The sequence below is a fragment of the Brachybacterium sp. GU-2 genome (assembly GCF_030866705.2).
Taxonomy (GTDB): domain Bacteria; phylum Actinomycetota; class Actinomycetes; order Actinomycetales; family Dermabacteraceae; genus Brachybacterium; species Brachybacterium conglomeratum.
Map to the genome: position 1 here is coordinate 168,463 of NZ_CP133037.2, position 57,045 is coordinate 225,507.

The following is a 57,045-nucleotide window of genomic DNA, read 5'->3' on the forward strand; positions in this document are numbered from 1 at the left end:
CTCGACGGGGAGGTCTCGAACTCCACCGGCGTCGCCGACTTCGTCCAGGCGCATCCCGAGAGGTTCTTCGAGATGTTCATCGCCGAGCAGCAGATGGTCGCCGCCGCGACCGGCCTGGCCGCCCGCGGGTACATCGCCTACGCCTCGTCCTTCGCGGCTTTCCTCAGCCGCGCCGCGGACTTCATCCGCATGGCCCCCGTCTCCCGGGCCGACCTGCGACTGGTCGGCTCGCACGCCGGGGTGGAGATCGGCGCCGACGGCCCCTCCCAGATGGGCCTGGAGGACCTCGCCATGATGGCGGCGACGCAGGGCTCCACGGTGCTGTACCCGAGCGACGCGACCTCGACCGCCGCCCTGGTCGCGGCGATGGCGGACCTGCACGGCGTCAGCTACCTGCGGACCACCCGCGGCGGGTACCCGGTGCTCTACGGCCCCGAGGAGGAGTTCCCCGTCGGCGGGTCCAAGACCCTGCGCCGCAGCGCGCACGACGCGGTCACCCTCATCGGCGCCGGCGTGACGCTGCACGAGGCGCTCGGCGCGGCCGAGGCGCTGGCCGAGGAGGGCGTGCAGGCTCGCGTGATCGACGCGTACTCGGTCAAGCCGATCGATGCCGAGGGCATCCGCGCGGCCGTCGCCGAGACCGGAGGGCGCGTGGTGGTGGCCGAGGACCACCATCCCGAGGGCGGGCTGGGCGCGGCGGTGCTCGCGGCGCTGGCCGCCGAGCCGCTCGCCGATCTGCACCTCGAGCACCTCGCGGTCGACGGGGTGCCGGGCTCCGGCACCACCGCCGAGCTGCTGGACTGGGCCGGCATCGACGCTGCGCACATCGCGCGCGCGGCGCGGGCGGTGCTGGAGGGCTGAGCCTCCTGCGCGGGGGCGGCGGGACTGTGCTCAGCCGTCGGCGGCGACGTCGTCGGCCGACCCCCGCCGTCCCAGGCGCAGCTGGTCCATGTCCTCCAGCTCGCGGCCCTTCGTCTCGGGCACCCAGCGCGCCACGAACAGCAGGCTCAGCAGTGCGAAGGTCGCGTACAGGCCGTAGGCGAAGCTCAGGCCGATCTCCGACAGGGTCGGGAAGGTCGCCGAGACTGCCAAGTTCGCGGCCCACTGGGCCGCGGCTGCGACCGCGAGGGCGGAGGCGCGGATGCGGTTGGGGAAGATCTCGCCCAGCAGCACCCAGACCAGCGGGCCCCAGGTGACGCCGAAGAACATCACGAAAACGTTGGCACTGATCAGCGCCACGGTCGACCACGGGTCGGGCAGCGTGACCGACTCCGCGCCGGCCGCCGTCTCCCCGAAGGAGAACGCCAGTGCCATCAGTCCCAGCGACACGGTCATGCCCGCCGAGCCGACGAGCAGCATCACGCGCCGGCCCACCCGGTCCACCAGCAGGATCGCGATGATCGTGGCGACGATGTTCATCACCGAGGTGATGGTGGAGGTCAGCAACGCCTGCGACTCGTCGAAGCCGACCGACTGCCACAGGGTGGTGGAGTAGTAGAAGATCACGTTGATGCCCACGAGCTGCTGGAACAGCGACAGCGCGATCCCGAGCCAAACGATCGGCAGCAGCCAGAAGCGGCCCCCGAGCAGGTCCCGCAGGCTCTCCTTCTGCTCCCGCTCCAGAGAGCGGCGGATCTGCTCGATCTTGAGGTTCACGTCGAGCTCGCCGGTGAAATCGTAGAGCACCTTCGAGGCCTTGTCCCGTTCGCCCTTGCCGATGAGGTAGCGCGGGGACTCGGGCAGGAACAGGGCCATCACGCCGTAGACGGTGGCGGGCACGGCCTCGATCATGAACATCCAGCGCCAGGCGGCGACCCCGAACCAGTAGGACTCCGCGGCGCCGCCCGCGGTGTTCGCGATCACCGCATTCGACAGCAGCGCCACGAAGATGCCCAGCACGATCGCGAGCTGCTGCAGCGAGCCGAGGCGGCCGCGATACCTCGCCGGCGCGACCTCGGCGATGTAGGCCGGGGCGATGACGCTCGCGGCGCCGACGCCGAGACCGCCCGCGACGCGCCACACGATCAGGTCCCACACCCCGACGGCGAGTCCCGATCCGATCGCGGAGACGAAGAACAGGATCGCCGCGATGACCATCACCGGGATGCGGCCGAAGCGGTTGGCGAGAGAGCCCGCGAACCAGGCGCCCACGGCGCAGCCGAGCAGCGCGGAGGAGACGGCGAAGCCGGTCAGGCCCGCCCCGAGCGAGAACTCCGCGGAGAGGGCTCCGACGGCGCCGTTGATCACCGAGGTGTCGAAGCCGAAGAGGAAGCCGCCGACGGCCGCGGCGATGCTGATCCCGACCACCTTCGGGTTGAGGGTCTTCGCGGGTGCGCTCATGGGGACCATCTCCTCGGCTCGGCGTCAGACGCGTCGTCCACGTGCCGGTCACCGTACACCTCCGGGGGCGGAGAGGACTGCCCCTCAGCCGCTGCGGCGGACCTGCTCCGCGTAGTCGTCGAGGATCGCCAGCAGGCCCTGTAGTAACACTTTCCTCCGAAAGTGTTACTACAGGGCGGTCGTGGTCAGGGTTCCCGCTCCGCAGCCGGAGGGATCAGGCCTCGTCGGCGGCCTCCGCCTCGAGCTTCTCGAGCTCCTGCTCGGCCACGGCCGGGTCGAGCTTGACGAAGATCGGGGTCGGCTTCACAACGGTCTGCCCCACGGTCACCGGGCGATGCTCCCAGGCCGGCACGGCCGTGTAGTCGCCGGTGATGATCGGGTAGCCCGGGCCGCCGTCGAGGTCCTCGACCTCGTCGATGCGGGGAATCGGGGCGATCTCCCGGTCCCCGCCGAGCGCCTTCTCCACGGCGTTGGCCGAGTGGGGGAGGAAGGGGGCGAGCATCGTGTTGAGATCGGTGACCGCCTGGGCGAGCACGTGCAGCACGGTGAGCAGGCGCGGACGCTGCTCCTCGGCCTTCATCTTGAACGGCTCGGTGCGGGAGACGTAGGCGTTCGCCTCGCCCACCAGGCGCATGACCTCCGCGATCGCGGCGCGCTGGCGGTGGCTCTCGATGAGCTTCCCGACGGTCGTGAAGCCCGTGCGGATCTGGTCGAGCAGAGCAGTGTCGATGTCCTCGAGCTCGCCCGCGGCCGGGATCTCCCCGACGTTCTTCGCGATCATCGCGGCAGTGCGGTTGACGAGGTTGCCCCAGCCGGCGACCAGCTCGTTGTTGGTGCGGGAGACGAAGTCGACCCAGGTGAAGTCCGCATCGTGGTTCTCGGGGCCCGCGGCGGAGATGAAGTAGCGCAGCGCATCGGGCTGGTAGCGCTCGAGCACGTCGCGCACGTAGATCACGATCCCCTTGGAGGAGGAGAACTTCTTGCCCTCCATCGTGAGGAACTCGGAGGAGACGACCTCGGTGGGCAGGGTCAGCTCGCCGAAGCGGCCGGGCTGCCCGCCCTTGTCGCCCTCGCCGTTCTGGGCGATCATCTCCGCCGGCCAGATCTGCGAGTGGAAGACGATGTTGTCCTTGCCCATGAAGTAGTAGGCGAGGGTGCCCGGATCGTTCCACCAGCGGCGCCATGCCTCGGGGTCCCCGGAGCGGCGCGCCCACTCGATCGAGGCGGAGAGATAGCCGATCACCGCGTCGAACCAGACGTACAGGCGCTTGTTCGGCTGGTCCTCCCAGCCCGGGACCGGGATGCCCCAGTCGATGTCGCGGGTCATCGCACGGGGCTTGATGTCCTCGAGGATGTTCTGGCTGAACCGGATCACGTTCGGGCGCCACAGCCCGGTCGCCTCCCGCTCGTCGAGCCAGCGGCCGAGCTCCGCGGCGAGCGCCGGCAGGTCGAGGAACCAGTGCGAGGTCTCGATGAACTCCGGGGTCTCGCCGTTGATGCGGGAGACCGGGTCGATGAGGTCCGTCGGGTCCAGCTGGTTGCCGCAGTTGTCGCACTGGTCGCCGCGCGCGCCGCCTGCGCCGCAGATCGGGCAGGTGCCCTCGATGTAGCGGTCGGGGAGGGTGCGGCCGGTCGACGGGGAGATCGCGCCCGAGGTGGTCTGCTCGATCATGTAGCCGTTGTCCCGCACGGCGACGAACATGTCCTGCACCACCTGGTAGTGGTTGCGGGTCGTGGTCCGGGTGAACAGGTCGTAGGAGAGGCCGAGAGCGACCAGGTCCTCGACGATGAGCCGGTTGTTGCGGTCGGCGAGCTCGCGGGCGGAGATGCCCTCCTTGTCGGCCTCGACGAGGATCGGCGTGCCGTGCTCGTCGGTGCCGGAGACCATGAGCACGTCGTGGCCCGCCATCCGCATGTAGCGCGAGAAGACGTCGGAGGGGACGCCGAAGCCGGCGACGTGGCCGATGTGGCGGGGACCGTTGGCGTACGGCCAGGCGACCGCGGACAGGACTGTGCTCATGGGATCCGATTCTAGGGGAGGCGGGGCGCGGCGCGTTCCGTCCCCGATGCGCGGTGCAGCACCGCGTGCCACCCGGAGGCCCGGAGCACCCTCGACATCACCGGGCGCGTCGAGCTGGTGCCGGTCAGCGACGACGGCGTCGGCTGCGAGGAGAGGAGGACTCACTCCTGATCGCGCTGCCCGTCGGTAGCACCCCGCTGGACGGTTTCGCCGTGGGCATGGGAGATCATGCCTTCACCACGGCCGGCGGCGTCGAGTACGCCTTGGCCGTGCCCGGATCGGACATCGTCTGTTCGATCGTGCCCGCCGAGGGAGAGGACCGCGGTCACGCCGGACGCCACGGCATCTTCGAGGCGGGGGCCGAGGCCGAGGGGCCGGGAGGCATGGAACTGGCGAACACCGTCCAGATCGACGAGAGCGGGGCCGGTTTCGCGGCCTTCGGCGACCCGCGCTACCACCCGCTCGGGCCCGACGGCGACTTCGCCGACGAGGTGCCGGAGCTCCCCATCGGATCGGTGCTCTCGGCCTGCGGCGTCGTCTGCCAGAGCCTCGAGGCGGGTGCGGTCACGTGCCCCGCGGGCGAGGACGCCTCGATGCGCGTCTCCGCCACGGAGCACGAGTTCAAGCCCTGACCCCTCCACCGATACGCTGTGACCATGAGCAACGAAGGACTCGCCGCAGCGCAGCAGAAGATGAAGGACGCCGGGGTCGCGCAGACCGCGATCGACGTCTTCTCCCACTACTACGGGCAGCTCGAGGAGGGGGTGACCGGCACGATCCCCGAGGACACGATCGAGCCGTACCTGGACCCCACCCACCTCGACGACGTGAAGATCGACGTGGCCGAGGCGAAGAAGGTCTTCGACAAGCTCGCGATCATCAACCTCAACGGCGGCCTCGGCACCTCCATGGGGCTGGACCGGGCGAAGTCGCTTCTCCCCGTGCGGGACGGGAAGAGCTTCCTGGACCTCATTGTCGAGCAGGTACTCGCCGCCCGCCGCGGCACGAACTCGCGCCTGCCGCTGATCTTCATGAACTCCTTCCGCACCCGCGAGGACACCCTCGAGGTGCTCTCGAAGTACCCCGACCTGCCCGTCGGCGACCTGCCGCTGGACTTCCTGCAGAACAAGGAGCCCAAGCTCCGCACCGACGACCTCACGCCCGTCGAGTGGGAGGCGGACCCCGACCTCGAGTGGTGCCCGCCCGGCCACGGCGACATCTACACCGCCCTGCAGACCTCGGGCCTGCTCCAGCAGCTGCTCGACGCCGGCTTCAAGTACGCCTCCGTCTCGAACTCCGACAACCTCGGCACCGTGCCGAGCCCGGTGCTCGCCGCCTGGTTCGCCTCCACCGGCGCGCCGTATGCCGCCGAGCTGTGCCGCCGCACCCCCGCGGACCGCAAGGGCGGCCACCTCGCCCTCCGCAAGTCCGACGGGCGGCTCATCCTGCGCGACACCGCGCAGACCCCGGCGGAGGAGATGGACTACTTCACCGACGAGCACCGCCACCCGTTCTTCCACACCAACAACCTGTGGTGGGACCTCGAGCAGCTCGACGCGATCCTCAAGGAGCGCGACGGCGTCATGGGGCTGCCGCTGATCCGCAACGAGAAGACCGTGGACCCCTCCGACAAGTCTTCCACGCCCGTCTACCAGATCGAGTCCGCGATGGGCGCCGCGATCGAGGTGTTCGACGGCGCGACCGCGATCGTCGTGGGCCGCGACCGGTTCCTGCCCGTGAAGGCCACCAGCGACCTGCTCCTGATCCGCTCCGACGCCTACGCTCTCGACGAGCGGAACGCCCTGGTCCAGCAGGTTCAGAGCGTGCCGTCGGTGTCCCTGGAGTCCGGCTCCTACAAGCTGATCCAGGACTTCGAGCTCCGCTTCCCGCAGGGCGTGCCCTCGCTCAAGGAGGCCACGAGCCTGGACGTGCAGGGCGACTGGACCTTCGGGGCCGACGTCGCCGTGGTGGGCGAAGCCGTGCTCGGCGAGGAGGGCGGCGAGGTGCCCGAGGGCGCCCGCCTCGGCACCCCCGCCGCCGGCTGACCCCGGCCGGAGCCGGGGCCGTCGGCTCCGGGCCGGCTCGCACCGAACCAGCCGCCTCGTCGGCCCCGACCGGGCCGGCGCCCGTCCGCTGGCACGTCGAGTGGCAGGTTTCGACCGGTATCACTGAGCGATACCGGTTGAAGCCTGCCACTCGATCTGTGTACAGGGACGCACAGGGTGGGGCACGACCCTCAGCGTCGGAGTTCCGGAGCACCGCCGGGCCGGCGTGGTGGGGAGGAGACGTCTCCGTCGAGCCGTGAGCAGGCCGTTGTGGATGCCTGGGACGGTTCGGTGCGACGACCTCCGATGCTGTCGGGATGTCCCGCGCTCCGAGCCCCCTGCCCGAGACACTGCGGTACGCCGTCTTCTCCACCACCGAGGCGCTGGGGGCCGGGGTGGACCCGACGCGCCTGACACGCAGCGACCTCCGGCCGCTGGTCCGAGGTCTCTGGGCGAGAGCAGACCGGACCGTCACCGAACGCGAGATCGTCGCCGCCCTGTGCAGGGTCGATCCGACGGCCTTCGCGGCAGGACTCACCGCGGCGCGACTGTGGGGGATGCCCCTGCCCGGCGTCTTCTCGATGCCGGTGACCGAACCTTCCAGGCAGGTTCACGTGGTCGTGGGCTCGGAGATCCTTCCTCCGCGAGGCGGTGCCGTCGACAGACGGGTCCACATGGCTACACCCGGTAGGCGCCGGCAGGGCACCCGGCTTGTGCGCTGGAGTCGTATGGAGGCAGAGGCGGTGGGGCTCCTCGAGGCGCGGAACGGTCCGGCTGTCCGCCTCGTGTCCCGGGTCGGGACCTTCCTCAGCCTGGGCTCTGTCCTCGACGTTGGTGCGTTGGTGGCGATAGGTGACCACCTGGTCCGGAGCCCGCGTCAGGAGTACGAGGGACGGTCCCGGCCGTACGCCACGATCCCCGAGCTCGTCGCTGCGGCAGACGGCCATCGTGGTCGCGGTGCTCGCCGGGTACGTGAGGCGATCGCGCAGGTGAGGATGTCCAGCGACTCCCCGCCGGAGACCGCGCTGCGTCTTGCGATGGTCGCCGCCGGGCTGCCGGAGCCGCTCGCGAATGCACCGGCACGTCAGGAGCTCGCAGGAGGGGAGGTCGTCGAGCTCGGAGAGCCGGATCTCCACTGGCCGCGGTGGAAGCTCGTGCTCGAGCACGAAGGCCCGTCCCATCTGGACCGTCGGCAGCAGGACCGTGACATCGACCGAGGGGATCGTCGGCGTGATGCGGGGTGGGTGGAACTGCGTACGACGGCGAAGGATCTCCGAGCCGGCTGCGCTCCGGCGGTGGCGAAGGTGCGTCGCGAATTGGTGCGGGGCGGGTGGCGGCCGGGCTGAGCGCGGCTCGCTGCTGGGTGGAGAGCGGCGCGCCGCGGGGCTGAGCCGGGCGTCCAGCCGCTCCTCGGCGGAAAGGTGGGTGTGGAGGCCCGCCGACGAGATCGAGTGGCAGGTTTCCACCGGTATCGCTCAGTGATACCGATCGAAACCTGCCACTCGATGTGCCGGCGTCCGGGCGGCGGCGGCCGGGCCGGCGGGGACAGGCCGGCCGACGGGGTCAGGCCGGCCCCGCCCCCGGGCGGTCAGCGGGGGCCGGTGGCCCAGCCCTTGCCGCCGGTGAGGTCCAGGGGGTGGGGCAGCGGGTTCCCGTAGCGGTGGTTCGTCGCGCTGATCGCCTGCTCCTGCAGGAAGGTCAGCAGCTCGACGCGACCCGAGGCGAGCACGGGGCCGGTGAACAGGGCGACCTCCACGCGCTGGGCGTTGGCGGCCCGCAGCGCGTCGTCGACCTCTCCGATCACGCGCACGCGGCGCTGGGCGAGCCGGCCGAGACGGGCGGCGAAGGTCGCCGCGTCCTCGTGGACGACCGAGGCAGGCGTGTCCCCGGCCCGCGCGGTCGGGAGCAGCGCCTCGTCGGCGACCGAGACCTCGACCTCGGCGCCGGCGGTGCGGGCGGCATGCAGCACCCGCTCGAGCTCCGCCGTCGTCGTCCCGTCGGCCGCGCGGACCATGACCGGCAGCGGCAGGTGGCGCAGCAGGTTGATCTCGCCGTGGACCTCCTGCTCGTCGCGCGCGGCGAACAGCCCCTCGATCTCCGCGCGGTCGGAGTCGCGCGCCGCCTCGAGCCAGGCCTGCGGCTGCTCGGTGCGGGAGGGGACGGAAGCGGAGTCGGCGAGGTCCTGCAGGTGCAGCAGGTAGTGCGGGCCGCCCGCCTTCGCGGTCTGCCCGATCGCGGAGCGCTTCCAGCCGCCGAAGGGCTGTCGCTGCACGATCGCGCCGGTGATGCCCCGGTTGACGTAGAGGTTCCCCGCCTCGACGTGCTCGGTCCACCAGGCGATCTCGGAGGGCTCGAGGGAGTGCAGCCCCGCGGTGAGCCCGTAGTCGGTGCCGTTCTGCATCCGCACGGCGTCCTCGAGGGTGTCGGCGTGCATGATGCCGAGGACCGGCCCGAAGTACTCGGTGCGGTGGAAGGCGGAGCCCTCGCGCACGCCGATCCGCACGCCCGGCGTCCACAGCCGTCCCTCCTCGTCGAGCCGGCGCGGCTCGGCGAGCCAGGTCTCGCCCTCCCCGAGCTCTGTGAGGCCCGCGGCGAGCTTCTCGCCGGGCGGCTCGATGATCGGCCCCATCCGCACCGTCGGGTCGACGGGTTCGCCGACCTCGAGGGACAGCACCGCGTCGGCGAGCTGCGCGTTGAAGCGGCGGGAGCGGGAGACGGAGCCGACGGTGATCACGAGGCTCGCCGCGGAGCACTTCTGCCCGGCATGGCCGAAGGCCGACAGCGCCACGTCCCGGGCGGCGAGGTCGAGATCCGCCTGCGGGGTCACGATGATCGCGTTCTTGCCGCTGGTCTCGGCGAGGATCCGCAAAGCGGGGCGCCAGGACGCGAACAGGGCGGCGGTGTCGTAGGCGCCGGTGAGGATCAGCTGGTCGAGGCCGGGATGGGCGATGAGGGAGCGGCCCATCTCGTCCTCGGGCACGTCCACGAGCGTGAACACGCCCTCCGGCACCCCGGCCTCGTGGAAGAGACGGCCCAGCAGCGCCCCGCAGCGTCGTGCCTGCGGGGCCGGCTTCATGATCACGGCGCTGCCGGTCACCAGCGCGGCGAGAGCCCCGCCGGTCGGGATCGCGACGGGGAAGTTCCACGGCGGGGTGACCAGGGTCAGAGCGCGCGCGGCGAGGTCGAGGTCGCCCCGCGCGGCGAGGCGCTCGGCCTGCTCGGCGTAGTAGAGCGCGAAGTCGATCGCCTCGCTGACCTCGGGATCGCCCTGCTCGAAGGTCTTCCCGGTCTCGGAGGCCATCACCTCCAGCAGCTCGGCGCGGTGCGCGGCCAGGGTGCCGGCGACTCGGCGGAGCACCAGAGCGCGCTTCTCGACCGGCATCGCGGCCCAGGCCGGCTGCGCCGCGAGCGCCGCCTGCACCGTCGCCTCGACCTCGTCCGTCGTGGTCAGACGCGCGGCACGGGCCTCCTCGACGCCGAGCTCCGAGCCGCGGATGCGATGGGTGATGCCGGCGGCCCACTCCTGGTTCCCGGCCGTGGACAGATCGGTGTCCGGGGTGCCGTGGAAGGCGCCGGGCACCGCCGGCAGCGCGAGGCTGCCCAGCTCGAGACGCGTTCCGGTCTCCGCCGCACGGTCCTGGACCCGGTGCGTGTCCGGGGCGTCCTCGCTCCGGGCGAGGTCGAGGGCGCGGGCGAACCGGTCCTGCTCGCGGGCGAACAGCTCCTCGGAGGAGTCGAGGTCGAAGGCTGCGGAGAGGAAGTTCTCCGAGGAGGCGTTCTCCTCCAGACGACGCACCAGGTAGGAGACGGCCACGTCGAAATGACGCGGGTGGACGATCGGGACGTACAGGCGCATCGTCCCGGTCGCCTCCCGCACCACGGCCTGCTGCCCCGGGGCCATGCCCGCGAGCATCTCGAACTCGACGCCGTGCCCGGGACCGGTGGGGATCCCGCGCTCGGCCATGAGCAGGTGGGCGAAGGCGACGTCGAAGAGGTTGTGCCCGGCGACGCCGAGGTGCACGGCCTCGAGCCTGCCCGGGTCCATCGCCTCGAGCAGCATCCGCTTGTACTGCGCGTCGGTCTCCAGCTTCGAGGGCAGCGGGGCCTGCGGCCAGCCGTGGACCGAGGCGTCGACCTTCTCCATCGCGAGGTTCGCTCCCTTGACCAGCCGCACCTTGACCGGCGCGCCACCGTCCGCGACCCGGCGCTCGGCGAAGCGGCGCACCCGCGCCATCGCCCGCGGCGCATCGGGGAGATAGGCCTGCAGCACGATCCCGGCGTGCAGCTGGGCGAGCTCGGGACGGTCCAGGAGCGTCTCGAACACCTCCAGGGTCAGCTCGAGATCCCGGTACTCCTCCATGTCGAGGTTCAGGAAGGTGGGGAAGTCGGCGCGTGCGGCGTCGAGATAGATCGGCAGCAGCGTCTCGACCACGTGGTCGACGGTCTCGGCCGCTCCCCACAGCGGCAGGTGCTCCACGATCGAGGACACCTTGATCGAGACGTAGTCGACGTCGGGGCGGGAGACGATCTCGTGCACGCCCGCGAGGCGCCGTGCCGCCTCCTGTGCGCCGAGCACGGCCTCGCCGAGCAGGTTGATGTTCAGCGTCGTCCCGTCGGCCGTGAGCCGGGAGAGGGAGGCGGTCAGCGGTCCGGGCCGGGCATCGAGGATCAGATGGGAGACCATCCTGCGCATGGCGGCGCGGGCGGTGGGCACCACGACCGAGGGCGCCAGTCGCGAGGCGGCACCGCCGAGGCCGACGACGCGGCGCAGCGGGGCGGGGAGGAAGGCCGGCGGGTCCTGGGCGAGGCGACGCAGCTCGACCGCCGCGGCGCGGGGGTCCTCGGGGCGGATCACCCGGTCCACGAAGGCGAGCGTGAAGTCGAGCCCCTTCGGATCGCGCAGCAGGTCGGAGAGGAGTCCGGCGGCGGCCGGGACCTCGCGTCCGGCGGCGTCCTGCACCCAGGTGCGCACCTGGGCGGCGACGTCCTCGGCGGTGAAGGCGGTCGTGCGCAGGGCGTCGCGGTCGGAGGGCTGGGGCACGGGGGACAACGCGGGTCTTCTCCTCGATCACGGATCTCGCCGGACCCTCGGGGGCGTCGGCGCGGGCACCATCGCCCGTCACCCCGATCGTAGGTCCTCGGCGGGCCCGCGGCGGGCCCGAGCGGCGCGCAGGCGTGGAGATCCTGTGACCGGATCGGGACGGTTCCGGGACGACTCCGCGCGGACCGTCCGGTCAGGATCCGCTCCGAGCGCCACGGCGACTGTGACACGATGCGGGAGCACACCGCACCACACACCACCCGGACGCCACTGGAGGCATCGATGAAGAAGTTCATTTTCCTGGCCGGTCTCGGCATCGGCTTCGTGATCGGGTCCCGTGCGGGCCGCGGCCCCTACGAGTCCCTCGAGCGCACTGCCCGCCAGGTCGCCGACGATCCCGAGGTCCAGCGCCGCGCGACGCAGGCCAAGGACACCGCGACCCGCGTCGCGCAGGACACCGCCGGGACCGTCAAGGACAAGGCCCCCGAGGTCGCCTCCGCCGCCCAGGGAGCGGTGGTCGGCGCGGCCGGCGCCGCGAAGGAGCGCCTCTCGAACAGCTCCGATGCGACCCTCGACGAGGACGCGGCGAAGGTCGCGGACGCCTCCGCCGACACGGACCTTGCCGACGGCAGCGCGGCCGCCGGCGGCGACGCCGAGGTGGGCGAGGACAAGCCCCTCAGCTCCTGAGCAGGCCCCGGGTCCGACGGGCCCGCCCCGACGCGCAGCGGCGCGCCGGCCTCACCCCAGCACGGTGACGCCGGCGCGCCGCTGCTCGTCCATGAAGCAGTTCCCGCACAGCGACATGTAGGTGACGGCGTCGACCATCGCCCCTCCGGCCTCCTCGTCGATCGCGACCTGGTCGCCCTCGAACACGAACCGCTCGCCGACGCGCCGGCAGTTGAACTCGGCCTGCGCGCCGCAGCGGCACATCGTCGGCAGCTTCTCGACGTTGTCCGCGAGTTCGAACAGCCGCTGCGCCCCGGGGAAGGTCGTGGTGCGGAAGTCGGTGCGCAGCCCGTAGCAGATCACCGAGATCGCGTCCTGCTTCGCGATGCGGAAGAGCTGGTCGATCTGCAGCGGCTCGAGGAACTGGGACTCGTCCACGAGCACGCAGTGCAGCGGCCGCAGGCCCCGCTCGTCGGCGGCCCGGGAGACCCGCTCCCGCAGGTCCTCGCCCGGATGGGCGAGCACGTCCACGCGCCGGCTCGCCCCGCCGCGGGCCACCACCCAGTCCTCGCCCTTGGTGTCCAGGGCCGGCTTGACCGTCAGGGTCGCCAGCCCTCGTTCGTCGTAGTTGTAGGCGGTCTTGATCAGGGTGTCGGACTTCCCGGAGTTCATCGCTCCGTACTTGAAGTGCAGCTTGGCCATGGGTGGGGTGCTCCGGGGTCGCGGTGGGTCGGGGGAGTGGGCGCAGGGACGGGCGCGGAGGGGCGGGGGCGCGGGCTCAGAACGCGTCGAGCACGCTCGGCCGGGGGCCGGCCAGCAGCGCGTCGAGCAGCGCCTCGGCGGGCGCGTCGGCCTCGGCGCGCAGTCCCAGCCGACGGGCATCGGCGAGGGAGCGGCCGCCGACGAGCAGCAGCGAGGCCGCGTGGACGTCGAGCAGGACCCCTCCCGCGGTCGCCTCGCCCGAGGGGGCGGGAGACGGCCCGGTCGACGACTGCGCCGAGGTCGTTCCGCTCCCCGGGACCGGGACGGCGCGGACGCGCCCGTCGGCCACGTGGACGTCGAAGAGCCCCGCGGCACGGCAGGTGCCTGCGGGGACCGTGTCGTCCGCGACCTCGAGCCGCAGCGTGCCGGAGAGCCCGGTCGGTGCCGGCCGTGCCTCGAGCAGGGCCGCGGTGTCGACCACGCGCATCATCACCAGCGGCACCGTCCCGCCGGCGGGACGGGCGCCGCCTCCGGGCAGCACGTCCAGCACGGGATCCTCCGTCCGCACGCGCAGCCGCACCGACTCGGTCACCGTCGACCAGGAGCCGATCAGGCGCAGCAGGGCGCGGAGGTCCTCGCGGTCCCGCCCCAGCACCTCGTGCACCTCGAGACCGGGACCCTCGCCCCTGCGCCGGGTCCAGGAGGCGTAGCCGCGATCCAGGCCGTCCGCGCCGACGAGCAGCACGGCGTCCCAGCCACGACCGGGGAGCCCGTCCGGGAACAGCGGCCCCTGGCGACGCAGCATGGCGGTGTCCCCGGCCGTGAGCTCCTCGTACAGGGCGCGCACGCGCGGCATGCTCGCAGCGGTGACCGGGACGGTGCGCCGGCCGGGCACGGGCCGCAGTCGCTGCAGGTCCACCAGCGGCACCTCCAGCGTCTCGACGCGCGCGATCACCTGATAGCCGTGGCGGCGGTAGATCTCGGGGTTCGAGGGATAGAGCATCGAGATCGGCAGCGATTCCTCGTCGCAGCGGGCGAGCACCGCAGCGAGCAGCTCGGCGAACAGCCCGTCGCCGCGATGCGCGGGATGGACCGCGAGCCCGGCGACGCCGCCGCAGCGCACCCGGCCGCCGCCGAGGGAGATCTCGTCGTGCCGGATCCGCGCGGCCGCGGCGAGCACCCCCTCGGCTCCTCCCGGCAGCGCCGCCGAGTCGATGCCGACCGCGGTCTGACCCGGGGAGAGGGGACCGGAGGCGGCGGGATCGTCGGGATCGACGGACCCGCCGAAGGCGCTGGAGGTGAGCAGCCTGTAGGCAAGGGCGTCCGTCGGGGTGAGTTCTCGGACCGGCATGCGGACGAGTCTAGGGGCGCGCGACGGTGCATACTTGCCTCGCGAGACAGCCCAGGAGGTGCCGTGAGTCCACGCCGAGACAGCGAGTCGGAGAACCCGTCCACGAACGGGGGCCGCAAGCCGTTCACCCGCCCCAACAGCGCGCAGCGCGGGGCGCGCGAGGCGCTGTCCCGTCGTCTCTCCGCCGGGGATCCGCGCAGCGAGCAGTCGCCGCGCCGCCGCATCCCCGTGGGCCTGTCCACCTCCTCCGTGTTCCGCTCGGGGGTGGAGGAGGCGTTCCGTCTCGCCGCCGAGATCGGCTACGACGGCATGGAAGTGATGGTCTCCTATCCGCGCGACAGCCAGGACCCGGACCTGCTGGCTGAGTACTCCCGCCGCTACGGCCTGCCGATCCTCTCCCTCCACGCCCCGACGCTGTTCTTCCTGCAGGGGCTGTGGGGTCGCGACGCCTGGGTGAAGATCGAGCGCACGATCGAGATCGCGAAGGCGCTGGACGTCCCGACGATCGTCGCCCATCCGCCGTTCCGGTGGCAGGGGAAGTACGCGCGCGGCTTCGTCGAGGGCGTCGCCCGCCTCGAGGACGAGCACGGCATCGCGATCGCGGTCGAGAACATGTACCCCTGGCGGCTCGGGGTGCGCGAGGTGCTGAACTACCTCCCCGACCACGACCCGACCGACGAGGACTACGCCCATGTCACGGTCGACCTCTCCCACGCCGCGACCGCCGGGGACGACGCACTGGAGATGATCGAGCGGCTCGACGACAGGCTCACCCACCTCCACCTCGCCGACGGGTCCGGCAACACCACCAAGGACGAGCACCTGCCGCCCGGCGAGGGCAACCAGCCCTGTGCAGAGGTGCTGCGGCGCCTCGCCAACCGCGGCTGGGAGGGCTCGGTGCTGCTGGAGGTCACCACCAGCCGCGACCCCGTCGCGCGCGAGCGCACGCTGCGTCAGTCCCTCGCCTTCGCTCGCCACCACCTCGGCCACCACCTCGGCCACCACCTCGAGGACGGGGACGTGGGATCCGCCACCCCCTGAGGGACTCCCCAGGCTCCGGTGGGAGGATGGCGGAGGCATGTGCCGGGCTCCGCGCGGCCGCCATGCATCGACGACAAGCACACGAACTGATCGAACGACGAGGTAGCGCAGGCAGATGGGGAACGACAACACAGGGATCGTCCACTCGAACACGAGCCTGCTGGCGGTCGAGGGGACTCTGCCGCAGGTGACGGTGACCTCGGACGAGATCGACGAGATGCTGGCCCCGGCCCGCAAGCGGCTGCGCCTGCCCAAGGGCGTGCTGCAGCGCGTCGCGGGCGTCTACGAGCGCAAGTGGTGGCGCGACCGCGAGAACGGCTGGAAGCAGGGCGTCGTGCTCGCCGCCGAGCGCGCGATGGCCAAGGCCGGGATCATGCGCGACCAGGTGGGGCTGCTCATCAACGCCTCCGTCTCCCGCCGTCACCTCGAGCCCGCGGTCTCCACCGGCATCCATCACTCGCTCGGCCTGCCGGCGGCCTGCATGAACTTCGACATCACCAACGCCTGCCTCGGCTTCGTCAACGCGATGACCATGGCCGCCGGCATGATCGACTCCGGCCAGGTGAAGTATGCGCTGATCGTCGGCGCGGAGGACGTCGAGGACGTCCAGCGCGGCACGATCGAGCGCCTGAACACCAAGGGCTCGACCCGCGCCGATTTCAACAACCAGTTCGCCTCGCTCACCCTCGGCTCCGGCGCCGCGGCCGCCGTGCTGGGCCCGGCCGACGAGCACCCCGAGGGGCACCGGCTGAAGGTCACCCAGGCGCGCTCGGGCACCGAGCACCACGAGCTGTGCGTGGCGAACATGGAGGACATGCGCACCGACTCCAACGGCCTGCTCGAGAACGGCATCAACCTGATCGTGGACACCTGGAAGGCTGCGAACGATTCCGGTCTCGACTTCAAGGGCGTCGACTACGTCATCCCGCACCAGGTCTCGATGGTCTACACCCGCAACTTCTCGAAGATCACCGGGGTGGGGATGGAGCGCATCCCCGTCACCTTCCCGGACTGGGGGAACATCGCCGCGGAGGCGGTGCCGATGACCCTCGCGCACATCCAGGACGACATCGAACGCGGCCAGCGGGTGCTGCTGATGGGCGTCGGCTCCGGACTGAACACGGCGATGATGGAGGTCCAGTGGTGAAGAGCACCCCCGGGATACCCGACGTGCCGGGCCTGGACCCGGTGCTGCACCGCACCGAGCAGGTGCGCGACCACACCGGCGAGCTGCGCCAGTGGCACCTGCTGGACTCCGGCCCCTGGCTCGCCGAGCGCGGCATCACCCCGCGCGGCACCCTGCTGGCCGTCCACGGCAACCCCACCTGGTCCTTCCTGTTCCGCTCCCTGGTGCGCGCGGACATCCCCTGGCGCCTCGTCGCCGTGGACCAGCTCGAGATGGGCTACTCCGAGCGCACCGGCGTGACCCGCCGCTACCAGGACCGCATCACCGACCTCTCCCTGCTGACCGATGCGCTGTCCCTGCACGGGCCGGTCGTCACCGTCGGCCACGACTGGGGCGGGCTGATCTCGACCGGCTGGGCGCTGGACAACCGCCACGACGTGGTCGGCATGATCCTCACCAACACCGGCGTGCACCAGCGGATCGAGGAGGCGCTGCCGAAGGCGCTGCAGCTCGCGACCACCCCCGGCTTCCGCACCGCCTCGACCTCGCTGACCGACGCCTTCCTGCGCACCACCCTGTCGCTGTCGAAGCCGTCGCTGCCGAAGGACGTCCAGGACGCGTACCACGCGCCCTACCGCTCCCGCGCCCGCCGCCGCGGCATCGACCAGTTCGTGGCCGACATCCCCGCCGCCGCGGACCACCCCTCCCGCGCCACCCTCGACCGGGTCGCCGAAGCTCTCACCCACCTCCAGGTCCCCACGCTCTTCGCCTGGGGCCCGCGCGACATCACCTTCTCGGACCGCTTCCTGCGCGACCTGATCCAGCGCGTCCCGCATGCGGACGTGCACCGCTTCGAGGGTGCCTCCCACCTGGTGTGGGAGGACGCCGACGTCGCCGGGCTCGTCGCCCAGTGGCTCGAGGCGAGCTTCGACACCGCCGGCACGCCCCGCACCGAGGCCCTGGCCCGGCGCCCCGTCTCCTCCTACGCCGCCGAGCAGGTGCCGGCCGCCCCGATCGGCGCGCCGATCGCGCGCCTGGCCGCGGATCCGGTGCACGCCCATCGGCCGGCCGTGGTCGAGCTCGGCGCCGAGGAGGACGGCGGCACGCGGGAGATCTCCTGGTCGCTGCTGCACCGCCGCGTCGAGGACATCGCCGCGGGCCTGCTCGGCCACGGTGTCCGCCCCGGCGACCGGGTCAGCCTGCTGATCACCCCCGGCGCCGACCTCACCGGCGTGCTCTACGCCTGTTTCCGGATCGGTGCGGTGGCCGTGGTCGCCGACGCGGGCCTCGGCACCCAGGGCCTGACCCGCGCCGTGATCGGCTCCCACATCGACTGGCTGATCGGCATCCCGAAGGCCCTCGTCGGCGCGCGCGCGATGGGCTGGCCCGGCCGACGGATCAGCGTCGAGCAGCTGCCCACCGTGGACCGCGCCGCGCTCGGCGTGGAGACGTCGATCGCGGAGCTCGCCCGCTCCGGCGCGCTCCAGCGCGAGCTCGGCGCCCCGCTGGACGTGGCCCACCCGGATCCCGACGCCGACGCGGCGGTGCTGTTCACCTCCGGCTCGACCGGCCCCGCCAAGGGCGCGGTCATGACGCATCGCCAGCTCAGCGCCATGTTCGCCGCCGTCGGCGACACCCTCGACCTCGCCCCCGAGCGAGGCCTGGTCGCCGGTTTCGCGACCTTCGCGCTGCTGGGCCCCGCCCTCGGCGCGCCGACCGTGGTGCCGGACATGGACATCACCCGTCCCGGCGAGCTCACCGCTCCGGCGCTGGCCGCCGCGATCGGCGCGCTCGGCCGCCCCGCCGTGTTCACCGCCCCCGCCGCGCTGCGGAACATCCTGGACACCGCGGGAGAGCTCGACGAGGCCGGTCGCGCTGCGATGGCCGGCGCCGCGAGCTTCTTCTCCGCCGGCGCCCCGATCCCCGCGCACCTGCTGCAGGGGCTGGCGGAGATCATGCCGGAGGCGAAGGCGCTGACCCCCTACGGCATGACCGAGTGCCTGGCCGTCGCTGCGATCGACCTCGAAGGCATCGAAGCGGCCGGCCCCGGCTCCGGCGTCTGCGTCGGCACCCCCGTGCCCCGGGTCGAGATCGCGATCGCGGTGATGGACGACGAGGGCCGCACCACCGGCGAGATCACGGAGGAGGCCGGCGTGACCGGCGAGATCCTCGTGCGCGCCCCGCACGTGCGCGACCGCTACCTCATGCTCTGGGGCACCACGCACACCTCCATGCGCTTCGAGGGCTGGCACGCCACCGGCGACGTCGGCCACCTCGATACGGCCGGACGGCTGTGGGTCGAGGGCCGTGCCGCGCACGTCCTGGCCACGGCCGACGGGCTGTTCACCCCCGTCCAAGTCGAGGACGCCGCCGAGGCGGTGCCGACCGTGCGCCGCGCCGGCGCCGCCGTCGTCGGTCCCCGCGGCACCCAGCAGGTCGTCGTGATCCTCGAGACCGAGGACGGCCACCGGCCCGGGAAGGCAGCGCGCCCGAAGCCCGCCGCCCCCTCCCTCTCCGAGGCCGTGCGCCGTGCCGTGCGCGAGCGCGCCGGCGTCGAGGTCGTCGCCGTGTTCGAGACCCGGGCGCTGCCCACCGACATCCGCCACAACTCGAAGATCGACCGTGCCGCGCTGTCGCGCTGGTCCGAGCAGACCCTGCGGGGCGAGCGGGCGGAGGCTCTGTGAGCGCCCCGACCGTCCTGGTCACCGGCGCCTCCGGCATGCTCGGCGGTGCCGTCGCGACCGCCCTGCGCGACCGCGGCGCCACGGTCCGCGCCTTCCAGCGCCGTCCCGCCGGGATCGACGGCGTCGAGGACGTCTGCGGCTCCCTCACCGAGGCCGACGACGTGCGCCGCGCCGTGCAGGGCGCGGACGCGGTCGTCCATCTCGCCGCGAAGGTGTCGATCTCCGGCCCCGAGAGCGAGTACCGGGCGATCAACATCGGCGGCACGGAGAACGTGCTCGACGCGCTGCGCGCGAACGGCGGCGGCACTCTCGTGAACGTCTCCACCCCGTCGGCCGCGCACCTGGGACGCGCGATCGTGGGCCTTGACGCGACCCCCGCCGATCCGGAGCGGGCCCGCGGCCCCTACGCCCGCACCAAGGCGGCCGCCGAGCTGCTCGCGATGGACGCCGACGGGAACGACGGGATCTCCGTGACCTCGATCCGTCCCCACATCGTGTGGGGGCCGGGGGACACCCAGCTCGTCGGGCGGATCGTCGACCGCGCCGCGAACGGCCGCCTGCCGCTGCTGGACGAGGGCATGGCCCTGATCGACACCACCTACGTCACCAACGCCGCCGACGCGATCGTCGCCGCGCACGACCGGATCGCGGACGTGCACGGGCAGAGCTTCGTGATCTCCAACGGCGAGCCGCGGACCGTCCGCGACGTCTTCGCCGGCTGGTGCGAGGCCGCGGGCGTGCCCGCCCCGACCCTGCGCGTCCCCGGCAGCGTGGCCCGCCTCGCCGGACGGCTCATCGAGCGGGTGTGGGAGAAGCGCCCGGGCCACGACGAGCCGCCGATGACCGAGTTCCTCGCCGAGCAGATGTCCACCGCGCACTGGTTCGACCAGCGCCGCACGCGCGAGATGCTGCAGTGGACGCCGCGCGTGAGCATGGACGAGGGCAACGCCCGCCTCGCGCAGTGGTTCCGCGCGCATCCCGTCGTCTGAATCCTCCAGCCCGTCACATCGCACGGAAGCCGAGCCCATGAGCGAGAAGAACACCGACCCATCCGCCACCGGGGCGGCCTCCACGCCGGAGCATGCCCCGGCCGACGACGCCGCGCTGCGCGCCGAGATCGACGCCGAGCTCGCGGCCGAACGGGCCTCCCGCCCAAGGGCGAGCAGCCGCCTGGCCGGCCTGGTGCTGCTGCTGGGCGGGATCATCGGCTGGATCGCCTCCCTCGAGCTGCAGGTCGGCAAGGAGTTCCTGCTCGCGAACCCCGGGGCGAGCCTCGGCTGCGATGTGAATCCCTTCATCTCCTGCGGCAGCGTGATGATGACCTGGCAGTCCTCGGCCCTGGGCATCCCGAACATGGCGATCGGGCTCGCCGGGTTCGCGATCATGGCGGCGGCCGGTGCGCTGATGGTCTCCGGCACGCAGCTGCCCACCTGGTTCCGCTGGGCACGGCTCGGCGGGATGACCTTCGCCTTTGGCTACATCCACTTCCTTGCGATCTCCGCGATCTTCGTGATCCGTGCGCTGTGCCCCTGGTGCATGGTGATCTGGACCGTCACCGCGCCGATGTTCTTCGCGACCCTGGCCCGCACGATCGAGCACGGCGATCTGAAGCTGCCCGCCCCGCTCGCAGGACTGCTGCGCCGCTGGGGGCTGCTGACCGTGCTGTGGTACCTGCTGGTCATCGTCGTGATCGCCGCCGCGTTCTGGCGGCAGTGGCTGGTCGTGCTCGGCCTCGACTGATCCCGGGCCGGGGGACCTGACCGTTCCTCCACAGCGCCCCGCCGTCCCCAGGGCGGCAGCGGGCTCGGACGGCGTCTGCCTCGCGCGCCTAGGTTCGCGGGCATGGGAGCACCACCTGGGACCGAGGAGCGCGGCACCGCGGCGCGGCATCGCCGCACCGGGCAGCCGCTGATCCGCCGACGCGACCACACCGCCGAGCGGCCTCGACGCCGCCTGCCCTTCCCCGCCCCGCCGGCTTCCGCGCTGATCGGCATCGCGGTGCTGGTGCTGATCGGCGCCGGGGTCATCCACCTCTCCGGCACCGGCTCGGCGATCCCGCAGGAGGAACCTGCCGGGGTGGCGGTCGCGGAGGGCGAGGCGGCCGGCCCGGAGGGCGGTGCCGACGGCGAGGGATCGGACGGGGCCGAGGGCGCCGACGATGACGGTGACCTCGAGGGAGGCGACGGGACGACCGGGGACCGAGCCGAGTCCTCGGGGGACCCCGCCGCCACCGCCTCCCCCGCCCCGACCGAGCTCGTCGTCCACGTCTCCGGCGCCGTCGCCTCTCCCGGCGTGGTCCGCCTCCCGCCCGGCGCCCGGGTCGACGACGCGCTGCGCGCCGCCGGCGGCGCGACCGGTGAGGCGGAGCTCGCCTCCGTGAACCTCGCCCGCCCCGTCGTCGACGGCGAGCAGATCCACGTGCCCGTCCCAGGGGAGGAGCCGCCGGCCGTCGCCGCCCCGGCGCCCGCCGCGGACGCTCCGCCCGCGGGCGACGCCGGTGCCGGAGACGGGACGGCGGGCGGCGGGGGAGAGGTCGGCGGCCTGATCGACCTGAACACCGCGAGCGTCGCCGAGCTCGACGAGCTGCCCGGCGTCGGCCCCGCGATCGCGCAGCGCATCGTGGACCACCGCGAGCAGAACGGGCCCTTCGAGAGCGTCGATCAGCTCGAGGAGGTCTCCGGGATCGGCCCCGCCACACTCGAGAAGATGCGCGACAGGGCGACGGTTTGAGCACGCCTCCCCGGAGCGAGGAGCGGACATGACCCGCGCGGATCTGCGCCTGCTGCCCGGCGCGACCTGCGTCTGGGCGCTCGCGGTGCTCGGAGTGACCGCCGGCGGCGCCGCCGCGATCGCCGCCGGGGCCGTGCTGGTCTCCCTCGCCCTGACCGCCCTGACCCTGCTCGGGCCCGCACGCGGCGCGCGCACCATCCTCGCCCACCTCGCACTGGTGCTCCTCGCCGGGCTGCTCCTGGTCCCGGCGCTGCACCGCCACGACGGCACCGCCGACGTGCTCGGCGAGGCCGCCGCCGACGGGCTCGTCGTCGAGCTCATCGTGATCGCGGGAAGCGACCCCGCACCGCCGAGCGGCGGCCCGGAATGGTCCCGCACCGGTCTGCAGATGATGGCCCGCACCGAGCCGGGCCCGGCACGGATCGGACGGACGCAGGAGCAGCTCACCGCCGCCGTGCCCGTGCTCGTGCGCGCCGACGGCGAGGCTGCGGAGGGACTCGCCCGGATCCGCGACGGGGAGCCCGTCCATGCGCGGGGGCGGGTCTCGGGCGTTGCCTCGCTGCTGGTCCTGCGCGCCACGGAGGTCGGTCCCGCGCAGGAGGCGTCGGGCGGTATCGGGCCGGGCCAGGAGGCCCGGCACCGCCTGCGGCAGATCGCCCGCGACGCCACTGCTCATCTCCCGCCCGACGAGGCCGCGCTCGTGCGCGGCATGACCACGGGGGACACCAGCGGCATGGGGGAGCAGACCGAGGAGGTCATGCGCCGCGCCGGGATCTCGCATCTGGTGGCCGTCAGCGGAGCGAACATCGCCCTCGTCCTCGCCGCCGTGCTCGGTCCGCTGCTGCTGGCCGGGGTGCGCCGCCGTCCCCGCCTGCTGATCGCCGCCGCCGTGGTCGCGGGCTACGTGTGGCTGGTCGGCGACGAGCCGAGCGTGCAGCGCGCCGCGACCATGGCCGCACCACTGCTCGCCGCACGGTTCGCCGGCGTGCGCGCCTCCCCGGTCGCGGCGCTCGCCCTCACCGTCGCGCTGTGGTCCGTGCTCGACCCCGTCACCGCCGCCTCGATCGGCTTCCTGCTCTCCGCCCTCGCGACCGCGGCGATCCTGCTCGCGGCACCGCCGCTCGCCCGCGCGCTCGAGCAGATGAGCGGCGGACGGATCGGCCGGACGGCTGCGCTCGTGCTCGCCGTGCCGCTCGTCGCCCAGGCCGCCTGCACGCCTGTGCTGATCCTGCTGACTCCCGAGGTCTCCGCCTGGGCCGTGCCCGTGAACATGCTCGTCGGCCCGCTCGTCGGCCCCTCGACCGTGTTGGGCCTCGTCGCGCTCGTGCTCGGAGTGCTCTGGCCCGGCGGGGCCGCGGTGCTGTACGGGATCGCCGCAGGAGGGGCCCATCTGGTGCTCCTGATCGCCCGCACCGCCGACGCCCTGCCCGGATCCCGCATCGCCGTGCCCGACGGGATCACCGGCGTGCTCGGCGCGATCGCCGTGCTCCTGATCGCCGGCCTCGCCGTCGCGGGGAGGCGCCGTCCCGCCGTCCGCTGGGCCACCGCGGTGGCGCTCGTCATCGCGCTCGCCCCCGGCATCGGTCGGATGCTGCCGGTGCGCAGCACCCCCGGCTGGAGCCTCGCGCTGTGCGCGGTCGGACAGGGCGACGCGCTGCTGCTGCGCCCCGCCGACGCCGCCCGGGACGGCCCGACGGTCCTGGTGGACACCGGCCCCGACCCCGCAGCGCTGGACGCCTGCCTCGACCTGCTCCAGGTGCCGGATATCGACCTGCTGGTCCTCACCCACCCGCACGCCGACCACACCGGCGGGAGGGACGCCCTGACCGGGGCGCGCACCCCGGCGGCGCAGTGGGTCTGCCCGCTGCCGACCGCCGCGGCCGACGTCGTCCCGGGAGCGCCCGTCGAGGTCGCGACCGCCGGCACCGGCTTCGAGCAGGACGGCCTCGCCCTGACGGTGCTGTGGCCGGACTCGGCCGAGGCCGCCGAACGGGCCAGCGCCGCCGAGCAGGGATCCGGGGAGGGGGACGCCGCGAACGACTGCTCGATCGCGCTCGAGGTGCGCTGGGCCGACGGGACGCGCCTGGTCACCCTCGGCGACCTCGAACCCGCCGCGCAGGAGCTGCTCGCCGCGACCGAGCCGGGCCCGGCGGACATCGTCAAGGTCGCCCACCACGGCTCCCGCTTCCAGCACGCCCCGCTCTACGAGCAGCTCGACCCCGACCTGGCACTGGTCCCGGCAGGGCAGGAGAACACCTTCGGACATCCCACCGACGAGCTGCTGGACCTCGTCCGCGGCACCGGCGCCCAGGTGCTGCGCACCGACGTCCACGGCACCGTCGTGCTCCCCACGGGCGAGGACGCCGCACCGCGGAGCGTCGGGCCCGCGCGGTAGCGGCCCCGGGGCGTCGGCCCGGACCGCTAGGATCGTGCAGTCCCCCTGAGCAGTGAGGAGCTCCCGTGAGCGATGTCGAGTGGCACAGCGTCGCCCTCGCACCGATCGTGCTCGTCCACGGCACGGAGGGTCTGATCGCCGACCGAGCCGTGCAGCGCCTGCGCGCCCTGGCCAAGGAGGCCGATCCCTCCGTGGAGGTCCACGACCTCTCCAGCGAGGCCCTCGGCCCCGGCGCCCTGGCCCAGGTCGCGAGCCCCTCCCTGTTCGGCGAGCCGCGCCTGGTGGTCGTTCCCGAGCTGCAGTCCGCCCCGGACTCCCTCGTCCTCGAGCTGCTCGACTACGTGAAGGCTCCCGAGCAGGACGTCACCCTCGTGCTCGTCCACCGCGGCGGCAATCGCGGCAAGAAGCTCCTGGACGCCCTGAAGAAGGCGGGCGTGCCCCGCGTGGACGCGAGTCCCGTCAAGCGCGCCGCCGACAAGCAGGCCTTCGTCGCCGCCGAGTTCGCCCGTGCCCGCCGCCGCATCCAGCCCGACGCCCTGGTCGCCCTCGTCGACGCCTTCGGCACCGACCTCGCCGAGCTCGCCGCGATCAGCCGCCAGCTGATCGAGGACACCACCCCCGACCCGGGCGAGCAGCCCGCCCAGGTGACCGTCGCCGAGGTGCACGCGCTGACCTCCGGCCGCGTGGAGTCCACCGCCTTCGCCGTCGCCGACGCCGCGATCGCGGGCAAGGAGCAGGACGCGCTGCAGCTGCTCCAGCAGGCGCAGCTCGCCGGCGCCGACCCCGTCCCGATCGTCGCCGCGATCGCCTCGAAGGTCCGCTCGCTGGCGAAGGTGTCCGCACCGAACGCGACCCCGCGCAGCCTCGGCATGCCCGACTGGATGCTGCGCAACCTCTCCCGGGAGACGAAGAGCTGGAACGACCGCTCCCTGGCCCGGGCGATCGAGGCCGTGGCCCGCGCGGACCACGAGGTCAAGGGCGCCGGCCGCGACCCGCAGTGGTCGGTGCAGCGCATGGTGATGGAGATCTGCCGGGCGCGCCGCGCCCGCTGAGAGCGGCTGCCGGGCCCCGCAGCCCGCACCTGTCGGCCCCGCAGCCCGCTCCTGTCGGCCCCGCAGCCCGCACCTGTCGGCCCCGCCGCCCGCGCCCGTCGGCCCCGGTCTCCACGACCGATGCAGGCACCCGCTCCCGCGACACCCGCCCCGGACATGAAGAAGCCCGGTGCGCATCGCTGCGCACCGGGCTCCTCATGCCCCGGAGGGGCGGGGTCCGTCAGGGACCGACGATCACTTGGCGACGCCGGCGACTAGCTTGGCGAGACCGGACTTGCGGTTCGCGGCCTGGTTCTTGTGGATGACGCCCTTGGAGACGGCCTTGTCGAGCTTGCGCGAAGCGGACTTCAGCGCCTCGTTCGCGACGTCGGCATCGCCGGTCGAGACAGCGGCCTTCACCTTGCGGGTGTAGGTCTTGAGCTCCGACTTGACGGCGCGGTTGCGCAGACGAGCCTTCTCGTTCGTCTTGTTGCGCTTGATCTGGGACTTGATGTTTGCCACGAAGACTCTTCTCCAGTGTTGCTGAGGTGGATCATCCCGGACTGCCGAGGAACGGAGCCGACGGGGACGGCGGTGGGGATTCGCCTGGAGACGTCGGTACCGGAGTCGCTGCCACGGGTACTCGCCCGGGTCGCACGAACCGCCCGTCCCCTGAGACACTTCGGGAGGACACCCCTGCGCACACCGAACGGTATGTCACACATACAAGGAGCGATCTTAACAGAGGGCAGTCCCCGGACCGGTGCTCATGTGCGCCGTGTCTCCCGATCCGCGATGCGCGCCCCACCTGCTCCCCGGCGCCCGCGCAGTCCGCGCACCCGGAGGGCAGAGCCCGCGCGACCTCCGGCGGCGAGGCGGCCGGTCACAGCGCGACGGCGCGCACCGCCTCCGCGACCCGGTCGTAGCGCTCGCGGTCCAGCCGCCCACCCTCTCGTCGCACCGACCCCGGGGCCAGGCGCAGCAGACGATCCGCCCGGACCTCCGAGGGGCGGCCCTGCCGGTCCCAGTCCCCGGGGCCGATGTCCACCCAGGTCGCCCCGTGCTGATCGGTGCGGGTCGCGCCGGGCTCGGTGCGGTCGCGGGAGGTGAGCATCAGGGCCACCAGCACGGTCCCCGTCCCGTCGGCCCCGCCGGCGGAGGCGTCCTCCTCGGCGATCACGAGCACCGGACGGTCCTTGCCCTGGGAGAGGTCCTCCTCGTAATGGACCCACGCCCACACGACCTCTCCCGGATCGGGACGGTCGTCGTCCCGCGGGGCGTAGACCAGCTCGAGCGGGACGCCGTGGCGGCGGTCGGCGAGCGCGCCGCCCTCGGCCTGGCCTCGACCGTCGGACTCGGGACGAGCACCGTCGTGCTGCCTGGAGCCCTGCCCGGACCCGCCGCGCTGCTCCTGCACGGAACGGATCGCGGCGCGCCCGAGGTCCCGTGCGCCGCGGCGCACCGAGGGATTGCGGGCGAGAGAACGGGCGACGGAGCCGAGCCGGGAGAGCAGCGACATGGTTCTCGCTTCCTGGGCGGAGCGCCCACGAGGGAATGGAGGTCGGTGTGAGAATGGTAGGCATGTCAGACACCTCGCTGTTCCGCAGTGCCCGCACCGGAGCGGACGGTGACGAGATGTTCGGCGCCGACGGCACCGTGCGCCCCACCTATCGGGCGCTGCACGATGCGCTGGCCGGGCTGGGGCCGGAGGAGTTCCGCTCCCGCTCCGAGTCCCTCGCCCGCAGCTATCTCGACCAGGGCGTCACCTTCGACTACGCGGGGGAGGAGCGTCCCTTCCCGATCGACGCGATCCCGCGCGTGATCGACGCCGAGGAGTGGTCCGAGGTCTCCGCCGGCGTCGCCCAGCGCGTCCGCGCCCTCGAGGCCTTCCTCGACGACGTCTACACCGACCGCCGCGCCATCGCCGACGGCGTGATCCCCGAGGAGCTCGTCACCTCCTCGACCTACGTGGTCGACGCGGTGCGCGGCTACCGGCCGGCGAACGGGGTGCGCATCCACGTCTCCGGCATCGACCTGGTCCGCGACGGGGACGGCGGCTTCCGGGTGCTCGAGGACAACGTCCGCACGCCCAGCGGCGTCAGCTATGTGCTCTCGAACCGCCGCGCCATGGCCCAGGGCTTCCCCGAGCTGTTCGCGGACAGGCCCGTGCGCCGAGTCGGCGAGTACCCCGGCCGGCTGCTGGCCGCGCTGCAGGCCGCCGCCCCGGACACCGCCGGCGAGGAGGCGACCGTGGTGGTGCTGACCCCCGGCCGCTACAACAGCGCCTACTTCGAGCACTCGCTGATCGCCCGCACGATGGGCGTCGACCTGGTGGAGGCCTCGGACCTCGTCGAGCGGGGCGCTCGCATCTACATGCGCACCACCGCGGGACTGCGCCGCGTGGACGTGATCTACAAGCGCACCGACGACGACTTCCTCGACCCCGAGGTGTTCCGCCCCGACTCGATGCTGGGCGTGCCGGGCCTGGTCCGCTCCGTCCTCGCCGGCAACGTCGTGGTCGCCAACGCCATCGGCAACGGCATCGCCGACGACAAGCTGACCTACACCTACGTCCCGGACCTGATCCGCTACTACCTCTCCGAGGAGCCGATCCTCCCCAACGTCGACACCTGGCGGCTCGAGGAGCCCGACTCCCTCGTCGAGGTGCTCGACCGGCTCGAGGAGCTCGTGGTCAAGCCCGTGGACGGCTCCGGCGGCAAGGGCATCGTCATCGGCCCCTCCGCCGCGCGCGAGGAGCTCGACGCGCTGCGGAGACGGCTGCGCGCCGATCCGCGCGGCTGGATCGCCCAGCCCGTCGTCCAGCTCTCCACCATCCCCACCCTCGTGGAGGAGGGGCCCGAGCCCCGCCACGTGGACCTGCGCCCCTTCGCGCTGAACAGCGGGGACGACGTATGGGTGCTGCCCGGCGGGCTCACCCGCGTCGCCCTGCCGCGCGGGGAGATGATCGTGAACTCCTCCCGCGGCGGCGGCTCGAAGGACACCTGGGTGCTCGCCGCCGGCCGCCCCGGCGCCGCCGCCTCGGGTCTCGCCGACCAGGACGAGGAGGGGATCGAGGACCCGACCGACGACACGCGCGACCAGTTCGACGACCCCCGCGAGGAGCACGGCGAGGAGCAGGAGGTCGAGCCCGACCCGGTCACCTCCGCCATCCCGATCATCGAGGCCGACGACGAGGAGGAGGACCGCCATGATGCTCAGTAGGATCGCCGACGCGATGTTCTGGATCGGCCGCTACGTGGAGCGGGCCGACCAGACCGCGCGCATCCTCGGCGTGTCGCTCCAGTCGATCACCGAGGACGCCTCCCTCGACCCCGTCGACTCCTGCGCGGGCGTGTACGGGATCTTCGGCGTCACCGACGTGCCGGCCGAGGACCTGACGGTGCAGCGGGTGCTGGAGCGCCTGGTCACCGACCGGGCGAACCCCTCCTCCGTCGCCGGCGCCCTCCAGGCCGCGCGGGAGAACGCCCGCGGCGTGCGCGAGGCGCTGTCCACGGAGGTGTGGGAGTCGCTGAACACCGCCACCCTCGGCATGCCGCGCGGCGTGCGGCCCTCCCGCATGCACGGCGCCTTCCAGTTCGCCAAGGACCGCTGCGCCATGGTCAACGGCCTGCTGGACGCGTCGATGACCCGTGATGAGGCGTGGCTGTTCCTGCGCGTGGGCCAGCTGCTGGAGCGGGTCGACATGCTCGCCCGCAACCTCCAGGCCCACGACCTCTCCGACACCTCCGACGCGGCGACCGTGCTGCTGCTGCGCTCCTGCAGCGCGCACGAGGCGTACATCCGCTCCTATCGCGGCCGCGTGCGCGTCTCCGGAGCGATCGAGTTCCTGCTGCTGGACTCGATCTTCCCGCGCTCGGCCGCGTACTGCCTCAGCGAGATCGACGAGGCGCTCGAGACCCTCGCCAAGCTCCACGGCAACAGCTTCGACCGCCTCGGCACCGCCGAGCCGGGCCGCAGGATCGTCGGCCGCGCGCTCGCGAGCCTGCGCTTCCGCCAGCCCGAGGACATCACCGAGGACTTCGAGGACGAGATGGAGCAGCTCCAGCGCGTCACCGGCGCCGTCACGAGATCGCTGGGCACCACCTATTTCCACCCCGCCGCCTGAGCCCGCCGCGGACCGGGCGGCGCCTGGTCGGCGCGGGGTAGGCCGACGGGCGATGAACTCCCCGGCCCGCTGCCCTCCTCCGGGACGGGGCCCGGCCGGGCGATCCCATCGGCCCCGCTGTGACGTCGGCCCGTCGGCCGTTCCCGGGACGCTGCGGCGCGCGCAGCACGTGAGACCATGGACCGATGCCCGGCGCATGCGCGCCCGGCACACCATCGACGAGAGGACGAATGCCGGTGACCCCGAGGATCGCTGCCGATGAGGCACGGGACATCGCTCCCGCGTCGACGCCCCAGGAGCGGCTCCGCAACTTCTGCATCATCGCCCACATCGACCACGGCAAGTCGACGCTGGCCGACCGGATGCTGCAGATCACCGGGATCGTCGAGGAGCGCGCCATGCGCGCCCAGTACCTCGACCGGATGGACATCGAGCGCGAGCGCGGCATCACCGTGAAGAGCCAGGCCGTGCGCATGCCCTGGCAGGTCGAGGGCGTCAACTACGCCCTGAACATGATCGACACCCCCGGGCACGTGGACTTCACCTACGAGGTCTCCCGCTCCCTCGCCGCCTGCGAGGGGGCGATCCTGCTGGTCGACGCCGCGCAGGGCATCGAGGCGCAGACGCTCGCGAACCTGTACCTCGCGATGGAGCACGACCTCACCATCATCCCGGTGCTGAACAAGATCGACCTGCCCGGCGCCGAGCCCGAGAAGTACGCGGCCGAGATCGGCCAGCTCGTCGGCGTGGACCCCGAGGACGTGCTGCGCGTGTCCGGGAAGACCGGCGTGGGCGTGCCCGAGCTGCTCGACCACGTGGTGCGCACCCTCCCCGCCCCCGAGGGACAGGTCGACGCCCCCTGCCGCGCGATGATCTTCGACTCCGTCTACGACACCTACCGCGGCGTGGTCACCTACGTGCGCGTCGTCGACGGGTTCCTCAAGGCCCGCGACCGGATCGACATGATGTCCACCGGCGCCCACCACGAGCTGCTCGAGATCGGCGTGAGCTCCCCGGAGCCGCACCCCACCCAGGGCATCGGCCCGGGCGAGGTCGGCTACCTCATCACCGGCGTGAAGGACGTGCGCCAGTCCAAGGTGGGCGACACGATCACCACCTCGGTGCGCGGCGCGACCGAGCCGCTGGCCGGCTACTCGGACCCGAAGCCCATGGTCTACTCGGGCCTGTTCCCGATCGACGGCTCCGACTATCCCGTGCTGCGCGATGCGCTGGACAAGCTCAAGCTCAACGACGCCGCGCTCGTCTACGAGCCGGAGACCTCCACCGCCCTCGGCTTCGGCTTCCGCGTCGGCTTCCTGGGCCTGCTGCACCTGGAGATCATCCGCGAGCGGCTCGAGCGCGAGTTCGACCTCGACCTCATCTCCACCGCCCCCTCCGTGGTCTACCAGGTCGTGATGGAGGACGGCACCGAGATCGAGGTGCTGAACCCCTCCGACTTCCCCGAGGGGAAGGTGAACCAGATCAGCGAGCCCGTCGCCTCGGCGACGATCCTCGTGCCCAGCGAGTTCATCGGCGTGGTGATGGAGCTGTGCCAGTCCAAGCGCGGCACCCTCGGCGGCATGGACTACCTCAGCGAGGACCGTGTCGAGCTGCGCTACACCCTGCCGCTGGCGGAGATCGTCTTCGACTTCTTCGACCAGCTGAAGTCCAAGACCCGCGGCTACGCCTCGCTGGACTACGACGTCTCCGGCGAGCAGACTGCGGACCTGGTCAAGGTCGACATCCTCCTGCAGGGCGAGCCGGTCGACGCGTTCAGCGCGATCGTGCACCGCGACAAGGCCTACTCCTACGGCGTGGAGATGTCCGGCAAGCTCAAGAAGCTCATCCCGCGCCAGCAGTTCGAGGTCCCGATCCAGGCCGCGATCGGCTCGCGCATCATCGCCCGCGAGAACATCCGCGCCATGCGCAAGGACGTGCTGTCCAAGTGCTACGGAGGCGACATCTCCCGCAAGCGCAAGCTGCTGGAGAAGCAGAAGGAGGGCAAGAAGCGCATGAAGAACATCGGCTCCGTCGAGGTGCCGCAGGAAGCCTTCATCGCCGCGCTCTCCTCCGACGCCGCCGAGCCCTCGAAGGACGAGAAGAAGAAGAAGTGAGCACCGCGCCCGGCCCGCTGCCCGAGACCGCCCCGCGCCGCCTCGACCCGCTCGAGGTCACGTTCGAACCCGGCGGCGGCCGGCTCGGCGCGGTGTGCTCGGTCGCCCAGCTCTTCGAGGTGCGCGAGCGCTCCCTCATGAGCGGGATCGACAAGCGACCGGCCGACGGGCCCGTCACGCTGCTCACCCACGGCGTGCTCGGCGACGTGCAGGGCGACCGTGAGCACCACGGCGGGATCTTCAAGGCCGTCTACGCCTACTCCCGGGAGGTGCGCGAGGCCTACGCCGCCGCGCTCGGCCACGAGCTGCCCGACGGGTTCTTCGGCGAGAACCTCGCCACCGTCGGCCAGGACACCGACCATGCGGTGATCGGCGAGCGCTGGCGGATCGGCGGCGCCGAGCTCGAGGCGACCTGCCCCCGCAACCCCTGCGGCACCTTCGCCGCCTGGATGGGGGACCGCCGCTGGGGACGCGCCTTCACCGACCAGGGCCGCGCCGGCGCCTACTTCCGCGTGCTCGTCGAGGGCGAGGTGCGCGCCGGCGACGCGATCGAGGTGCTCGAGCGGCCGGACCACGGCGTGACCATCGTCGACGCCTTCCGGGGACTGGACGCCGCGCAGGCCCGCGCCCTGCTCGACTGGGCGGAGGCGAGCGGCACCGTGCTGTACGAGACACTCGTCGGGGCCGCGCAGAAGACGCTCGCCCGGGCGGGGGAGCGCGAGGACTTCCCGGAGCGGCTGCGCTCCACCGGACGGGGCCTCGGTCTCGGTCTCGGGCTGTGACGGTCGTGAAGGACCTCTCCGCCTACATCCACGTCCCGTTCTGCGCCGTGCGCTGCGGGTACTGCGACTTCAACACCTACACGAACGCCGAGCTGGGCGGCGGCGGCTCCCAGGCCGAGTACGCGGACAACGCGATGGCCGAGATGGACCTGACCCTCGCCGCGGACCGCGCGGCGGGGTACGAGTACGAGGAGATCTCCACCGTCTTCTTCGGCGGCGGCACCCCCACCCTGTTGCCCGCCGACGACCTGGTGCGGATGCTCGACCATCTTCGCTCGCTGATCCCGCTCGCGGACGGCGCCGAGGTCACCACCGAGGCGAATCCCGACTCGGTCACCCGCGCCTCGCTCTCGCGCCTGGCCGACGGCGGGGTCACCCGCGTCTCGATCGGCATGCAGTCCGCGATCCCGTCGGTGCTCGCGACCCTGGACCGCACCCATGACCCCGAGCGGGTGCCGCAGGTGGTCCAGTGGGCGAAGGACGCCGGGCTGCAGGTGAGCCTGGACCTCATCTACGGCACGCCGGGGGAGACCGTCGCCGACGTCGAGGCCTCCGTGCGCGCGGCCCTGGCCTGCGAGGTCGACCACCTCTCCGCCTACTCGCTGATCATCGAGGGCAACACCGCCATGGCCCGGCAGCTGCGACGCGGCGAGATCGAGGCGCCCGACCCCGACGACATGGCCGACAAGTACGAGCTCGTCGACGACCTCACGCGCGAGGCGGGCCTGACCTGGTACGAGGTCTCCAACTTCGCCCGCACCCCCGAGCACCGCTCCCGCCACAACCTCGCCTACTGGAAGGGCGGGGACTGGTGGGGGATCGGACCCGGCGCCCACCGCCACCGCGACGGCCTGCGCTCCTGGAACGTGAAGCATCCCAGCCGCTACGCGCGCATGCTCGCCTCCGGCGAACTGCCCGTCGCGGACAGCGAGCAGGTCGCCGCCGAGGACCGGCTCGTCGAGCGCATCATGCTCGAGCTGCGGATCGCCGACGGCCTCGCCGTCGACGTCGTGCCTGAGCAGAACCGCTCGATGCTCGAGGTGCACCGCGATCGGGGCCACCTCGATCCCGACGCCCTCGCCGCAGGCCGCGCGGTCCTTACCAGGGAGGGGCGTCTGCTCGCTGACGCGGTGATCCGCGACCTCGTGCCCTGAGACCCGTCGGCCGCGGAACGATCTCGACGACCGAGCCCGTCGAGCCCGAGGCGCCTCCTGCTCGCCGCCCCGGCAGCCGCGCGCTCTCGACGATCCAGTCGATCCACCGGTCCGACGGATCACCGAGGTGCACACTGTCCGCATGACGCCACCGACAGGACCCCGGCCGACGACGATCGACGAGTACCTAGGCGCCCTCGGGGACCCGGCCCGCACCCGGCTCGCCGAGCTGCGGAACCTGGTGCGCGAGGAGCTGCCCGAGGCGACCGAGGCGATCAAATGGGGCAGCCCCGCCTTCGTCCACCCCCGCGGCACGATCCTGCTCGTCATCAGCGCCCACAAGGCGCACGCGAACTTCACCGTCACCCCGAGCGCGAAGGAGGCCTTCGCCGACGAGCTCGAGGCGCTGGAGACCGGCAAGGGCAGCGTGAAGCTCCCCTACGACACGCCGATGCCGGAGGACCTGCTGCGGCGCATGGCGCGCCGCCGCCTCGCCGAGTTCGAGCAGGACGGCGTGAACTGGATGTGACGGGCCGCGGCGCCGTGCGGCAGGACCCTGCGCGCGGTGTCGAGTCCTGGCCCACGGCGTCCGGCCCGGGCGCGCGGCATCCGGCCCGGGCGCGCGGCATCGGCCGCCCGCGCCCCGACATGCAGGAGCCCCCGGGAGCGACTCCCGGGGGCTCTTGCATCCGGCCGTCGGCCGTGACTCAGCTGATGCGGATGCGGATCACTTCACGAGGCGGATGTTGACGGGGTAGTTCCACCACTCGCCCTGGTAGGCCTTCACCGCGCCGATGATGGCGAAGACGACGTGGACCAGCGCCGGGACGCCGATGAGGGCGAAGAGCACCGAGCCGAAGCCGAAGGTGATGACCGTGATGATCGTGAAGACGATGGCGAGCGCGATCTCCACGATCAGGGTCGCGATCGCCGCGTTCAGCGCCTCCGCCGCGTTGTAGCGGACGAAGCGGTTGCGGTCCTTGTAGACCAGGAAGATGATCAGCGGGCCGAGCCAGCCGAGGAAGCCGGCGCCGATCACGTAGCCGACGATCGCCGAGAGCTGCGCGAGCATCGCCCAGAGCTTCGTGTCGGACTCGGTGGTGGGCTGGCCGATCAGCGGGCCGTCGAAGACGCCCTTGACGTGGGCGGGGGCCTGGTCGGGGTTCATGGTTCCTCCGGCTGAGGTCTGTCCGTGGGCGGCGTAGGGAGCGTGCTGCTGGGCATGCGGAGCCTGCTGCTGCCCGTACGGCTGCTGGGCGTGGGCCGGCTGCGCGGAGGGCTGGGACGGCGAGGGCGCCCCGTAGGGGGAGGCCGGCGCCGCGGCCGGAGCGGCCGAGCTCGCGGACTGCCCGTAGGGATCCGCCTGCTGAGCGGAGCCCTGCTGTGCGTAGGGGTCCTGCTGCGCGAAGGGATCATGCTGCGCGGCGGGGGCCGGCTGCGCGCTGGGAGCGGACTGCGCGAACGGATCGTAGGGATGCTCTGCCGGGTCCGAGGTCGCGCTGCCCTGCTCCTGCGGCGCGGGGGCGGCAGGGGCGTCGATGTCGAGGTGGTCCGAGGCCGGGCGCGCGGCAGGCTGCTCGGGCAGCGAGTCGGAGGCGGGGGTGCCGGGCTCGGTGCCGTACGGGTCGTGCGGATGCGGAGTCTGGCTCATGGGATCCTTCTTCGTCTCGGTCGGCGCGGGGGCCGTCGTCTCGGGTGACGGGTTCACCCTAACGAGCCGGAGACCCCACGGTCAGCGCGGCGGTCCGCCGCATCCGCTGGGGGATATCCCCCTGGTGGGCTCCCGAGAGTCGCCGCTCACCGCGCCGAGAGGCGCATCGACTGCTCGCCTCCCCGTCCCGTGCCGCGGCCAGGTCAGCCCTGGTCGACGGTGACGAAGTCGATGAGCTCCTCGATGCGCCCCGAGAGCGTCGGCTCGACGTCGGCGTAGGAGCGGACCGTGGAGAGGATCCGCTTCCAGCCCAGGCCGATGTCGGCCTTGTCCTCGTGGGGCCAGCCGAGCGCGGCGAGGGAGCCGACCTTGATGTCCGTCCCCCTGGGGATGTGCGGCCACTCCTTCAGCCCCACGCGCGCGGGCTTCACGGCCTGCCACACGTCGACGTACGGGTGGCCGAGCACGGTGACGTTCCCGCGGGCGCCCGGCAGGGCCATCACCTCGGCTGCGATGCGGGACTCCTTCGACCCCTTCACCAGGTGGTCCACCAGGATCCCGAGCCGGCGGCCGGGGGAGGGGCCGAACTCGCGCACGCGCTCTGCGAGGTCGTCGGCGCCCTCGAGCTGCTCGACGACGATGCCCTCGATCCGCAGGTCGTGGCCCCACACCTTCTGCACCAGCTCCGCGTCATGGGTGCCCTCGACCCAGATCCGCGACGCACGTGCGGTGCGCGCCTTCGCCCCCTCGACGTACACCGAGCCGGAGGCGGAGCGCTTGCGGACGGGCGCCTTCTGCGCCGCCTGCGGGCGGGTGAGGACGACGGGCTGCCCGTCGATCATGAAGCCCGGCCCGAGCGGGAAGGTGCGGCGTCGGCCGCGGCCGTCCTCCAGCTCGACGATCAGCTCTCCGGCCGTCTTCTCCACGCGCGTGATCGCGCCGGTGAAGCCGGTCGAGGCCTCCTCGACGACGAGGTCGCGCTGCGCGGGGACCTCGCGGCCGACCGGGCGGCGGCGGTGATGGGCGGGGGGACCGGAGGAGAGCACATCGGCGCCGTACCGGTCGGGGAAGCGAGCAGGCGGGGTGGACACGGCGGACACTGTAGCCCCGTGGCGAACGCCTCCCTGCGAAGCACGCCGCGGACGCGTACGATTGGCACTTGGCATGGGAGAGTGCCAATGTCCAGGGAGACCCGGGCGCCGGGACGCCCCGGTGCCGGACCGCGCGGCAGGAGGTGCACGACATGGACGACCGCAAGCTCCAGATCCTCGGCGCCATCGTCGAGGACTACGTCTCCACGCGCGAGCCCGTCGGCTCGAAGTCGCTGCTGGAGCGGCACGAGCTCGGCGTCTCCGCGGCGACCGTCCGCAACGACATGTCCGTCCTCGAGGAGGAGGGGCTGATCCACCAGCCCCACACCTCCGCCGGCCGCGTCCCCACCGACAAGGGATATCGCGCCTTCGTCGACCACGTCGCGATGGTCAAGCCCCTCTCCGCCGCCGAGAAGCGGGCGATCCGCACCCTGCTCGAGGACGCGGGGGACGTCGAGGAGCTCCTGGCCCGCACCGTGCGCCTCCTCGCCCAGCTCACCCAGCAGGTCGCGATGGTGCAGTACCCGGCCCGCCGCCAGGCCCGCATCCGCCACGTCGAGCTCGTGAAGGTCGCGGACTCGCTGCTGCTGGTCGTGCTGATCACCGAGTCGGGGAGGGTGGACCAGCGCACCGTCCCCGTCATCGCCGGCCGACCCGCCGAGTACTACGCGGCGCTGCGCGACCAGCTCAACCGCGCCGTCGCCGGCCGGGAGGTCACCGACCTCGCAGGGCCGCTGACGGACTACCTCGAGTCCCTGCCCGTCCCCGAGCGGCCCGCCGCCGCGGAGGTGGCCGAGGCGCTCACCGCGCTGGCCGCGACCCGCGCCGAGGACCGCATCATGATGGCGGGCACCGCGAACATCGCCCGCTCCGCCGAGGACTTCGCCCGCGACGTCGAGCCGCTGCTGGACGTCCTCGAGGAGCAGCTGGTGCTGCTGCGCCTGTTCACCGAGATGCACGTCTCGCCGGGGGACGTGCAGGTGCGGATCGGCTCCGAGCTCCACGACCGGGCGCTGCACCAGGCCGCGCTCGTCGGCGCGGGCTACGACGCCGGCTCCCACCTCGCGATCCTCGGCCCCAGCCGCATGGACTACGCCGCCGGGATCTCGACCGTCCAGGCGATCGCCCGCTACGTCTCCCGATTCCTCGAATGACCGCGCCGGCGGGCCTGCGCGCCCGTCGCCGGCCGTCACCGACCTCCGACCCCTGTGAAGGACCCACGCCTGTGAACGACGACTACTACGAGCTGCTCGGCGTCTCCCGCGACGCCTCGACCGAAGAGATCAAGAAGGCGTACCGCAAGCTCGCCCGCACCCTCCACCCGGACGTCAACCCGGACCCGGAGGCGGCGGAGAAGTTCAAGAAGGTCTCCCAGGCGTACGAGACCCTCTCCCATGCGGACAAGCGCCGCCAGTACGACATGGGCGGCGGCCCGGGCATGGGCGGCTTCCCCGGCGGCGGCGCCGGATTCGACTTCAACGACATCTTCGACATGTTCGCTGGAGCCTCCGGGATGCGCGGGCGCAACCAGGGCCCCGTCCCGCGGCAGCGCCGCGGCGGCGACGTGCTGCGCCGGGTGAAGATCGAGCTGCGCGACGTCGTCTTCGGCACCGAGCAGGACGTCACCTTCCGCACCGCCGTGCTGTGCGAGCGCTGCTCCGGCTCCTGCGCCGAGCCGGGCACCAGCCCCACCCGCTGCACCGCCTGCAACGGCTCCGGCCACGTCCAGCGCGTCCAGCAGTCGCTGCTGGGCCAGATGGTCACCATGGCACCCTGCCCCACCTGCGAGGGCCACGGCGACGTGATCGAGAGCCCCTGCACCGGCTGCTCCGGCCACGGCCGCACCGCCACCGAGCGCACCGTCACCGTGCGCATCCCCTCCGGCGTCGAGAACGGCACCCGCATCCAGCTGCGCGGCGAGGGCGAGACCGGCGAGGCCGGCGGCCCCTCCGGCGACCTCTTCGTGGAGCTGTCCGTCAAGGACCACGAGATGTTCGACCGCTCCGGCGACGACCTCGTCACCACAGTCTCCGTGCCGATGACGACCGCCGCGCTGGGCGCGACGATCCCGCTGGAGACCTTCGACGGGGAGCAGGAGCTCGACATTCGCCCCGGCGCCCAGCCCGGCGAGGAGATCGTCCTCAAGGGCTTCGGCGTCACCCCGCTGCGCCGCGAGCGCCGCGGCGACATCCGCGTGGTGCTCGACGTGGACGTGCCCACCGCGCTCACCGACGAGGAGCGCGAGCTGCTCGAGCGCTTCGCCGCCCTCCGCGGCGACGAGGCCACCCGTCCCAAGAACCACGGCGGCCCGTTCGCGAAGCTCCGCGAGCGCCTGAACCTCTGAGGCGGGAGAGCCAGTGCCCACCACCCCGCCCGGCTTCCTGATCCTCGACGAGGCCCTCGCCGCCGCCCGTGAGGGAGACCAGCTCGAGCTCGCCGGCGACGAGGGCCGCCACGCGGCCAAGGTCGCCCGGATCGGGGTGGGGGAGCAGCTGCTCCTCACCGACGCCCCCGGCCGACAGGTCCTCGCCGAGGTCACCGCCTCCCGCAAGGAGGCGCTCGACCTGCGCCTGCTCGCGGACCCGTCCCCGGCCGTGCAGCGTCTGCCCCGACTCGCGCTGGTGCAGGCCCTCGCGACCGGCGGCCGCGACGAGCAGGCCGTCGAGTCCGCGACCGAGCTCGGCGTCGACCGCATCGTCCCGTGGATCGCGAAGCGCTCCGTCTCCGTATGGCGGGGAGAAGCTCGCCAAGGGCCGCGCGAAGTGGGAGGGCACCGCCCGCGCCGCCGTCAAGCAGTGCCGTCGGCCCGGCATCCCCGCGGTCGACGCCCCGATGACCACGAGCGCGCTCGTCGAGGACCTGCGCGCCCGCGCGGCCGACAGGACGCTCGTGCTCGTCCTGCACGAGCAGGAGTCCGTCGGCGTGATGAGCCTCGCCGAGGAGCTGCGCGGTGCGAGCGAGGCCGGCATCGAGGAGATCGTCGTGGTCGTCGGCCCCGAGGGCGGGCTCGACGAGTCCGAGCTGGAGGCGCTGCGCGAGGCCGGTGCCCGGACGGTGCTGCTGGGCCCCGAGGTGCTGCGCTCCTCCACCGCCGGCCCCGCAGCCCTCGCGGTGCTCAGCGCGCTCGTCGGCCGCTGGGGCTGAGCCCACCGGCGGACCCCGCCGACGACAGGACCCCGCAGACGCTCGGCGCCGGCGGGGTCCTGCGACGTGAGGGAGCGGTGGTCAGCCGACCGGGGAGAGCACCTTCGCTTCGAGCGCGGCCAGCGCGGTCTCCAGCGCTGTGGCCTTCTCCTCGGTGACGAACAGCTCACCCTCGACGGAGAGATCCTCGCGGAAGCCGAGGCCGACGGAGCCGACGACGTCGGCGCCTACGCGGCCCATCAGGGTCTCCAGCAGCGGCAGCACCTCGTTCGCCGCACCCCAGCCGTAGCCGACCAGGATCGTGGGGAGGTTCTCCCACTCGTGGAAGAGGAAGTCGATCGCGTTCTTCAGGGCGCCCGGGTAGGAGCCGTTGTACTGCGGGGTGAGGATCACGATCGCGTCGAGCGCGGCGATCCGCTCGGCCCAGGAGCGGCCGTGGTCGGTGGTCTTCTCGGCGCCGGACTTCGGCGAGGAGGGCTCGTCGAAGGAGGGCAGAGCGATCTCGCGCAGATCGATGAGATCGATCTCGAAGCGGCCGTCGGCCGAGGCGCTGACCCACTGGGCCACCTTCTCGCCGACGCGGTTGGGGCGGGCACTGCTGAGGAGGATTCCGAGCTTCGTCATAGTCCTTCAAACTTCTCGTACTCCCGGGGGCTTCCCCAAGGAGGGATGGTGTTCGTCGCTCCCGTAGACTCGTGACCATGGGTACGAGCGTCAACCGCAACGACACACTGCGTCACGATCCCGACTGCATCTTCTGCCGGATCCTCGCCGGGGAGATCCCCTCGGATCGTGTCCACGAGGACGAGAAGGTCATCGCCTTCAAGGACCTCCATCCGCAGGCGCCGGTGCACGTCCTGGTGGTCCCGCGCGAGCACCGCCGCGACGTGACCGAGCTCGCCGAGGACCCCGCGCTCCTCGCCCACACCGCCACCGTCGCCGCGAAGGTCGCCGCCGAGCAGGCCGACGGCGACTTCCGCCTCGTCTTCAACACCGGCGCGAGCGCCGGACAGACCGTCTTCCACGTGCACGCGCACGTCCTCGCGGGCGGGAAGCTCGCAGAAGGAGAGCTGTGACAGACCCCCTCAACCCGGCTCCCGGACGCGCCCCCGAGGTGCGCGAGCGGAAGCTGGCGATCCCCGACCATCTCAGCCCCTTCCAGGTGCTCGGGGAGAACGACCAGGCGCTGGCCGCCCTCGAGGACGCCGTCCCCGACACCGACGTGCACGTGCGCGGCCACCAGGTGACCCTGCGCGGCACCGACGACGCGCTGCGCCGCGGCGAGCACATCATGCGCTCCCTCATCGAGCTGGCCGGCACCGGCCAGCCCGTCACCGCCGAGGCCGTGCAGCGCGCCGCGAACCTCTTCGGCGACGACCGGGCGAGCGGCCGCAAGCTCGAGGAGGTCCTCTCCCGGACGATCCTCTCTTCCCGCGGCCGCACCATCCGCCCCAAGACCATGGGGCAGAAGAGCTACATCGAGGCGATCGAGAGCTCCACGATCACCTTCGGGATCGGCCCGGCCGGCACCGGCAAGACCTATCTCGCCGTCGCGATGGCGGTGCAGAAGCTGCTCTCCAAGCAGATCAACCGCATCATCCTCACCCGTCCCGCGGTCGAGGCCGGCGAGCGACTCGGCTTCCTCCCCGGCTCGCTGAACGAGAAGATCGACCCCTACCTGCGCCCGCTCTACGATGCGCTGCACGACATGCTCGACCCCGAGTCGATCCCGCGTCTGATGGGCGCCGGCACCATCGAGGTCGCGCCCCTGGCGTACATGCGCGGCCGCACCCTCAACGACGCCTTCATCATCCTCGACGAGGCGCAGAACACGACGCCCGAGCAGATGAAGATGTTCCTCACCCGCCTCGGCTTCAACTCCACCATGGTCGTCACCGGCGACGTCACCCAGGTCGACCTCCCCGGCGGGCACCAGAGCGGCCTGCGCGTGGTCGAGAACGTCCTCTCCGGCATCGACGACATCTCCTTCTGCCGCCTCTCCTCCCGGGACGTGGTGCGCCACCGGCTGGTCAGCGACATCGTCGAGGCGTACGGGCGCTGGGAGATCCGACCCGGCGGCACCCGCGACTCCCGCCACCGCAGCAAGGGGAACTGAGCATGACCATCGAGATCCGCAACGAGACCACCGCGGTCGTCGACGAGCGCGAGTTCGTGGAGCTGAGCCGCTTCGTCTTCGAGGCGATGCACCTCCACCCCGCCACCGAGATGTCGATCATCTTCGTGGACGAGGAGGCGATGGAGAAGCTGCACGTGCAGTGGCTGGACCTGCCCGGCCCCACCGACGTGATGAGCTTCCCGATGGACGAGCTCACCCCCGGCACCCCCGAGCACCCCGCTCCGGAGGGACTGCTGGGCGACGTGGTGCTGTGCCCGAGCGTCGCCGCGAAGCAGGCCGCCGAGTCCGGGCACAGCGCCGTCGAGGAGATGCTGCTGCTGACCGTCCACTCGATCCTCCACCTGCTGGGGTACGACCACATGGAGGAGGACGAGCGCACGATGATGTTCGAGCTCCAGCGCAAGCTCCTGCTCACCTTCCTCGCCTCACGGCCGAGCGCCTGAGCCGCGATGTCCCAGCCTGATCAACCTCCCGGGCACCGCGCCGCTCCGATCGCCCCGTCGGACCCGTGCGGTGCGGCCCTTGCCCCGCGCCCGACGGCCCGAGGAGGGCGTGCGTGAGCGCGCTCAGCCTCGCCCTGCTCGTGCTCGTCCCGCTCGCGCTCGTCGGCGGGGTCGTCTCGGCGGTGCTCACCGCGGTCGACGCCGCCCAGCTCGCCGTCAGCCGCGGCACGCTCGAGAAGGCGGTCGCGGACCAGCCCGGCGCCGTCCGTGAGCGGGTCCTCCACCAGCACGCGGATTCCGGCCGCACCCTCGCCTCCGTCTCCCTGGGCCGGGTGCTCGGCGAGACCGTCATGGTCACGGCGATCGCCGCGATCTGCTTCTCCGCCCATGCCGAGCTGCGACCCGGCGAGGGCTGGGCGCTGCCGCTGCTGGCCACGCTGCTCATCGCCGGGCTGATGGCGCTGCTGATGCTCGCGATCTCCCCGCGCGCCATCGGCCGACGTCGCGCCGAATCGGTGCTGGTCTCCTCCCGCGGCCTCGTCGCCGTGATGCGGTGGGTGCTGTGGGTGCCCGCGAGCGCGCTCGCGAACCTCGGCGCGTCCCTCGCCGCCCGCGCCGGCAGCCAGGAGGATCCCGAGGAGCGTGCTGAGAAGGCTCGCCGCAACGTGGACCGCGCCCTGGAGGACGAGCACGTCCGCGACGGCGAGCGCGACATGATCCAGGGCGTCTTCGACCTGCGCGGCACGATGGTGCGAGAGCTGATGGTGCCCCGTCCCGACATGGTCACCATCACCGCCGATTCCAGCGCCGAGAAGGCGATGCGGCTGTTCGTCCGCTCGGGCTTCTCCCGGATCCCCGTGATCGGCGAGAACGTCGACGACCTGCGCGGCATGCTCTATGTCAAGGACGTGATGCGCGCGATCCACTCGCCCTGGGACCCGCGCCCGCAGCGGCCCGTGAGCGAGGTGATGCGCCCGGCCCGGTTCGCGCCCGAGTTCGTCCCGGCCGACGAGGTGCTGCGCCAGATGCAGACCAGCCATGTGCACATCACGGTGCTGGTGGACGAGTACGGGGGAGTGGCCGGCATCGTCACCATCGAGGATGTCCTCGAGGAGATCGTCGGCGAGATCGCCGACGAGCACGATCGGCGCGAGCCCGAGATCGAGGACCTCGGCGGAGGCCGCTACCGGGTGCCCGCCCGTGCGAGCCTGTCCGAGGTGGGGGAGCTGTTCGGCCTCGACATCGACGACGACGACATCGACTCCGTCGGCGGGCTGCTCGCCAAGATCACCGGGCGGGTGCCGATCCCCGGCAGCACCGCCACCGCCTACGGCCTCGACCTCGAGGCTGAGCGGACCGCGGGACGGCGCAAACGGCTCTCCACCGTGCTGGTGAGCAGGGCGGCCGACGACGAGGACGAGCACCGAGACCAGGAGGATCCCCATGAGCGATGAGCAGCAGGTGCCCGGCACCGCCGACGGCACCGGAGCTGAGAGCGGCAGCGTGCACCGGGCAGGATTCGTCGCACTCGTCGGCCGGCCCAACGTCGGCAAGTCCACCCTCACCAACGCGCTGGTGGGGGAGAAGGTCGCGATCACCTCGACCAAGCCGCAGACCACGCGGCGCGCGATCCGCGGCATCGTCACCCGTGAGGACTCCCAGATCATCCTCGTGGACACCCCGGGAGTGCACCGCCCCCGCACGCTCCTCGGGGAGCGGCTGAACGACCTGGTGCGCGAGACCCTCGGTGAGGTCGACGTGGTGGGCTTCTGCCTGCCCGCCGACCAGAAGATCGGCCCCGGCGACCGGTTCATCGCCGAGGACCTCGTCGAGATGCGCACCGGCCGACGCGGACCCCGTGTGGTCGCGATCGTCACCAAGATCGACCTGGTGGGGCGCGACGTACTGGCCGAGCACCTGATGAACGTCGACCAGCTCATGGACTTCGACGAGATCGTGCCGATCTCCGCCGTGAAGGGCGAGCAGATCGACGTGCTGATGGACGTCGTCACCCGGCAGCTGCCGGAGGGCCCGCAGCTCTATCCCGACGACCAGCTCACCGAGGAGACCCGCGATGACCGCATCTCCGAGCTGATCCGCGAGGCGGCGCTGGAGGGCGTGCGCGACGAGCTGCCGCACTCGATCGCCGTGGTCGTCGAGGAGGTCGTCGAGGTCGACCCCGACGGGGATGCGTTCACCCCGGTCGAGCCCGGCACCGGACGGCTCGTGGTGCGGGCGACCCTGTTCGTGGAGCGCGACAGCCAGAAGGGCATCATCATCGGCCGCGGCGGCTCGCGCCTGAAGGAGGTCGGCTCCCGGGCACGCAGCGAGATCAACGCCCTGCTGGGCCGGAAGGTGCACCTGGACCTGCGGGTCAAGGTCGCGAAGGAATGGCAGCGGGATCCGAAGCAGCTGGGTCGCCTGGGATTCTGACAGCAGGTTGTCCACATTTCCGGGGTTCGATGGCGGACCTGGGTGACTGCTGAGTACCGTAAGGGTGATCCGTCCCACTCCTCGGAAGGCACCACCCATGCCCCGACGCCTCCTCAGCGCCGCCGCAGCCTGCACGCTCCTCCTCGGACTCGCCGCATGCGGTGAGGGCGGAGACGGCCCCGTGACCACGCCGCCGCCCAGCATCGACATCTCCGGATCGAGCGATGGGGGTGGCGATGACGGCGCCGCGAGCGATGGGGGAGGCGACGACGCCTCGCCGAGCGCGGCGCCGGACGTGCCCGCGCCGGATCCTGCGGACTATCCGGGGATGGACGAGAACACGCCCGAGGGGGCGGAGCAGGCGTTCCGCTACTACATCGCTGTGTCGATGTGGACTCATCGAACCGGGGACGACAAAGTACTTAGGAGTCTGGAAGGCCAGGGGTGCACGGGGTGTGCAGAGCTGAACAGCGACCTGCCAAAGCTTCAGGAGGCCGGTTCCTATTGGGGTGAATACTCGCTTATAGATGACCAGATTGAAGCTTATCCAGGTGATACTTTCGATCAGGAAGTGAGCTACTCGTTTATTCTTTCGGAGCATCTGGAGCCCGACTTCGAGGCTGGCGGCTCGAAGCAGGTGAGTGAAACGGAGTACGTTACAACTGGTGGGATGGTCTGGTCGAACGACATGTGGATTGTTGAAGGCTTGCAGGGGGAGTGGGGGCCCGATGCATTCGATTCTTGAGCTCGGTGAACGATTCCCTCAGCGGCTCAGACTGCTAGTGGCGATGCTCATTGTTTGTGTGGTCACGGCGGCTGGCTCATATTCCGCAATCGCAGATGGCGATGAAGCCGATAAAGCTTCTGGAGAAGATCGAAGTGACGGCGCTCGACCGGAAGGCGACCGTGGAGGCGAAGCGACGCAGGCTGGGTTCGGTTATGGTGCTCAAGAATATCACGAAAAGGGTCGTTCGGAGACAGGGTCGTCGGATGATTCCGGCGGTGCTAGTGGGCGGGATCGAGAGTCGTCGCATAGCCGTTCTCGAGAAGGCGTCGTTCCAGACGTTCCGTCGACTCCGGTACCAGACTTCATTACTCGCTTACAACGTGCTCCTGACCACGGAGGCGTCGACTGTGTGAGTGGAGTTTGTAGAGCGGCACGCGGCTCGTGTACTGCGGCACCGGATTACACAGTGTTCGGCGGTGAGGTACTGGCAACGCCGCGTTCTTCCGGGCCTCGGGAAGCAGGTTCTGTCACTTTCGAGTCGATCACGCAGAACACGAGGTCTGGCGCGGAAACTTCCAACGGGTATTCATGCGCGGTACCGTCCGCGCGAGCCCCCCAAACGGCCGGAGCGAGCCGAGAAGCTGCCGATGAGGGTGCAGCAGAGCCCGTCATCATCATCGTCACTCAGAGCGATTTCGCTGAGCTTCCGGTGAAGCCATCGGCCGCTAGCGCTGGGCCGGATCGCGGCTGGTTGCCAACCGGGATGGTTAACGTGCTCCATGCGGAGCACGAAGTGCAGACGCTGCAGACTGAAGTTCTCGGCACGCCGGTGGCGGTGCGGGCGATCCCGACTTCGTACCACTGGGATCTCGGGGACGGGAACACGATCACCACGAGTAAGCCAGGCAAGCCGTACCCGTCGGAGGAGGTGTCGGCGAAGTACTCGGGGGAGGGCTGGTACGACGTCACGCTGACGACGACCTTCGCCGGCCAATTCTCCGTGGACGGCGGTGAGTGGCAGGGCATCGACGGCACGATCGAGGTTGCCTCCGAACCGATCGCGCTCTACTCGAAGTCTCTCGAATCCCGACTGGTGAACGGCGACGTGCCTGTGGACGAAGACGAGGATCCGTGGGTGCCCGAGCGTTCTCGGGAGACCGAAGGCCCGCAGGATCCCGACGCACGTCATCGCGAGATCTGAAGTTAGGGCCCGCATGGCAGTCGCGGTCTTGAACGCAGCATGCGTTGAGGCTGGGGTTCGGGGCGGGCGTCGGCGGAGGCGCAATGACCCCGCGACTGTTCGCATCGTGAGCCGCCCCGAGCGGCCTGCGTGACGGTGCTAACGTGGCCATCGTGCGTGGATCGCTGCTCCTGCTTAGACGCCGCGACGGGTCCTGAACCGCCGGGAACCTGTCGCGGCTGACGTGCTGTCCGGCGACCGGCAAACCCAGCGAGAAGGACCTGAAGATGACTGACTCCACGAGCACCGCAAACACCGCGACCGTCGCCGCCGAGGCCGACCCCGCGACCCCTGTCGTCGGCAGCACGGGCGACGCGCCCCAGCAGCCCTCGGGCATGCCGACCCACAAGTACCTGCCCTTCCATGAGCAGATCCGGGTCGAGCTCCCCGACCGCACCTGGCCCAGCCGCCGCATCACCCGCGCTCCCCGCTGGTGCGCGGTCGACCTGCGCGACGGCAACCAGGCCCTCATCGATCCCATGAACTCCGAGCGCAAGCTGCGCATGTTCGAGCTCCTGGTGAAGATGGGCTACAAGGAGATCGAGGTCGGCTTCCCGTCGGCCTCCAAGACGGACTACGACTTCGTGCGCACCCTCATCGAGGAGGACCGCATCCCCGAGGACGTGTCGATCCAGGTCCTCACCCAGTCCCGCGAGCACCTCATCGAGCGCACCTACCAGGCGATCTCGGGCGCCAAGCGCGCCGTCGTCCACCTCTACAACTCCACCTCGGTCGTGCAGCGCGACGTCGTCTTCCGCGCCGACGAGGACGCCGTGCTCGACATCGCCGTGCAGGGCGCGCTGCTGTGCAAGAAGTACGAGGAGACGATCCCGGACACGGCCGTCACCTACCAGTACTCCCCGGAGTCCTACACGGGCACCGAGCTCGAGTACGCCCTGCGTGTGTGCAACTCCGTCATCGACGTCATCAAGCCCACGCCGCAGAACAAGATGATCATCAACCTGCCGGCGACCGTCGAGATGGCGACCCCGAACGTCTATGCCGACTCGATCGAGTGGATGCACCGCCACCTCGATCGCCGCGACTCGATCGTGCTGTCCCTGCACCCCCACAACGACCGCGGCACCGGCGTGGCCGCCGCCGAGCTCGGCTACCTGGCCGGCGCCGACCGCATCGAGGGCTGCCTGTTCGGCAACGGCGAGCGCACCGGCAACGTCGACCTCGTGACGCTGGGGCTGAACCTGTTCAGCCAGGGCATCGACCCGCAGATCGACTTCTCCGACCTCGACGAGGTGCGCCGTACCGTCGAGCACTGCAACCAGATGCCCGTCCCCGAGCGCAGCCCCTACGGCGGCGACCTCGTGTTCACCGCCTTCTCCGGCTCCCACCAGGACGCCATCAAGAAGGGCCTCGAGCGCATGGAGGCCGACGCCGAGAAGGCCGGCAAGGCCCTCGACGACATGGTCTGGCGCGTGCCCTACCTGCCCGTGGACCCCAAGGACCTCGGCCGCTCCTACGAGGCCGTGATCCGCGTGAACTCGCAATCCGGCAAGGGCGGCATGGCCTACCTGCTGCGCACCGAGCACGGGCTGGACCTCCCGCGCCGCCTGCAGATCGAGTTCTCCGGCATCGTCCAGCAGAGGACCGACTCCGACGGCGGTGAGGTCAGCCCCGAGGCGCTGTGGGACGTGTTCTCCGACGAGTACCTGCCGACGAAGGACGACTCGCGTCGCTGGGGCCGCTACAGCTTCCGCGACGTGCGCCAGGAGTCCGCGGGCGACGGCGCCGACCGCATCACCGTCAGCCTCGTCGTCGACGGCGAGGAGCACGAGATCACCGGCATCGGCAACGGCCCGCTGGACGGCTTCGTCAAGGCACTGGCCGAGCGGAAGATCGACGTGCGCATCCTCGACTACGCCGAGCACGCCCTGACCGAGGGCGACGACTCCCTCGCCGCCTCCTACATCGAGTGCGAGATCGACGACCGCATCTTCTGGGGCGTCGGTATCGACGGCTCGATCACCCGCGCCTCCCTCGAGGCGATCACCTCCGCGCTGAACCGCAACGCCCGCTCCCGGGCCTGAGCAGGCCGGGCCGGGTGCGGATGCGCCCTGCCGCGGCATCGGGGACCCGACACCGGCACAACCGGGCGCGATGGATCCCCGATGCGGCCGACGAGATCGACGGGAGGTACCACTTCGGTGGTACCTCCCGTCGATCAATCCCGGGGAGTGGTACGGATCGTCGATCAACCAGTGAGGTCGGCGGCGCGGCGCCGTGGGGATCTGGCCGCAGTGCCGCCCGCTGCGAGAGCGGTCAGTGAGGTACGGCGCTGCTGAGCGCGGCGCCGCCGCTCAGCGCGTGGATGCGTCGCCGTCCTCGCGCAGGTCGTCCTCGGTGAGGATCGGCATCTCGCCGGTCAGCGTCGCATGGGTGGGCGTGGGCAGCTCCCAGCCCGGCGCCTCGTCGATCGGCTGCGGCTCCCCGGCAGGGCGCGAGCGGGCGGTGAGGGTGACACCGGCGCTCGCGACGACCACCAGCACCGCCGCCGCGACGCGGAGCGGAGTGATCTCCTGGCTCAGCAGCAGGACGCCCGCGAACAGCGCGACCACCGGCTCGAGGCTCAGCATGATGCCGAAGACGTGACGGGGCAGGCGGCGCAGCGCGGAGAGCTCGAGCGTGTACGGCAGCACGGAGGCGAGCAGCGCAGTGCCCAGCGCGATCAGCAGCAGGCGCGGCTCGGCGATGCCGGCGACGGCGCCGGGCGCGCCGAGCGGCAGCACGACAAGGGCGCCGATCAGCATGGCGACGGCGAGGCCGTCCTGCCCGGGCACGATGCGTCCCACATGCGCGCTGGCGAGCACGTAGAGCGCCCAGAAAACCGCCGCGACCAGTGCGAAGACGACGCCGAGCACGTCGAGGGAGGCCGCACCGGTGAGGGATTCGAACCCGAACAGGCTCACGCCTCCCAGCGCGAGCAGAACCCACAGCAGATCGGTGCGGCGCGTGGACAGCAGGGCGGACAGCACGAGCGGTCCGAGGAACTCGATCGCCACCGCCGTGCCCAGCGGGATCCTGTCGATCGAGGCGTAGAAGGCTCCGTTCATACCGCCGACCGCCACGCCGAAGGCGGCCACCCCCAGCCACTGCTGCCGCGTGAAGCGGTGCACCTTCGGGCGCACGATCACGATCAGCACGGCTGCGGCGAGGCCCAGGCGCAGCGCCGTCGTGCCCCAGGAGCCGATCGCCGGGAAGAGCTGAGTGGCCAGAGCCGCCCCGAACTGGAGCGAGATGCACGAGCCGAGGATGAACAGGATCGGCGTCATCGGCACGCCGCTGGAGTGGGCGCCGCCGCCGACGCCTGCGGTCGCCGTGGTCGAGGAGGTGGAAGAGGTGGTCACGAGTCCACTCTGCCCCCGCGGTCCAGCCGGGTCCAGCGAATGTTCTCGACGTGTACCGTGAAGCAGACATGGCCGATCGAGAGGGGTGCGCATGCTGAACCTGCACCGGCTGTTCCTCCTGCGGGAACTGCGCAGGCTGGAGACGATGTCGGCGATCGCGCGGGAGCATTCGATGTCGCCGTCGGCCGTCTCCCAGCAGCTGTCCCAGCTGGAGAGGGAGTCCAAGGTCACCCTGTTCGAGCAGGCCGGACGCCGCGTCGTCCTCACGGACGCGGGCGCACGGCTGGCCCGTCGGGCCGAGGAGATGCTCGGGCTGATGGAGACGGCCGAGGCCGAGCTCGTCAGCGCCCAGGGCGAGGCCGGGGGAGTGCTCCGCGTCGCCTCCTTCCAGACCCCGCTGATCGCGCTCGCGCCGGTGGCGGTGAGCGTGCTGGAGCGGCGTCACCCAGACCTGCGGATCGAGATCGCCCAGCGCGAGGTCGAGGAGGCCTATCAGGGGCTGCTCGCGCACCGGTTCGAGGTGATCCTCGGCGAGGACTATCCCGGCGGTCAGCAGGTCGTCCGGCGCGGCACCGACCGCGAGGACCTGCTGCAGGACCCGCTTCTGCTGGTGCTGCCCGACCACGGCCCCGCCTCCCGGGCGCGGCGCCTCGAGGACCTCGCCGAGATGCCCTGGGCGCTCGACCCGGAGGACACCCGCACCGGGGCATGGGAGCGCACCTACCTCCGCTCGGCGGGGATCGAGCCGTGGGTCCGCTTCGACACCCCCGACCCTCTCCTGCAGGTGCACCTGGTCCGCTCCGGTCATGCCGCGGCTTTCGTACCCGGCCTGATCGCCGCCGAGCACCTCGGCGGCACCCGGGTGCTGCGCCTGCCCGGCGACCCCCACCGCGGCCTCTACACCGCGGCGCGCGCAGGAGCGCGCGAGCATCCCTCCCTGCTCGCCTTCCGAGCCGCGCTGCTCGAGGCGGCCGACGCGCTCGGCGACCTCCCCGGACTGGACCGGCTCGGGGCCTGAGAGTCGGCCCGACGCCCCGCCGCTCCTCCTTTCGGTGGACACCGCCCTGAACGGCTTCCGTCACCCGCCTTCGCGAGCTCCAGGGTGCTCACGGCCGCGGCGGCGGGCATCGTCATCCTGCTCGGCACGCTGCTGACCCAGCCCCACGATCCGCCGCGAGCTCGCCGCCGAGGAGCACTACGCCCCGCACGTGCAGGGCATCGCCTCGCCGGCCTCGCACGACGCCGCGACCTATCTGCGGGCGCTGCAGCAGGCGGGCCTCGAGGTGGACGCCTGGGAGACCACCTACCTCCATGTCCTCCACGGCCCCGACCCCGTCTTCGACTGGGTCGCCGGCACCGGTACGCGTCCCACCCTGCAGGCCCTTCCCGAGGACCTCCGGCCGCGCTTCGAGGAGGAGTTCAAGGCCCGGCTGCGCCGCGCGTATCCGCACGACGGGCATGGCGTGGTGCTGCCCTTCCGCCGCGTCTTCGCCGTCGGCCGCAGGGGCTGAGAGGCGGCCGAGGGGCGGGCGCAACGGGCGGCCGGCCGCCGCGCCCGCGACCCCGCCGGCGTGCGGCCACGACCCGGCTCAGCCGACCTCCGGGAAGCCCTTCCTCGCGGCCTCCGCGATCCGGTTCAGCTGCTTGCGGTCGGAGAGCGCGCCGAGCACGCCGCCGAGGCCCGGGATCGCCTTGCCGAACAGGCGCGCCGAGCGCAGGCCGAAGCGCCGGATGAGCCGACCGCCGACCGCGGAGACCACGGCCGAGTGCGGGGAAGCGGGGAGCCTCCCCGCCACGCTGCGGGCGGCGGCGCCGGCGACGGGGCTCAGGCCGATGTTCCTCAGCACGTCCCCGGACTCCTCGCCGAGCAGCGTCGCGAGCACCCGCACGCGCACCTCCTCGTCGTCCAGGTCGTAGCGGCGAACGACGGCGATCGCGCCGACCATGCGGGTGGCCTGGATGTAGAACTCCATCACGTTGGTGGGCAGCAGGACCGGCAGGGTCACCACGCCCCCGAGCCCGGTGAGGAAGCCGCCGGCGGTGACGCCCCGGCGGTGCCTGCGGACGATCCGGCGCACCGCCTTCTCCGGCCGCTTCCGGGCCCGGCCGCGCTGCGCCTTCCTCGCGACGTCGGCGGCGGAGGAATAGGTGAGCTTCCCGTCCAGGCCGATGTCGCGGACGGTGTCGATCATGCGCTGCACGGCGCCGTTCGGGCTCGTCTCCGCCTTCTCGGTGCGGGCCTCGCGCATCGCGTCGCGGGCGGTGCTCCTGGCGGTGTCGTCGCGGCGCAGCATGCCGAAGATCCCCATGGGCGTCCTCCTGGTCGTCGGTGTCCGGCGGTCGGTGTCGCGCCCGCGGCGGGTGCGGCACGAGGCCCATCATGCCGTGCCGCGGCCGCCCAGGCGCGCAGGCGGACCACGCGGTGGGGGAGTCCGACGGGGGCGGGTGCGGCGAGACGCCGTCCGGTAGGAGCGCACGGTGCGACACGTCGAGTGCGTTGCAGGGCCCGGCGAGAGCGCGGCGCCGCGCGGTGCGAGCGCCGCACGGCCCGGCGAGGACGCCGCACGGCCCGGCGTGAGCGAGGTCCCGTCCGCCTCGGCCGTCGCCTCCGCCGATGCGTCGTGCCTGCGGCGTAGGCTCGGAGCACCATGGCCAGCAAGCTCTACCGTGACGATGCGATCGTCCTGCGCACCCACCCCCTGGGCGAGGCGGACCGCATCATCACCCTGCTCACGCGGCGGCACGGCAAGGTCCGCGCCGTCGCCAAGGGCGTGCGCCGCACCGGCAGTCGCTTCGGCGCGCGGCTGGAGCCGTTCACGCTGGTCGACGTGCAGCTGCACACCGGGCGGAACCTCCACACCGTCACCCAGGTCATCACGATCGAAGCCTTCGCCGTCGGCATCACCGCGGACTACTCCCGCTTCGCCGCCGCCAGCGCCATGCTCGAGACGACCGACCGGCTCACCGACGAGATGGTCGATCCCAACCAGCGCGGCTTCCTCATGCTCGTCGGCGCGCTGCGCGCCATGGCCGAGGGCCGCATCGCCCCGCCGCTCGTGCTCGACTCCTTCCTGCTGCGCACCCTCGCCGTCTCCGGCTGGGCACCCGAGCTGCGCGTCTGCGCCTCCTGCGGGGCCGACGGCCCCCACCACGCCTTCGACGTGCGTGCGGGCGGCCTGGTCTGCACGGCCTGCCGTCGGCCGGGCGCCATCGCGGTGCGTCAGTCCACGATCGAGCACATGATCTTCCTGCTCGCCGGGGACTGGGAGAATGTGACCGATGCGGAGGAGACCGTGCAGCAGGAGGCGGGTCGCCTCATCGAGGACACGGTGACCTGGCATCTCGAGCGCTCGGTCCGCTCCCTGCACTACGTCGAACGCTGATCCCCATCCCGGGCGGGTCCACGGCCCGCACGATCCCGCACGATCCAGGAGGACCCCGCATGCCCGGCGCATCCCGTCACGGGTACCAGGAGCCGTTCGCCCACCCCAGCGGCGCACTGCCCCCGCAGCTGCCGGCCCCCACGATCCCTCGCCACGTCGCGGTGGTGATGGACGGCAACGGCCGCTGGGCGAACCGTCAGGGCCTGCCTCGCACGGCAGGGCACGAGGCCGGGGAGGCGGCGCTGCTGGACGTCGTCGCCGGCGCCCTCCAGATCGGCGTGACCCACCTGAGCGCCTACGCCTTCTCCACCGAGAACTGGAAGCGGTCCCCGGAGGAGGTGCGCTTCCTGATGGGCTTCTCCCGCTCCGTGCTGCGCCGCCAGCGCGACACCCTGGACTCCTGGGGCGTGCGGATCGTGTGGATCGGCCGCGAGCAGCGCCTGTGGGGCTCGGTGATCCGGGAGCTCAAGGAGGCCGAGGAGCGTACCCGCAATAACACCCGCATGACGCTGTACATGTGCGTGAACTACGGCGGTCGCGCCGAGATCGTCGACGCGGTGCGCGAGATCGCCGAGGAGGCGCGGGCAGGGCGGCTCAAGGGCTCCGGGATCAGCGAGAAGACGATCCAGCGCCATCTCGTCGACCCCGACATGCCCGACGTGGACCTGTTCCTGCGCACCAGCGGCGAGCAGCGCACCTCCAACTTCCTGCTCTGGCAGGCCGCCTACGCCGAGCTCGTGTTCGTCCCCGAGCTGTGGCCGGACGTGGACCGCCGCGTGCTGTGGCGGGCGATCACGGAGTACGCGCGGCGCGATCGGCGCTACGGGGGAGCGGTCGACGCCCCCGATGCGCCGGAGGCTCAGTCCGCAGGGCTCTGAGCGACCCGCTCGGCCGCGGCGGTCTGCGCGGGCCGAGCCGGCGCGGCGGCCGGCTCCGTCGCGGTCGGCCGGTCGGTGCCGACCTCGGACGGGGCCTCGGTCGCGACCTCGCTCTCGGCGAGGGTCGCGACGAGGGCGGCCCGGGCGCCCGTGCGGCGTCGATGGTGCAGCACGAGAGCGACCAGCAGCACCAGCAGGGCGAGCACGGCGACGGCGCCGGCGGGGGAGACGAGGAACAGCTCGAACCAGCCCGCCACGGCCACCAGGCCGACGGTCGCGTAGATGATCGCCCAGGCCAGGCCGCCGACGGCGAGGGCGGGGAGGTAGCGGCGGGCAGGCATGCCGGTCAGGCCCGCGGCGGCGTTCGCGGCGGTCTGGAAGCCGACGGTCAGGAAGCTCAGCGCCACGACCCATGCACCCCAGCGGTTGACGAGCTCGGTCGCGCGCTGCACGGACGTCGACTCCAGCAGCTTCTTCACCCGGCCGCGGTTCGCGGCCTTCCGCGCCCCGCGGCCGACCAGATAGGTGCCGCCGGCGCGCGCCCAGATCACCACGTACAGGAACGCGATCGCCGGCAGCAGCGGCAGCGACTGGACCCAGTCCATCATCGCGCGGCCACCTCGTCCTCCGGCTCCTCGGGATCGTCCTCGTCCTCCGAGGGCGCGGCGGTGCTCGAGTGCTCCTCGCACAGCCCGAAGACCTCCAGGGTGTGGTCCACCTCGGTGAAGCCGTGCTCGCGGGCGATCGCGGTCATGGACGCCTCGAGTCTCGGGGCGAGGAACTCCACGGTGCGGCCGCACTCGCGGCACACCAGGTGATGGTGGTGGCCGGTGTCCTCGCACTGCCGGTAGAGGGACTCCCCGTCCCCCGCCACGAGCACGTCCAGACGCCCGGCGCGGGAGAGCGCCTGCAGGTTGCGATACACGGTGGCGAGGCCGACGGTCTCGCCGTCGGCGCGCATCTGCTCGTGGATCTGCTGGGCGCTGCGGAAGTCCACCTGCCGGGAGAGCGTCTCGAGGATCGCGGCGCGCTGGCGGGTGTTCCTTTGCATGCCCTCATTGTCCCCCACCTGGTGCGGGACCTCCATCTCTGGTGGGAGGGACCACCATCACCGGTGGGAGGGACCATGCGCCGCCGACGGGGCGGCGTCCGCGGCCGCGGGCCCGGGGCCGCCCGCAAGCCGGCCGCGTCGCGCCGCGAGCAGCGAGCGGACGACGAGCGCGGCCACGTACACCGCGATCGTCAGCAGCACGATCACGCCGCCCGGCGGGAGGTCGACGTAGACCGTGATCACCAGGCCGCCGACGGCGCACAGCACCGCGATGACCATGGCAGTGCGCATGGTGCGGGCGAAGCCGACCACCAGATGCTGCGCGGCGGCCACCGGCACGATCATCAGCGCCGAGACCATCAGCGCGCCCACGATCCGCATCGACAGCGTGACCGTCAGCGCCGCCATCACGGCGATGAGGACGTTCACGGTCCGCACCGGCAGGCCCGCGGCGCGGGCGAACTCGTCATCGGCGGTGACGGCCGCGAGCAGGCCGGAGAGCCCCACCCCGATGGCGAGCACGACCACGGCGAGCACGAGCGCGATCACGGTGTCCAGCCGGGTCACGGTCGAGAGGGAGCCGAAGAGATAGCCCATCAGGTTCTGCGAGGTGCCGCCGGCGAGCTGGATGATGACCACACCGCCGGCGATGCCGCCGTAGAACAGGATCGCCAGCGCCACGTCGCGGCTGGTGTGGCTGATCTCGCGCACGTACTCGATCAGCACCGCGCCGATCACGGAGGCGGCCAGCGCCCCCGGGATCGCGAGCAGGTCCGCCGGGGTGGCGGAGAGCCAGGCGCCGACGAGCCAGCCGACGGCCACGCCCGTCAGCGCGACGTGCCCGAGGCCGTCGCCGAGCAGGGAGAGCCGCTTCTGCACCAGATACGTGCCGACCACCGGGGCGGTGAGCCCGATGAGCACCGCGATGATCAGCGGGTAGCGCAGCAGGTCGGAGGTGAGGATGTCCAGCATCGAGATCATGCGGGGTGGATCTCCTGTCCCAGGCATTCGTCGAGCGGGGCGGCGTCCTCGGGGTGTCCGTGCCCGGGGTCGAGGTGCGGGCGCTCGCTCACGGGGCCGTCGTGGACCATGCGGCCGTGGTCGAGGACCACGGCGCGGCTGATGTCATCGGTCAGCGGACCGGTCTCGTGCAGGACCACGAGCAGGGTGGTGCCGCGGGCGGAGAGATCGCGGAACAGGTCGGCGATCAGCTGCTGGGTGGGGACGTCCACCCCGGAGAAGGGCTCGTCGAGCACGAGCAGCTCGGGATCGCGCACCAGGGCCCGGGCGATCATCACGCGCCGGCGCTGCCCGCCGGACATGCGGGTGATCGGCCGGCCGGCGAGGTTCGCCATCCCGACCGCCTCGAGCGCGGCATCGACCCGGGGTTCGCGGGCGCTGGGCCACCAGCGGCGGGCGGTGAGCAGGCCGCTGGCGACGGTCTCCCGCGCGGTCGCCGGGATCGAGCCGGTCTCGGCCGACTCCTGGGGGACGTAGCCGAGGCCGTCGTGGGCGCGGCCCTGGGAGACCGGGCGGCCCAGCAGGTGCGCCGTGCCGCTCTCGAGCGGCAGCACCCCGACCGCGGCGCGCAGCAGGGTCGACTTGCCCGAGCCGTTCGCACCGAGCAGCGCGACGAGCTCGCCGCGCTCGATGCTCAGGTCGATGTCGTGCAGGACCCGCTGGCCGGCGCGGGAGACGCTCGCGCCGACGATCTCGACGACTGGTCCGTCCCCGGCTCCGTCCCCGGCGCTCACGCCCAGCTCTCCGCGAGGGCGGTGCAGTTGCTTCTCATGACGGCAGGGTAGTCCGCCTCCGGGGACTGCTGGGTCTCGAGGTTGTCCAGCTCGGCGCTGTCGATGCCGAGATTGTCGGCGAGGGTCTGGGCGACCTTCGGCGAGGCGGTCGCCTCGAAGAAGATGGTGGTGACCTCCTCATCGCGGACCACGGTCTCGAGGGCGAGCAGCCGCTGCGGGGACGGCTCGGTCTCCGGGTCGATCCCGGAGATCCCCACCTGGTGCAGGTCGTAGCGGTCGGCGAGATAGGTGTAGGCGGCGTGGCTGGTGATGAAGGTGCGTCGCTCATCGGCCACCTCCTCGAAGGCGGAGGTCAGCTCGGCGTCGAGCTGCTCGAGCTCCTCGCGCACCGTGGCCGCGGCGG

The 57,045-nt window shown here is 72.1% G+C and carries 51 protein-coding genes and 1 pseudogene (2 of these 52 cut by a window edge); 35 read left to right on the forward strand and 17 right to left on the reverse strand.

The features are described from left to right. Positions 1 to 861, forward strand: partial view of a transketolase gene (locus RBL05_RS00825; protein WP_308740954.1) — the end only. The gene continues 1,008 nt to the left of window position 1, outside the view; only the last 861 of its 1,869 coding nucleotides appear in the window; the start codon falls outside the window, past its left edge; it ends in the stop codon at positions 859 to 861. A 30-nt stretch (positions 862 to 891) separates the two neighbouring features. Here RBL05_RS00825 and RBL05_RS00830 read toward each other — a convergent pair whose 3' ends face one another. Together RBL05_RS00830 and metG are read right to left on the reverse strand one after the other, a co-directional pair. Then, entirely contained in the window at positions 892 to 2,349 is a 1,458-nt protein-coding gene (locus tag RBL05_RS00830) for a sugar porter family MFS transporter (RefSeq protein ID WP_308740953.1), read from the reverse strand. A 205-nt stretch (positions 2,350 to 2,554) separates the two neighbouring features. Then, positions 2,555 to 4,360: a methionine--tRNA ligase gene (metG, locus tag RBL05_RS00835; RefSeq protein WP_308740952.1), complete on the reverse strand. Its 1,806-nt coding sequence runs from the start codon at positions 4,358 to 4,360 to the stop codon at positions 2,555 to 2,557. A gap of 218 nt (positions 4,361 to 4,578) precedes the next feature. Here metG and RBL05_RS00840 point away from each other — a divergent pair, with 218 nt between their 5' ends. The 3 genes from RBL05_RS00840 to RBL05_RS00850 all read left to right on the forward strand — a co-directional run bounded on the left by RBL05_RS00840 (position 4,579) and on the right by RBL05_RS00850 (position 7,751). Beyond that, positions 4,579 to 4,992 (forward strand): hypothetical protein, encoded by a 414-nt coding sequence (locus tag RBL05_RS00840; RefSeq protein ID WP_308740951.1) that lies wholly within the window; start codon positions 4,579 to 4,581, stop codon positions 4,990 to 4,992. A 24-nt stretch (positions 4,993 to 5,016) separates the two neighbouring features. Beyond that, positions 5,017 to 6,405: a UTP--glucose-1-phosphate uridylyltransferase gene (locus tag RBL05_RS00845; protein WP_308740950.1), complete on the forward strand. Its 1,389-nt coding sequence runs from the start codon at positions 5,017 to 5,019 to the stop codon at positions 6,403 to 6,405. Between the two features lie 317 nt (positions 6,406 to 6,722). Continuing rightward, a complete protein-coding gene (locus tag RBL05_RS00850; protein ID WP_318603950.1) occupies positions 6,723 to 7,751 on the forward strand; it encodes a hypothetical protein in 1,029 nt (342 codons plus the stop codon). Between the two features lie 242 nt (positions 7,752 to 7,993). Here RBL05_RS00850 and RBL05_RS00855 read toward each other — a convergent pair whose 3' ends face one another. Next, a complete protein-coding gene (locus RBL05_RS00855) occupies positions 7,994 to 11,446 on the reverse strand; it encodes a bifunctional proline dehydrogenase/L-glutamate gamma-semialdehyde dehydrogenase (RefSeq protein ID WP_308741147.1) in 3,453 nt (1,150 codons plus the stop codon). A gap of 282 nt (positions 11,447 to 11,728) precedes the next feature. Between RBL05_RS00855 and RBL05_RS00860 the strand changes: the two genes are divergently transcribed. Continuing rightward, positions 11,729 to 12,133: a hypothetical protein gene (locus RBL05_RS00860; protein ID WP_263310122.1), complete on the forward strand. Its 405-nt coding sequence runs from the start codon at positions 11,729 to 11,731 to the stop codon at positions 12,131 to 12,133. Between the two features lie 51 nt (positions 12,134 to 12,184). Here the strand turns inward: RBL05_RS00860 and RBL05_RS00865 are convergent, their stop codons facing one another. Next, positions 12,185 to 12,814 (reverse strand): thymidine kinase, encoded by a 630-nt coding sequence (locus RBL05_RS00865; protein WP_308740948.1) that lies wholly within the window; start codon positions 12,812 to 12,814, stop codon positions 12,185 to 12,187. Between the two features lie 76 nt (positions 12,815 to 12,890). Then, positions 12,891 to 14,165, reverse strand: coding sequence for an enhanced intracellular survival protein Eis (gene eis, locus RBL05_RS00870; protein WP_308740947.1), 1,275 nt, complete (start codon positions 14,163 to 14,165; stop codon positions 12,891 to 12,893). Positions 14,166 to 14,228: 63 nt separating this feature from the next. Here eis and RBL05_RS00875 point away from each other — a divergent pair, with 63 nt between their 5' ends. From RBL05_RS00875 to holA, 8 genes are all read left to right on the forward strand, one after another. After that, positions 14,229 to 15,206: a sugar phosphate isomerase/epimerase family protein gene (locus tag RBL05_RS00875; RefSeq protein WP_308740946.1), complete on the forward strand. Its 978-nt coding sequence runs from the start codon at positions 14,229 to 14,231 to the stop codon at positions 15,204 to 15,206. A gap of 115 nt (positions 15,207 to 15,321) precedes the next feature. Continuing rightward, positions 15,322 to 16,353 carry a 3-oxoacyl-ACP synthase III gene (locus RBL05_RS00880; protein ID WP_308740945.1) on the forward strand — a complete coding sequence of 344 codons (1,032 nt, stop codon included), beginning with the start codon at positions 15,322 to 15,324 and terminating at the stop codon, positions 16,351 to 16,353. Next, positions 16,347 to 19,016 carry an alpha/beta fold hydrolase gene (locus RBL05_RS00885; RefSeq protein ID WP_308740944.1) on the forward strand — a complete coding sequence of 890 codons (2,670 nt, stop codon included), beginning with the start codon at positions 16,347 to 16,349 and terminating at the stop codon, positions 19,014 to 19,016. Before RBL05_RS00880 ends, RBL05_RS00885 begins: the two co-directional genes overlap by 7 nt. Beyond that, positions 19,013 to 20,005, forward strand: coding sequence for an NAD-dependent epimerase/dehydratase family protein (locus RBL05_RS00890; RefSeq protein ID WP_263310116.1), 993 nt, complete (start codon positions 19,013 to 19,015; stop codon positions 20,003 to 20,005). Before RBL05_RS00885 ends, RBL05_RS00890 begins: the two co-directional genes overlap by 4 nt. A 37-nt stretch (positions 20,006 to 20,042) precedes the next feature. Beyond that, positions 20,043 to 20,756 carry a vitamin K epoxide reductase family protein gene (locus RBL05_RS00895; protein ID WP_308740943.1) on the forward strand — a complete coding sequence of 238 codons (714 nt, stop codon included), beginning with the start codon at positions 20,043 to 20,045 and terminating at the stop codon, positions 20,754 to 20,756. A 102-nt stretch (positions 20,757 to 20,858) separates the two neighbouring features. Continuing rightward, positions 20,859 to 21,746: a ComEA family DNA-binding protein gene (locus RBL05_RS00900; protein WP_308740942.1), complete on the forward strand. Its 888-nt coding sequence runs from the start codon at positions 20,859 to 20,861 to the stop codon at positions 21,744 to 21,746. Between the two features lie 28 nt (positions 21,747 to 21,774). Further along, positions 21,775 to 24,141, forward strand: a complete 2,367-nt coding sequence (locus RBL05_RS00905; protein ID WP_318603951.1) for a ComEC/Rec2 family competence protein — start codon at positions 21,775 to 21,777, stop codon at positions 24,139 to 24,141. 65 nt (positions 24,142 to 24,206) lie between these two features. Further along, positions 24,207 to 25,193, forward strand: a complete 987-nt coding sequence (gene holA / locus RBL05_RS00910; RefSeq protein WP_308740940.1) for a DNA polymerase III subunit delta — start codon at positions 24,207 to 24,209, stop codon at positions 25,191 to 25,193. Between the two features lie 234 nt (positions 25,194 to 25,427). Here the strand turns inward: holA and rpsT are convergent, their stop codons facing one another. Next, on the reverse strand, positions 25,428 to 25,694 hold the full coding sequence (gene rpsT / locus RBL05_RS00915) for a 30S ribosomal protein S20 (RefSeq protein ID WP_062950649.1): 267 nt from the start codon (positions 25,692 to 25,694) through the stop codon (positions 25,428 to 25,430). A 361-nt stretch (positions 25,695 to 26,055) separates the two neighbouring features. Next, positions 26,056 to 26,691: a type II toxin-antitoxin system PemK/MazF family toxin gene (locus tag RBL05_RS00920; RefSeq protein ID WP_318603953.1), complete on the reverse strand. Its 636-nt coding sequence runs from the start codon at positions 26,689 to 26,691 to the stop codon at positions 26,056 to 26,058. A gap of 62 nt (positions 26,692 to 26,753) precedes the next feature. Here RBL05_RS00920 and RBL05_RS00925 point away from each other — a divergent pair, with 62 nt between their 5' ends. The 6 genes from RBL05_RS00925 (at position 26,754) to RBL05_RS00950 (ending at position 33,877) form a co-directional block, all read left to right on the forward strand. Further along, positions 26,754 to 28,394, forward strand: a complete 1,641-nt coding sequence (locus RBL05_RS00925; protein WP_308740938.1) for a circularly permuted type 2 ATP-grasp protein — start codon at positions 26,754 to 26,756, stop codon at positions 28,392 to 28,394. After that, positions 28,381 to 29,298, forward strand: a complete 918-nt coding sequence (locus RBL05_RS00930) for an alpha-E domain-containing protein (RefSeq protein ID WP_308740937.1) — start codon at positions 28,381 to 28,383, stop codon at positions 29,296 to 29,298. Before RBL05_RS00925 ends, RBL05_RS00930 begins: the two co-directional genes overlap by 14 nt. A 230-nt stretch (positions 29,299 to 29,528) precedes the next feature. Next, positions 29,529 to 31,412 (forward strand): translation elongation factor 4, encoded by a 1,884-nt coding sequence (gene lepA / locus RBL05_RS00935; protein ID WP_308740936.1) that lies wholly within the window; start codon positions 29,529 to 29,531, stop codon positions 31,410 to 31,412. Next, a complete protein-coding gene (locus RBL05_RS00940; RefSeq protein WP_318603955.1) occupies positions 31,409 to 32,194 on the forward strand; it encodes an MOSC domain-containing protein in 786 nt (261 codons plus the stop codon). Before lepA ends, RBL05_RS00940 begins: the two co-directional genes overlap by 4 nt. Continuing rightward, complete coding sequence (hemW, locus tag RBL05_RS00945) at positions 32,191 to 33,348, forward strand: radical SAM family heme chaperone HemW (protein WP_308740934.1); 1,158 nt, start codon at positions 32,191 to 32,193, stop codon at positions 33,346 to 33,348. Before RBL05_RS00940 ends, hemW begins: the two co-directional genes overlap by 4 nt. A 142-nt stretch (positions 33,349 to 33,490) precedes the next feature. After that, a complete protein-coding gene (locus tag RBL05_RS00950) occupies positions 33,491 to 33,877 on the forward strand; it encodes an iron chaperone (RefSeq protein ID WP_308740933.1) in 387 nt (128 codons plus the stop codon). Between the two features lie 198 nt (positions 33,878 to 34,075). Here the strand turns inward: RBL05_RS00950 and RBL05_RS00955 are convergent, their stop codons facing one another. Together RBL05_RS00955 and RBL05_RS00960 are read right to left on the reverse strand one after the other, a co-directional pair. After that, positions 34,076 to 34,999, reverse strand: coding sequence for a DUF4870 domain-containing protein (locus RBL05_RS00955; protein WP_263310104.1), 924 nt, complete (start codon positions 34,997 to 34,999; stop codon positions 34,076 to 34,078). Between the two features lie 203 nt (positions 35,000 to 35,202). Then, entirely contained in the window at positions 35,203 to 36,099 is an 897-nt protein-coding gene (locus RBL05_RS00960) for a DUF3097 domain-containing protein (protein WP_318603957.1), read from the reverse strand. Positions 36,100 to 36,242: 143 nt separating this feature from the next. Between RBL05_RS00960 and hrcA the strand changes: the two genes are divergently transcribed. From hrcA to RBL05_RS00975, 3 genes and pseudogenes are all read left to right on the forward strand, one after another. Beyond that, positions 36,243 to 37,244 carry a heat-inducible transcriptional repressor HrcA gene (hrcA, locus tag RBL05_RS00965; RefSeq protein ID WP_308740932.1) on the forward strand — a complete coding sequence of 334 codons (1,002 nt, stop codon included), beginning with the start codon at positions 36,243 to 36,245 and terminating at the stop codon, positions 37,242 to 37,244. 71 nt (positions 37,245 to 37,315) lie between these two features. After that, complete coding sequence (gene dnaJ / locus RBL05_RS00970) at positions 37,316 to 38,434, forward strand: molecular chaperone DnaJ (RefSeq protein ID WP_308740931.1); 1,119 nt, start codon at positions 37,316 to 37,318, stop codon at positions 38,432 to 38,434. 13 nt (positions 38,435 to 38,447) lie between these two features. Further along, a pseudogene (locus tag RBL05_RS00975) lies at positions 38,448 to 39,234 on the forward strand (16S rRNA (uracil(1498)-N(3))-methyltransferase). A gap of 81 nt (positions 39,235 to 39,315) precedes the next feature. Here RBL05_RS00975 and RBL05_RS00980 read toward each other — a convergent pair. Beyond that, complete coding sequence (locus RBL05_RS00980; protein ID WP_308740930.1) at positions 39,316 to 39,858, reverse strand: NADPH-dependent FMN reductase; 543 nt, start codon at positions 39,856 to 39,858, stop codon at positions 39,316 to 39,318. Positions 39,859 to 39,935: 77 nt separating this feature from the next. On the opposite strand from RBL05_RS00980, the gene RBL05_RS00985 reads away from it, so the two are divergent. From RBL05_RS00985 to leuA, 9 genes are all read left to right on the forward strand, one after another. Beyond that, positions 39,936 to 40,310, forward strand: a complete 375-nt coding sequence (locus tag RBL05_RS00985; protein WP_308740929.1) for a histidine triad nucleotide-binding protein — start codon at positions 39,936 to 39,938, stop codon at positions 40,308 to 40,310. Beyond that, a complete protein-coding gene (locus tag RBL05_RS00990) occupies positions 40,307 to 41,350 on the forward strand; it encodes a PhoH family protein (protein WP_308740928.1) in 1,044 nt (347 codons plus the stop codon). The genes RBL05_RS00985 and RBL05_RS00990 overlap by 4 nt, the downstream gene beginning before the upstream one ends. A gap of 2 nt (positions 41,351 to 41,352) precedes the next feature. Continuing rightward, positions 41,353 to 41,814 carry an rRNA maturation RNase YbeY gene (gene ybeY / locus RBL05_RS00995; RefSeq protein ID WP_308740927.1) on the forward strand — a complete coding sequence of 154 codons (462 nt, stop codon included), beginning with the start codon at positions 41,353 to 41,355 and terminating at the stop codon, positions 41,812 to 41,814. 113 nt (positions 41,815 to 41,927) lie between these two features. Next, on the forward strand, positions 41,928 to 43,268 hold the full coding sequence (locus RBL05_RS01000) for a hemolysin family protein (protein ID WP_318603959.1): 1,341 nt from the start codon (positions 41,928 to 41,930) through the stop codon (positions 43,266 to 43,268). Continuing rightward, a complete protein-coding gene (era, locus tag RBL05_RS01005) occupies positions 43,258 to 44,247 on the forward strand; it encodes a GTPase Era (protein WP_318603960.1) in 990 nt (329 codons plus the stop codon). The genes RBL05_RS01000 and era overlap by 11 nt, the downstream gene beginning before the upstream one ends. Positions 44,248 to 44,428: 181 nt before the next feature. Continuing rightward, complete coding sequence (locus tag RBL05_RS01010; protein ID WP_308740925.1) at positions 44,429 to 44,992, forward strand: DUF6318 family protein; 564 nt, start codon at positions 44,429 to 44,431, stop codon at positions 44,990 to 44,992. 95 nt (positions 44,993 to 45,087) lie between these two features. Continuing rightward, positions 45,088 to 45,387 carry a hypothetical protein gene (locus tag RBL05_RS01015; RefSeq protein WP_308740924.1) on the forward strand — a complete coding sequence of 100 codons (300 nt, stop codon included), beginning with the start codon at positions 45,088 to 45,090 and terminating at the stop codon, positions 45,385 to 45,387. A gap of 380 nt (positions 45,388 to 45,767) precedes the next feature. Further along, positions 45,768 to 46,175 (forward strand): PKD domain-containing protein, encoded by a 408-nt coding sequence (locus tag RBL05_RS01020; protein WP_308740923.1) that lies wholly within the window; start codon positions 45,768 to 45,770, stop codon positions 46,173 to 46,175. A 266-nt stretch (positions 46,176 to 46,441) separates the two neighbouring features. Then, positions 46,442 to 48,259: a 2-isopropylmalate synthase gene (gene leuA, locus RBL05_RS01025; protein ID WP_308740922.1), complete on the forward strand. Its 1,818-nt coding sequence runs from the start codon at positions 46,442 to 46,444 to the stop codon at positions 48,257 to 48,259. Between the two features lie 270 nt (positions 48,260 to 48,529). Here leuA and RBL05_RS01030 read toward each other — a convergent pair whose 3' ends face one another. Beyond that, positions 48,530 to 49,576, reverse strand: a complete 1,047-nt coding sequence (locus tag RBL05_RS01030) for an EamA family transporter (RefSeq protein ID WP_308740921.1) — start codon at positions 49,574 to 49,576, stop codon at positions 48,530 to 48,532. 91 nt (positions 49,577 to 49,667) lie between these two features. On the opposite strand from RBL05_RS01030, the gene RBL05_RS01035 reads away from it, so the two are divergent. Together RBL05_RS01035 and RBL05_RS01040 are read left to right on the forward strand one after the other, a co-directional pair. After that, positions 49,668 to 50,594 (forward strand): LysR family transcriptional regulator, encoded by a 927-nt coding sequence (locus tag RBL05_RS01035; RefSeq protein WP_308740920.1) that lies wholly within the window; start codon positions 49,668 to 49,670, stop codon positions 50,592 to 50,594. A 190-nt stretch (positions 50,595 to 50,784) separates the two neighbouring features. After that, the gene (locus RBL05_RS01040; RefSeq protein WP_308740919.1) at positions 50,785 to 51,087 is read left to right on the forward strand and encodes a hypothetical protein; all 303 of its coding nucleotides are present in this window, start codon (positions 50,785 to 50,787) and stop codon (positions 51,085 to 51,087) included. Between the two features lie 78 nt (positions 51,088 to 51,165). Here RBL05_RS01040 and RBL05_RS01045 read toward each other — a convergent pair whose 3' ends face one another. Continuing rightward, positions 51,166 to 51,885, reverse strand: a complete 720-nt coding sequence (locus RBL05_RS01045) for an EcsC family protein (protein ID WP_308740918.1) — start codon at positions 51,883 to 51,885, stop codon at positions 51,166 to 51,168. Between the two features lie 339 nt (positions 51,886 to 52,224). Between RBL05_RS01045 and recO the strand changes: the two genes are divergently transcribed. Together recO and RBL05_RS01055 are read left to right on the forward strand one after the other, a co-directional pair. After that, the gene (recO, locus tag RBL05_RS01050) at positions 52,225 to 52,959 is read left to right on the forward strand and encodes a DNA repair protein RecO (RefSeq protein ID WP_308740917.1); all 735 of its coding nucleotides are present in this window, start codon (positions 52,225 to 52,227) and stop codon (positions 52,957 to 52,959) included. A 59-nt stretch (positions 52,960 to 53,018) separates the two neighbouring features. Next, positions 53,019 to 53,837, forward strand: a complete 819-nt coding sequence (locus RBL05_RS01055) for an isoprenyl transferase (RefSeq protein WP_308740916.1) — start codon at positions 53,019 to 53,021, stop codon at positions 53,835 to 53,837. Here RBL05_RS01055 and RBL05_RS01060 read toward each other — a convergent pair. The 5 genes in view from RBL05_RS01060 to RBL05_RS01080 are tightly spaced (at most 57 nt apart) and all read right to left on the reverse strand, a layout consistent with a single transcriptional unit that may run on beyond the window. After that, positions 53,819 to 54,445, reverse strand: a complete 627-nt coding sequence (locus RBL05_RS01060) for a DedA family protein (RefSeq protein WP_308740915.1) — start codon at positions 54,443 to 54,445, stop codon at positions 53,819 to 53,821. The genes RBL05_RS01055 and RBL05_RS01060 overlap by 19 nt on opposite strands. Next, positions 54,442 to 54,888 carry a Fur family transcriptional regulator gene (locus RBL05_RS01065; protein WP_263310084.1) on the reverse strand — a complete coding sequence of 149 codons (447 nt, stop codon included), beginning with the start codon at positions 54,886 to 54,888 and terminating at the stop codon, positions 54,442 to 54,444. The genes RBL05_RS01060 and RBL05_RS01065 overlap by 4 nt, the downstream gene beginning before the upstream one ends. A gap of 57 nt (positions 54,889 to 54,945) precedes the next feature. Then, the gene (locus RBL05_RS01070) at positions 54,946 to 55,869 is read right to left on the reverse strand and encodes a metal ABC transporter permease (protein WP_308740914.1); all 924 of its coding nucleotides are present in this window, start codon (positions 55,867 to 55,869) and stop codon (positions 54,946 to 54,948) included. Continuing rightward, positions 55,866 to 56,642 (reverse strand): metal ABC transporter ATP-binding protein, encoded by a 777-nt coding sequence (locus RBL05_RS01075; RefSeq protein ID WP_308740913.1) that lies wholly within the window; start codon positions 56,640 to 56,642, stop codon positions 55,866 to 55,868. Before RBL05_RS01075 ends, RBL05_RS01070 begins: the two co-directional genes overlap by 4 nt. Continuing rightward, on the reverse strand, positions 56,639 to 57,045 hold the 3' portion of the coding sequence (locus RBL05_RS01080) for a metal ABC transporter substrate-binding protein (protein WP_308740912.1). Its footprint extends 583 nt past the window's final position; only the last 407 of its 990 coding nucleotides appear in the window; its start codon lies off the right edge, out of view; its stop codon occupies positions 56,639 to 56,641. The genes RBL05_RS01075 and RBL05_RS01080 overlap by 4 nt, the downstream gene beginning before the upstream one ends.

Bases quoted from the DNA above. Each gene is read 5' to 3' on its own strand.
- RBL05_RS00830 (WP_308740953.1), bottom strand. From the start codon at position 2,349: ATGGTCCCCATGAGCGCACCCGCGAAGACCCTCAACCCGAAGGTGGTC.
- metG (WP_308740952.1), bottom strand. From the start codon at position 4,360: ATGAGCACAGTCCTGTCCGCGGTCGCCTGGCCGTACGCCAACGGTCCC.
- RBL05_RS00840 (WP_308740951.1), top strand. From the start codon at position 4,579: ATGGGAGATCATGCCTTCACCACGGCCGGCGGCGTCGAGTACGCCTTG.
- RBL05_RS00845 (WP_308740950.1), top strand. From the start codon at position 5,017: ATGAGCAACGAAGGACTCGCCGCAGCGCAGCAGAAGATGAAGGACGCC.
- RBL05_RS00850 (WP_318603950.1), top strand. From the start codon at position 6,723: ATGTCCCGCGCTCCGAGCCCCCTGCCCGAGACACTGCGGTACGCCGTC.
- RBL05_RS00860 (WP_263310122.1), top strand. From the start codon at position 11,729: ATGAAGAAGTTCATTTTCCTGGCCGGTCTCGGCATCGGCTTCGTGATC.
- RBL05_RS00865 (WP_308740948.1), bottom strand. From the start codon at position 12,814: ATGGCCAAGCTGCACTTCAAGTACGGAGCGATGAACTCCGGGAAGTCC.
- eis (WP_308740947.1), bottom strand. From the start codon at position 14,165: ATGCCGGTCCGAGAACTCACCCCGACGGACGCCCTTGCCTACAGGCTG.
- RBL05_RS00880 (WP_308740945.1), top strand. From the start codon at position 15,322: ATGGGGAACGACAACACAGGGATCGTCCACTCGAACACGAGCCTGCTG.
- RBL05_RS00895 (WP_308740943.1), top strand. From the start codon at position 20,043: ATGAGCGAGAAGAACACCGACCCATCCGCCACCGGGGCGGCCTCCACG.
- RBL05_RS00900 (WP_308740942.1), top strand. From the start codon at position 20,859: ATGGGAGCACCACCTGGGACCGAGGAGCGCGGCACCGCGGCGCGGCAT.
- RBL05_RS00905 (WP_318603951.1), top strand. From the start codon at position 21,775: ATGACCCGCGCGGATCTGCGCCTGCTGCCCGGCGCGACCTGCGTCTGG.
- RBL05_RS00920 (WP_318603953.1), bottom strand. From the start codon at position 26,691: ATGTCGCTGCTCTCCCGGCTCGGCTCCGTCGCCCGTTCTCTCGCCCGC.
- RBL05_RS00925 (WP_308740938.1), top strand. From the start codon at position 26,754: ATGTCAGACACCTCGCTGTTCCGCAGTGCCCGCACCGGAGCGGACGGT.
- RBL05_RS00930 (WP_308740937.1), top strand. From the start codon at position 28,381: ATGATGCTCAGTAGGATCGCCGACGCGATGTTCTGGATCGGCCGCTAC.
- lepA (WP_308740936.1), top strand. From the start codon at position 29,529: ATGCCGGTGACCCCGAGGATCGCTGCCGATGAGGCACGGGACATCGCT.
- RBL05_RS00950 (WP_308740933.1), top strand. From the start codon at position 33,491: ATGACGCCACCGACAGGACCCCGGCCGACGACGATCGACGAGTACCTA.
- RBL05_RS00955 (WP_263310104.1), bottom strand. From the start codon at position 34,999: ATGAGCCAGACTCCGCATCCGCACGACCCGTACGGCACCGAGCCCGGC.
- hrcA (WP_308740932.1), top strand. From the start codon at position 36,243: ATGGACGACCGCAAGCTCCAGATCCTCGGCGCCATCGTCGAGGACTAC.
- RBL05_RS00980 (WP_308740930.1), bottom strand. From the start codon at position 39,858: ATGACGAAGCTCGGAATCCTCCTCAGCAGTGCCCGCCCCAACCGCGTC.
- RBL05_RS00985 (WP_308740929.1), top strand. From the start codon at position 39,936: ATGGGTACGAGCGTCAACCGCAACGACACACTGCGTCACGATCCCGAC.
- ybeY (WP_308740927.1), top strand. From the start codon at position 41,353: ATGACCATCGAGATCCGCAACGAGACCACCGCGGTCGTCGACGAGCGC.
- era (WP_318603960.1), top strand. From the start codon at position 43,258: ATGAGCGATGAGCAGCAGGTGCCCGGCACCGCCGACGGCACCGGAGCT.
- RBL05_RS01015 (WP_308740924.1), top strand. From the start codon at position 45,088: ATGGCGATGAAGCCGATAAAGCTTCTGGAGAAGATCGAAGTGACGGCG.
- leuA (WP_308740922.1), top strand. From the start codon at position 46,442: ATGACTGACTCCACGAGCACCGCAAACACCGCGACCGTCGCCGCCGAG.
- RBL05_RS01035 (WP_308740920.1), top strand. From the start codon at position 49,668: ATGCTGAACCTGCACCGGCTGTTCCTCCTGCGGGAACTGCGCAGGCTG.
- RBL05_RS01045 (WP_308740918.1), bottom strand. From the start codon at position 51,885: ATGGGGATCTTCGGCATGCTGCGCCGCGACGACACCGCCAGGAGCACC.
- recO (WP_308740917.1), top strand. From the start codon at position 52,225: ATGGCCAGCAAGCTCTACCGTGACGATGCGATCGTCCTGCGCACCCAC.
- RBL05_RS01055 (WP_308740916.1), top strand. From the start codon at position 53,019: ATGCCCGGCGCATCCCGTCACGGGTACCAGGAGCCGTTCGCCCACCCC.
- RBL05_RS01060 (WP_308740915.1), bottom strand. From the start codon at position 54,445: ATGATGGACTGGGTCCAGTCGCTGCCGCTGCTGCCGGCGATCGCGTTC.
- RBL05_RS01065 (WP_263310084.1), bottom strand. From the start codon at position 54,888: ATGCAAAGGAACACCCGCCAGCGCGCCGCGATCCTCGAGACGCTCTCC.
- RBL05_RS01070 (WP_308740914.1), bottom strand. From the start codon at position 55,869: ATGATCTCGATGCTGGACATCCTCACCTCCGACCTGCTGCGCTACCCG.